This is a genomic window from Micromonospora arborensis (genome assembly GCF_003205615.1).
GTDB lineage: Bacteria > Actinomycetota > Actinomycetes > Mycobacteriales > Micromonosporaceae > Micromonospora > Micromonospora arborensis.
The window spans coordinates 1-56,215 of record NZ_PYBV01000026.1; the positions used below are offsets into that span (position 1 = coordinate 1).

The 56,215-nt window shown below is 71.9% G+C and carries 56 protein-coding genes (1 of these 56 cut by a window edge); 27 read left to right on the forward strand and 29 right to left on the reverse strand.

Annotated features, from left to right (window positions below):
* Positions 1-513 precede the first annotated feature (513 nt).
* Positions 514-933: a protein-tyrosine phosphatase family protein gene (locus C7C45_RS20310; RefSeq protein WP_110565273.1), complete on the forward strand. Its 420-nt coding sequence runs from the start codon at positions 514-516 to the stop codon at positions 931-933.
* Between the two features lie 21 nt (positions 934-954).
* Here the strand turns inward: C7C45_RS20310 and C7C45_RS20315 are convergent, their stop codons facing one another.
* Complete coding sequence (locus C7C45_RS20315) at positions 955-3,225, reverse strand: ATP-binding cassette domain-containing protein (protein ID WP_110565274.1); 2,271 nt, start codon at positions 3,223-3,225, stop codon at positions 955-957.
* A gap of 157 nt (positions 3,226-3,382) precedes the next feature.
* Between C7C45_RS20315 and C7C45_RS20320 the strand changes: the two genes are divergently transcribed.
* The 3 genes from C7C45_RS20320 to C7C45_RS20330 all read left to right on the forward strand — a co-directional run bounded on the left by C7C45_RS20320 (position 3,383) and on the right by C7C45_RS20330 (position 6,301).
* Positions 3,383-4,120 (forward strand): MerR family transcriptional regulator, encoded by a 738-nt coding sequence (locus tag C7C45_RS20320; RefSeq protein ID WP_208641232.1) that lies wholly within the window; start codon positions 3,383-3,385, stop codon positions 4,118-4,120.
* Between the two features lie 53 nt (positions 4,121-4,173).
* On the forward strand, positions 4,174-5,385 hold the full coding sequence (locus C7C45_RS20325; protein ID WP_110565275.1) for a D-alanyl-D-alanine carboxypeptidase family protein: 1,212 nt from the start codon (positions 4,174-4,176) through the stop codon (positions 5,383-5,385).
* Between the two features lie 70 nt (positions 5,386-5,455).
* The gene (locus C7C45_RS20330; RefSeq protein ID WP_244200470.1) at positions 5,456-6,301 is read left to right on the forward strand and encodes a peptidylprolyl isomerase; all 846 of its coding nucleotides are present in this window, start codon (positions 5,456-5,458) and stop codon (positions 6,299-6,301) included.
* 138 nt (positions 6,302-6,439) lie between these two features.
* Here the strand turns inward: C7C45_RS20330 and C7C45_RS20335 are convergent, their stop codons facing one another.
* Positions 6,440-7,474 carry a LacI family DNA-binding transcriptional regulator gene (locus C7C45_RS20335; RefSeq protein WP_110565346.1) on the reverse strand — a complete coding sequence of 345 codons (1,035 nt, stop codon included), beginning with the start codon at positions 7,472-7,474 and terminating at the stop codon, positions 6,440-6,442.
* A 185-nt stretch (positions 7,475-7,659) separates the two neighbouring features.
* Here C7C45_RS20335 and C7C45_RS20340 point away from each other — a divergent pair, with 185 nt between their 5' ends.
* From C7C45_RS20340 to C7C45_RS20350, 3 genes are all read left to right on the forward strand, one after another.
* Complete coding sequence (locus tag C7C45_RS20340) at positions 7,660-8,628, forward strand: acetylxylan esterase (RefSeq protein WP_110565277.1); 969 nt, start codon at positions 7,660-7,662, stop codon at positions 8,626-8,628.
* Positions 8,629-8,727: 99 nt separating this feature from the next.
* Positions 8,728-9,594, forward strand: coding sequence for a M15 family metallopeptidase (locus C7C45_RS20345; protein ID WP_244200471.1), 867 nt, complete (start codon positions 8,728-8,730; stop codon positions 9,592-9,594).
* Between the two features lie 50 nt (positions 9,595-9,644).
* The gene (locus C7C45_RS20350; protein WP_110565348.1) at positions 9,645-10,151 is read left to right on the forward strand and encodes a DinB family protein; all 507 of its coding nucleotides are present in this window, start codon (positions 9,645-9,647) and stop codon (positions 10,149-10,151) included.
* Between the two features lie 40 nt (positions 10,152-10,191).
* On the opposite strand, the gene C7C45_RS20355 is transcribed toward C7C45_RS20350, so the two are convergent.
* Positions 10,192-11,379, reverse strand: a complete 1,188-nt coding sequence (locus C7C45_RS20355) for a spore photoproduct lyase family protein (RefSeq protein ID WP_208641233.1) — start codon at positions 11,377-11,379, stop codon at positions 10,192-10,194.
* A gap of 157 nt (positions 11,380-11,536) precedes the next feature.
* On the opposite strand from C7C45_RS20355, the gene C7C45_RS20360 reads away from it, so the two are divergent.
* The 3 genes from C7C45_RS20360 to C7C45_RS20370 all read left to right on the forward strand — a co-directional run bounded on the left by C7C45_RS20360 (position 11,537) and on the right by C7C45_RS20370 (position 14,123).
* Positions 11,537-12,853 carry an RICIN domain-containing protein gene (locus C7C45_RS20360; protein ID WP_244200472.1) on the forward strand — a complete coding sequence of 439 codons (1,317 nt, stop codon included), beginning with the start codon at positions 11,537-11,539 and terminating at the stop codon, positions 12,851-12,853.
* A gap of 23 nt (positions 12,854-12,876) precedes the next feature.
* The gene (locus C7C45_RS20365) at positions 12,877-13,338 is read left to right on the forward strand and encodes a hypothetical protein (RefSeq protein WP_110565278.1); all 462 of its coding nucleotides are present in this window, start codon (positions 12,877-12,879) and stop codon (positions 13,336-13,338) included.
* Positions 13,339-13,520: 182 nt separating this feature from the next.
* Positions 13,521-14,123: a hypothetical protein gene (locus tag C7C45_RS20370; RefSeq protein WP_110565279.1), complete on the forward strand. Its 603-nt coding sequence runs from the start codon at positions 13,521-13,523 to the stop codon at positions 14,121-14,123.
* Positions 14,124-14,166: 43 nt separating this feature from the next.
* On the opposite strand, the gene C7C45_RS20375 is transcribed toward C7C45_RS20370, so the two are convergent.
* Complete coding sequence (locus C7C45_RS20375; protein ID WP_146247358.1) at positions 14,167-15,576, reverse strand: glycosyltransferase family 39 protein; 1,410 nt, start codon at positions 15,574-15,576, stop codon at positions 14,167-14,169.
* Positions 15,577-15,924: 348 nt separating this feature from the next.
* Here C7C45_RS20375 and C7C45_RS20380 point away from each other — a divergent pair, with 348 nt between their 5' ends.
* Positions 15,925-17,922, forward strand: a complete 1,998-nt coding sequence (locus tag C7C45_RS20380; protein ID WP_110565281.1) for an elongation factor G — start codon at positions 15,925-15,927, stop codon at positions 17,920-17,922.
* A 357-nt stretch (positions 17,923-18,279) separates the two neighbouring features.
* Entirely contained in the window at positions 18,280-19,479 is a 1,200-nt protein-coding gene (locus C7C45_RS20385; protein WP_110565351.1) for an RtcB family protein, read from the forward strand.
* Positions 19,480-19,595: 116 nt separating this feature from the next.
* On the opposite strand, the gene C7C45_RS20390 is transcribed toward C7C45_RS20385, so the two are convergent.
* The 6 genes from C7C45_RS20390 to C7C45_RS20415 all read right to left on the reverse strand — a co-directional run bounded on the left by C7C45_RS20390 (position 19,596) and on the right by C7C45_RS20415 (position 25,844).
* Positions 19,596-20,387, reverse strand: a complete 792-nt coding sequence (locus C7C45_RS20390) for a maleylpyruvate isomerase family mycothiol-dependent enzyme (RefSeq protein ID WP_110565282.1) — start codon at positions 20,385-20,387, stop codon at positions 19,596-19,598.
* A 110-nt stretch (positions 20,388-20,497) separates the two neighbouring features.
* Entirely contained in the window at positions 20,498-21,991 is a 1,494-nt protein-coding gene (locus tag C7C45_RS20395; RefSeq protein WP_110565283.1) for an MFS transporter, read from the reverse strand.
* A gap of 33 nt (positions 21,992-22,024) precedes the next feature.
* The gene (locus C7C45_RS20400; protein ID WP_110565284.1) at positions 22,025-22,654 is read right to left on the reverse strand and encodes a TetR/AcrR family transcriptional regulator; all 630 of its coding nucleotides are present in this window, start codon (positions 22,652-22,654) and stop codon (positions 22,025-22,027) included.
* Between the two features lie 139 nt (positions 22,655-22,793).
* The gene (locus tag C7C45_RS20405; protein ID WP_167454762.1) at positions 22,794-23,705 is read right to left on the reverse strand and encodes a Gmad2 immunoglobulin-like domain-containing protein; all 912 of its coding nucleotides are present in this window, start codon (positions 23,703-23,705) and stop codon (positions 22,794-22,796) included.
* A complete protein-coding gene (locus C7C45_RS20410; RefSeq protein WP_110565285.1) occupies positions 23,702-25,150 on the reverse strand; it encodes a sensor histidine kinase in 1,449 nt (482 codons plus the stop codon). Before C7C45_RS20410 ends, C7C45_RS20405 begins: the two co-directional genes overlap by 4 nt.
* Before the next feature lie 13 nt (positions 25,151-25,163).
* On the reverse strand, positions 25,164-25,844 hold the full coding sequence (locus C7C45_RS20415) for a response regulator transcription factor (protein ID WP_110565286.1): 681 nt from the start codon (positions 25,842-25,844) through the stop codon (positions 25,164-25,166).
* A 167-nt stretch (positions 25,845-26,011) separates the two neighbouring features.
* Here C7C45_RS20415 and C7C45_RS20420 point away from each other — a divergent pair, with 167 nt between their 5' ends.
* Positions 26,012-26,368 (forward strand): L-rhamnose mutarotase, encoded by a 357-nt coding sequence (locus tag C7C45_RS20420; protein WP_244200473.1) that lies wholly within the window; start codon positions 26,012-26,014, stop codon positions 26,366-26,368.
* Positions 26,369-26,418: 50 nt separating this feature from the next.
* Here the strand turns inward: C7C45_RS20420 and C7C45_RS20425 are convergent, their stop codons facing one another.
* Together C7C45_RS20425 and C7C45_RS20430 are read right to left on the reverse strand one after the other, a co-directional pair.
* On the reverse strand, positions 26,419-26,988 hold the full coding sequence (locus C7C45_RS20425) for an AMIN-like domain-containing (lipo)protein (protein ID WP_110565288.1): 570 nt from the start codon (positions 26,986-26,988) through the stop codon (positions 26,419-26,421).
* Between the two features lie 131 nt (positions 26,989-27,119).
* A complete protein-coding gene (locus tag C7C45_RS20430) occupies positions 27,120-28,379 on the reverse strand; it encodes an MFS transporter (RefSeq protein WP_110565289.1) in 1,260 nt (419 codons plus the stop codon).
* 72 nt (positions 28,380-28,451) lie between these two features.
* Between C7C45_RS20430 and C7C45_RS20435 the strand changes: the two genes are divergently transcribed.
* Together C7C45_RS20435 and C7C45_RS20440 are read left to right on the forward strand one after the other, a co-directional pair.
* The gene (locus C7C45_RS20435; protein WP_110565290.1) at positions 28,452-29,504 is read left to right on the forward strand and encodes an ArsR/SmtB family transcription factor; all 1,053 of its coding nucleotides are present in this window, start codon (positions 28,452-28,454) and stop codon (positions 29,502-29,504) included.
* Between the two features lie 126 nt (positions 29,505-29,630).
* Entirely contained in the window at positions 29,631-30,287 is a 657-nt protein-coding gene (locus C7C45_RS20440; RefSeq protein ID WP_146247359.1) for a hypothetical protein, read from the forward strand.
* A gap of 21 nt (positions 30,288-30,308) precedes the next feature.
* Here C7C45_RS20440 and C7C45_RS20445 read toward each other — a convergent pair whose 3' ends face one another.
* Complete coding sequence (locus C7C45_RS20445; RefSeq protein WP_110565292.1) at positions 30,309-31,154, reverse strand: DUF3152 domain-containing protein; 846 nt, start codon at positions 31,152-31,154, stop codon at positions 30,309-30,311.
* Positions 31,155-31,291: 137 nt separating this feature from the next.
* Between C7C45_RS20445 and C7C45_RS20450 the strand changes: the two genes are divergently transcribed.
* Positions 31,292-31,792, forward strand: a complete 501-nt coding sequence (locus C7C45_RS20450; protein WP_110565293.1) for a SigE family RNA polymerase sigma factor — start codon at positions 31,292-31,294, stop codon at positions 31,790-31,792.
* Positions 31,789-32,544 (forward strand): hypothetical protein, encoded by a 756-nt coding sequence (locus C7C45_RS20455; RefSeq protein ID WP_110565294.1) that lies wholly within the window; start codon positions 31,789-31,791, stop codon positions 32,542-32,544. Before C7C45_RS20450 ends, C7C45_RS20455 begins: the two co-directional genes overlap by 4 nt.
* A 40-nt stretch (positions 32,545-32,584) precedes the next feature.
* Here C7C45_RS20455 and C7C45_RS20460 read toward each other — a convergent pair whose 3' ends face one another.
* A complete protein-coding gene (locus C7C45_RS20460; RefSeq protein ID WP_110565295.1) occupies positions 32,585-35,395 on the reverse strand; it encodes an ATP-binding protein in 2,811 nt (936 codons plus the stop codon).
* An 85-nt stretch (positions 35,396-35,480) separates the two neighbouring features.
* Here C7C45_RS20460 and C7C45_RS35870 point away from each other — a divergent pair, with 85 nt between their 5' ends.
* The gene (locus C7C45_RS35870; RefSeq protein ID WP_425271152.1) at positions 35,481-35,636 is read left to right on the forward strand and encodes a M28 family peptidase; all 156 of its coding nucleotides are present in this window, start codon (positions 35,481-35,483) and stop codon (positions 35,634-35,636) included.
* A 95-nt stretch (positions 35,637-35,731) separates the two neighbouring features.
* On the opposite strand, the gene C7C45_RS20470 is transcribed toward C7C45_RS35870, so the two are convergent.
* On the reverse strand, positions 35,732-36,430 hold the full coding sequence (locus C7C45_RS20470; protein WP_110565296.1) for an SDR family oxidoreductase: 699 nt from the start codon (positions 36,428-36,430) through the stop codon (positions 35,732-35,734).
* Between the two features lie 162 nt (positions 36,431-36,592).
* On the opposite strand from C7C45_RS20470, the gene htpG reads away from it, so the two are divergent.
* The gene (gene htpG / locus C7C45_RS20475; RefSeq protein ID WP_110565297.1) at positions 36,593-38,509 is read left to right on the forward strand and encodes a molecular chaperone HtpG; all 1,917 of its coding nucleotides are present in this window, start codon (positions 36,593-36,595) and stop codon (positions 38,507-38,509) included.
* A 58-nt stretch (positions 38,510-38,567) separates the two neighbouring features.
* Here the strand turns inward: htpG and C7C45_RS20480 are convergent, their stop codons facing one another.
* Both C7C45_RS20480 and C7C45_RS20485 read right to left on the reverse strand, forming a co-directional pair.
* Positions 38,568-39,221 (reverse strand): response regulator transcription factor, encoded by a 654-nt coding sequence (locus C7C45_RS20480; protein ID WP_110565298.1) that lies wholly within the window; start codon positions 39,219-39,221, stop codon positions 38,568-38,570.
* Entirely contained in the window at positions 39,221-40,384 is a 1,164-nt protein-coding gene (locus C7C45_RS20485) for a sensor histidine kinase (RefSeq protein WP_244200474.1), read from the reverse strand. Before C7C45_RS20485 ends, C7C45_RS20480 begins: the two co-directional genes overlap by 1 nt.
* Before the next feature lie 88 nt (positions 40,385-40,472).
* Between C7C45_RS20485 and C7C45_RS20490 the strand changes: the two genes are divergently transcribed.
* Positions 40,473-41,903 carry a nitrilase-related carbon-nitrogen hydrolase gene (locus C7C45_RS20490; RefSeq protein ID WP_110565299.1) on the forward strand — a complete coding sequence of 477 codons (1,431 nt, stop codon included), beginning with the start codon at positions 40,473-40,475 and terminating at the stop codon, positions 41,901-41,903.
* 37 nt (positions 41,904-41,940) lie between these two features.
* A complete protein-coding gene (locus C7C45_RS20495; protein WP_110565300.1) occupies positions 41,941-42,603 on the forward strand; it encodes a ThuA domain-containing protein in 663 nt (220 codons plus the stop codon).
* Positions 42,604-42,683: 80 nt separating this feature from the next.
* Here the strand turns inward: C7C45_RS20495 and C7C45_RS20500 are convergent, their stop codons facing one another.
* The 7 genes from C7C45_RS20500 to C7C45_RS20530 all read right to left on the reverse strand — a co-directional run bounded on the left by C7C45_RS20500 (position 42,684) and on the right by C7C45_RS20530 (position 46,689).
* Positions 42,684-43,037 (reverse strand): hypothetical protein, encoded by a 354-nt coding sequence (locus C7C45_RS20500; protein WP_110565301.1) that lies wholly within the window; start codon positions 43,035-43,037, stop codon positions 42,684-42,686.
* Positions 43,038-43,160: 123 nt separating this feature from the next.
* Positions 43,161-44,348, reverse strand: a complete 1,188-nt coding sequence (dinB, locus tag C7C45_RS20505; RefSeq protein ID WP_110565354.1) for a DNA polymerase IV — start codon at positions 44,346-44,348, stop codon at positions 43,161-43,163.
* Between the two features lie 113 nt (positions 44,349-44,461).
* Complete coding sequence (locus C7C45_RS20510; RefSeq protein ID WP_110565302.1) at positions 44,462-44,962, reverse strand: hypothetical protein; 501 nt, start codon at positions 44,960-44,962, stop codon at positions 44,462-44,464.
* The gene (locus C7C45_RS20515; protein ID WP_110565303.1) at positions 44,959-45,549 is read right to left on the reverse strand and encodes a CDP-alcohol phosphatidyltransferase family protein; all 591 of its coding nucleotides are present in this window, start codon (positions 45,547-45,549) and stop codon (positions 44,959-44,961) included. Before C7C45_RS20515 ends, C7C45_RS20510 begins: the two co-directional genes overlap by 4 nt.
* A complete protein-coding gene (locus C7C45_RS20520; protein WP_110565304.1) occupies positions 45,546-45,773 on the reverse strand; it encodes a hypothetical protein in 228 nt (75 codons plus the stop codon). Before C7C45_RS20520 ends, C7C45_RS20515 begins: the two co-directional genes overlap by 4 nt.
* Positions 45,774-46,115 (reverse strand): ArsR/SmtB family transcription factor, encoded by a 342-nt coding sequence (locus C7C45_RS20525; RefSeq protein WP_110565305.1) that lies wholly within the window; start codon positions 46,113-46,115, stop codon positions 45,774-45,776.
* Positions 46,116-46,251: 136 nt separating this feature from the next.
* Positions 46,252-46,689, reverse strand: a complete 438-nt coding sequence (locus tag C7C45_RS20530; protein WP_110565355.1) for a VOC family protein — start codon at positions 46,687-46,689, stop codon at positions 46,252-46,254.
* Between the two features lie 95 nt (positions 46,690-46,784).
* On the opposite strand from C7C45_RS20530, the gene C7C45_RS20535 reads away from it, so the two are divergent.
* Positions 46,785-47,759 carry a helix-turn-helix transcriptional regulator gene (locus tag C7C45_RS20535; protein WP_110565306.1) on the forward strand — a complete coding sequence of 325 codons (975 nt, stop codon included), beginning with the start codon at positions 46,785-46,787 and terminating at the stop codon, positions 47,757-47,759.
* Here C7C45_RS20535 and C7C45_RS20540 read toward each other — a convergent pair.
* The 3 genes from C7C45_RS20540 to C7C45_RS20550 all read right to left on the reverse strand — a co-directional run bounded on the left by C7C45_RS20540 (position 47,654) and on the right by C7C45_RS20550 (position 49,650).
* Positions 47,654-48,235, reverse strand: coding sequence for a GNAT family N-acetyltransferase (locus C7C45_RS20540; protein ID WP_110565307.1), 582 nt, complete (start codon positions 48,233-48,235; stop codon positions 47,654-47,656). The two genes, C7C45_RS20535 and C7C45_RS20540, sit on opposite strands and share 106 nt — an antisense overlap.
* On the reverse strand, positions 48,232-48,753 hold the full coding sequence (locus tag C7C45_RS20545; protein WP_110565308.1) for a GNAT family N-acetyltransferase: 522 nt from the start codon (positions 48,751-48,753) through the stop codon (positions 48,232-48,234). The genes C7C45_RS20540 and C7C45_RS20545 overlap by 4 nt, the downstream gene beginning before the upstream one ends.
* A gap of 312 nt (positions 48,754-49,065) precedes the next feature.
* Positions 49,066-49,650 carry a TetR/AcrR family transcriptional regulator gene (locus C7C45_RS20550; RefSeq protein WP_110565309.1) on the reverse strand — a complete coding sequence of 195 codons (585 nt, stop codon included), beginning with the start codon at positions 49,648-49,650 and terminating at the stop codon, positions 49,066-49,068.
* Positions 49,651-49,715: 65 nt separating this feature from the next.
* On the opposite strand from C7C45_RS20550, the gene C7C45_RS20555 reads away from it, so the two are divergent.
* The 3 genes from C7C45_RS20555 to C7C45_RS20565 are packed head-to-tail and all read left to right on the forward strand — an operon-like array spanning position 49,716 to position 51,273.
* Entirely contained in the window at positions 49,716-49,979 is a 264-nt protein-coding gene (locus C7C45_RS20555) for a hypothetical protein (protein ID WP_208641234.1), read from the forward strand.
* A 35-nt stretch (positions 49,980-50,014) separates the two neighbouring features.
* Positions 50,015-50,404 carry a pyridoxamine 5'-phosphate oxidase family protein gene (locus tag C7C45_RS20560; protein WP_244200475.1) on the forward strand — a complete coding sequence of 130 codons (390 nt, stop codon included), beginning with the start codon at positions 50,015-50,017 and terminating at the stop codon, positions 50,402-50,404.
* A gap of 11 nt (positions 50,405-50,415) precedes the next feature.
* Positions 50,416-51,273, forward strand: a complete 858-nt coding sequence (locus tag C7C45_RS20565; protein WP_110565311.1) for a haloalkane dehalogenase — start codon at positions 50,416-50,418, stop codon at positions 51,271-51,273.
* 168 nt (positions 51,274-51,441) lie between these two features.
* On the opposite strand, the gene C7C45_RS20570 is transcribed toward C7C45_RS20565, so the two are convergent.
* Together C7C45_RS20570 and C7C45_RS20575 are read right to left on the reverse strand one after the other, a co-directional pair.
* Positions 51,442-53,016 carry an FMN-binding glutamate synthase family protein gene (locus C7C45_RS20570; protein WP_110565312.1) on the reverse strand — a complete coding sequence of 525 codons (1,575 nt, stop codon included), beginning with the start codon at positions 53,014-53,016 and terminating at the stop codon, positions 51,442-51,444.
* A 117-nt stretch (positions 53,017-53,133) separates the two neighbouring features.
* Entirely contained in the window at positions 53,134-54,264 is a 1,131-nt protein-coding gene (locus C7C45_RS20575; protein ID WP_110565313.1) for a peptidoglycan recognition protein family protein, read from the reverse strand.
* A gap of 213 nt (positions 54,265-54,477) precedes the next feature.
* Here C7C45_RS20575 and C7C45_RS20580 point away from each other — a divergent pair, with 213 nt between their 5' ends.
* Positions 54,478-55,563 carry a mechanosensitive ion channel family protein gene (locus tag C7C45_RS20580; protein WP_110565314.1) on the forward strand — a complete coding sequence of 362 codons (1,086 nt, stop codon included), beginning with the start codon at positions 54,478-54,480 and terminating at the stop codon, positions 55,561-55,563.
* Positions 55,564-55,777: 214 nt separating this feature from the next.
* Positions 55,778-56,215: the 5' end (the start) of an MFS transporter gene (locus C7C45_RS20585; RefSeq protein WP_110565315.1), read on the forward strand. 852 nt of this gene lie beyond the right edge of the window; only the first 438 of its 1,290 coding nucleotides appear in the window; its start codon is at positions 55,778-55,780; its stop codon lies off the right edge, out of view.

The following is a 56,215-nucleotide window of genomic DNA, read 5'->3' on the forward strand; positions in this document are numbered from 1 at the left end:
GAACAGCTGACCCCCGCACCCCCCGCACGACCCGACCAGTGGCCGGCACCCCGAACCCCGGGGTGCCGGCCACCGGCATATCCACACCCCGCACAGGCGTCGGCGCTGCGGGCCGGCACCCGCCGTCAGCGCCCGCCGCCCGTCCCGCGCTCGCGCCAGCGCCGCCCCGTCCCGCGCTAGCGCCGCCCCGCCCCGCCCCGTCCAGCGCCGCCCGTGCCGCAGCCGTGCCCGGGCAGCCCCAGGCAACCCGGGCCTGTGTCGGTCATGGGTTTCTGGTGCGGGGTCGGGAACATCGTGGGGGTCGGGCTGGTTGTGGACAGTGTCGGTGTGACTCAGTGTCCCCGGGCCTCACCTAATATCGCCTTCGCGGAATACCGTTCGGCTGGAGCCGCGTCGCGCCACTCGCCGAGAGGCGACCTGCACACCGACACCAGCGCCGCCCCCGGTCCACAAGGCCGGGGGCGGCGCTGTTTGTGCCCACCGTGCGGCGGCCAGCGGCGGCACAATGCTCGGGTGACTGATGCTCAGCCCTGGTCCGAGCAGCCGGGCGTACTCGTGCTTCCTGGTGGGGCGGCGGTGCGCGGACGCCGAATCGGTGCGGCTGCCTCGCCTGCCGACTTCGCCCTGCTGTTGGCGCCCGGCCCGGAGCCGGCCTGGCCGTCTCGGCGGATCCGGTGGCCCGACTTCTGGGTGCCGGTCGATCGGGAGGATGCCCTCGACGCGCTGCGGGCGGCGTTGCGGCGGGCGCAGGACGGTGAGCGCGTCGAGGTTGCCTGTCGGGGTGGGGTTGGGCGCACCGGAACGGCGTTGGCCGCGTTGGCGATCCTCGACGGCCTGCCGGTCGAGCGGGCGGTGCCGTGGGTCCGGGCGGGCTACCACCCGAAGGCGGTGGAAACCCCCTGGCAGCGACGCTGGCTGCGCCGCGTCTCCTGACAGCCGCCGTCAGGAATGCCGTTACTGCGCCGGTTCGTTGACGTATTCGCGTAGGTGGTGGGCGGTGAGCGTGTCGCCGCGGGTGACCAGCTCGGCGGGGGTGCCGGTGAAGACGACCTGACCGCCGTCGTGCCCGGCGCCCGGGCCGAGGTCGATGAGCCAGTCCGCGTGGGCCATGACCGCCTGGTGGTGCTCGATGACGATCACCGTGTTTCCGGCGTCGACCATCCGGTCGAGCAGGGCCAGCAGTTGGTCCACGTCGGCCAGGTGCAGGCCGGTGGTCGGCTCGTCCAGTACGTACGTGGTGGTCTTCTCCGCCAGGTGGATGGCGAGCTTGAGTCGCTGCCGTTCCCCGCCGGACAGGGTGGTCAGCGGCTGACCGAGGCTGAGGTAGCCCAGCCCGACGTCGACCAGCCGACCGAGAATGGCGTGCGGAAAGAAGGCGTACGCCTCGGTGACCGACATGGCCAGGACTTCGCTGATGTTCTTGCCGCGCAACGTGTACGTGAGCACCTCGTCGGTGAACCGCCGCCCCTCGCAGCGTTCGCAGACGCTGGCGACGCCGGCCATCATCGCCAGGTCCGTGTAGATCAGCCCGATGCCCTTGCAGGTGGGGCAGGCGCCCTCGGAGTTGGCGCTGAACAGTGCCGCCTTGACTCCGTTGGCTTTGGCGAACGCGGTACGGATCGGGTCGAGCAGCCCGCTGTAGGTTGCCGGGTTGCTCCGTCGTGACCCGCGGATCGGGGACTGGTCGACGATCACGACCCCGGAGCGGCCGCGCAGCGACCCGTGGATCAGTGAGCTCTTGCCGGAGCCGGCGACGCCGGTGACCACGGTGAGCACCCCGAGGGGGATGTCCACGTCCACGTCGCGCAGGTTGTGCAGGTCGGCCTGGCGGATGGCGAGGTGTCCGGTGGGTTGGCGTACCGCATCGCGCAGGGTCACCCGGTGGTCCAGGTGCCGGCCGGTGAGTGTGTCGGAGCGGCGCAGGCTGGGCACGTCGCCGGTGAAGCAGATCCGGCCGCCGTCGGTGCCGGCACCCGGGCCGAGGTCGACGACGTGGTCGGCGATCGCGATGGTCTCCGGTTTGTGCTCGACCACCAGCACGGTGTTGCCCTTGTCGCGCAGCCGCAGCAGCAGGTCGTTCATCCGGGCGATGTCGTGCGGGTGCAGGCCGACGGTGGGTTCGTCGAAGACGTACGTGACGTCGGAGAGGCTGGAGCCGAGGTGTCGGACCATTTTCACCCGTTGCGCCTCACCGCCGGACAGGGTCGCCGACTCACGGTCCAGGCTGAGGTAGCCCAGCCCGATCTCGACCAGCGACTCCAGCAGTTCCCGCAGGTTGGCGATCAGCGGTGCCACCGCCGGGTCGTCGACGCCCCGGACGAACGCGGCCAGGTCGTTGATCTGCATGGCCGAGCAGTCGGCGATGTTGTGCCCGGCGATCCGCGACGACAGGGCCGCCGCGTTGAGTCGGGTGCCGCCGCAGTCGCCGCAGCTGGCGAAGGTGACGGCCCGGTCGACGAAGGCGCGGATGTGCGGTTGCATCGACTCGCGGTCCTTGGCCAGGTAGAGCCGCTTGACCTTGACCGCCAGGCCCTCGTACGTCCAGTTGTTGCTGCCCACCTTGATCTTCGTGGACGGTTTGTGGAGGAAGTCCTCCCACTGTTGCGGGGTGAAGTCCTGCAGTTTGACGTCCGGGTCGAACAGGCCGGAGCCGACGATGGTCTGCCAGTACCAGGAGTCGACCGCGAAGTTGGGCACGGTGATGGCGCCGTCGTTGAGGGAGCGCTCGACGTCCACCAGCTCGTTCACGTCGAGGTCGGAGACCCGGCCCAGCCCTTCGCAGGTGGGGCACATGCCCTCGGGCAGGTTGAAGCTGAACGCCCCCGACCCGCCCACCGATGGCACGCCGAGCCGGCTGAAGAGGATCCGCAGCATGGCGTACGCGTCGGTGGCGGTGCCGACGGTGGAGCGGGAGTTGACTCCCATCCGCTCCTGGTCGACGACGATGGCCGCGCTGAGGTTGCGCAGCGAGTCGACGTCGGGCCGGTTGAGGTTCGGCATGAACGACTGGAGGAACGCGCTGTAGGTCTCGTTGATCATGCGCTGGGACTCTGCGGCGATGGTGCCGAAGACCAGTGACGACTTGCCCGACCCGGAGACACCGGTGAAGACGGTCAACCGGCGCTTGGGGATGTCGACCGAGACGCTGGCGAGATTGTTCTCCCGCGCTCCGCGTACCTCGATCATGTCGTGACTGTCGGCGGCGGACCATGCTGGCTGCGACATGCGAACCCTTCACGGAGTCATGGCGGGAGTTCCTCCCGCCGGGCGCTGGCGGGTTCCATTGTCTCATTCATCCCCCTGTAGAGACTTCTGACGACACCCAAGCGCAGGCTCCAACAGGACGCCCCGGAAAGTCTCAAATCACGTGGTAAGCAGTACGGTGACTCGTGTGAACATCGCCCGGGAAGATCGGCTCCGCGCCGTGGACCTGGCGGCCACCGTCGGGATCTCGGTGCAGCAGGTGCGCAACTACGTCGAGCTGGGTGTGCTGCCGCCGGTGCGGCGCACCGCGAGCGGGTACCGGATCTTCACGACCGAGCACGCTCGGGCGCTGACCGTGGCGCGGCGGTTGGCCGAGGGGCACGGCTGGAGCCGTACCCGCGAGATCATGGCGGCGGTGCACGGGGGCGACCTGCCGGCGGCCCTCGCGGCGCTCGACGGCGGCCACGCCGAGCTGGACCGGGAGCGCGCCGAGATCCGTCGGGTGCTCGGCGCCTTCGAGACCGTGCTGGCCAGCTCACCGCCGGCCCGGCCGGCACCGCGCCGGGGCGTCCGCATCGGCGCGGTCGCCACCCTGGTCGGGGTCCGGACGTCGCAGCTACGGCTGTGGGAGGAGCGCGACCTGCTGCGGCCGGGCCGCACCCCGGGCACCAACTACCGGGTGTACGACGAGGCGGAGCTACGCGCCGCACAGGTCATCGCGTTGCTGCGCCGAGGCACGTACCCGTTCGAGATCATCGAGGCGGTGCTGGGCGAACTGCGGAGCGCCGGAAGCGCTCAGCGGGTCCGCGCCGAGCTTGCCCGCCGTGAGCAGGAGCTGCACGTCCGCAGCCTGCGTCGGCTGCGGGGGAGCGCCGCGCTGCACGACTACCTGCGCGTTCGCGGCGAAGCGGATTGACCGACCGGGGTATCCCGTCCCGCCGGGCGATCTTGTTGACTAGGGTCGGGCACATGAGAGCTGCGCTGCTGGCCGCCACGGCGTCCGTCATCCTGCTCGCTCCCGCGCCGGTCGCCGCCGCGGGAGCGCCTGCCGGTCCGACCGTCCGATGCCCCCGGGTGCCGGCGCCGAAAATGTCCCGTCCGCCCCGGCCCACGCCCCCGCCCGCCGTGCCCGAGCAGCGGGTCGTCGGCGGTGCGGCGCTGGACACGGCCGGGCTGGTCGTGCCGGCCGACGCCGCCGCGCCACCGGGTATCACGGCCACGTCGTGGCTGGTCGCCGACCTGGACAGCGGCCAGGTGCTCGGTGGCTGCGGCCCACACGAGTACGGCACCCCGGCCAGCGTGCAGAAGCTACTGCTCGCCGCCACGATGCTGCCCCGACTGGACCCGAAGCAGACGGTCACCGTCACCGCGGACGACATGAACATCGAGCCCGGCTCCTCCGCCGTCGGTCTGGTCGAGGGCGGTCGCTACACCATCGAGACCATCTGGCTCGGGCTGCTGCTCAACTCCGGCAACGAGGCGGCCAACGCGCTCGCCCGGCTCGGCAGCGGCGGGACCGACGCGGCCGACGGCGTACGCGCCATGAACGAGCAGGCGCACCGGCTCGGCGCCCTCCAGACACACGCGGTCACCCCGTCGGGCCTGGACGGCAAGGGACAGTTCACCAGCGCGTACGACCTGGCGCTGATCGCCCGGGCCTGCTTCGCCGAGCCGGCCTTCCGCAGGTACGCGCTGACGAAGCAGACGGCGATCCCCGCCCAGCCGGCACAGCGCACCAAGGGTTTCCAGATCCAGAACGAGAACCAGCTCATCTTCAAGTATCCGGGTGCGCTCGGCGGCAAGACCGGCTTCACCGATCTGGCCCGGCACACCTACGTGGGCGCCGCCGAACGCGGCGGGCGACGGCTGGTGGTGACCCTGTTGGGCGCCGAACCTGCGCCGAAGCGCGGCTGGGAGCAGGGTGCGGCCCTGCTGGACTGGGGCTTCACGCTGCCCCGGGACGCGTCCGTCGGTCGGCTGGTCGAGCCGGGCGAGTTGACCGCCACGCCGTCGGCGTCGCCGTCCGCGCTGGCGGCGCCCGGTGGCCCCCGGCCGGCGGCGGCCAGCGGACCGGCGCGTACCGGCTCGGGATGGTTGTGGTCGGTGGTCGCGGTGAGCGGCGCGGGGGTGCTGGTGCTGTTGGGCGGGCTGCTGTGGCGGCGTCGCGCTCGGCTGCCCTGACGGATCGACATCGGGCGCTGACGTCCATAGACTCCGGTCTTTCTGGCACCACGAGTCCAGGAGGATCCCAGTGTCGAGTGAACTCGAACCGTGCCCCGGTGTGGCGGCACCCCGTCGGCCGGTGCGCGCCCTGTCCCGCCTCGCGGGGGTGACCGTGCTCGCCGGTGCGCTGGTCGTCGGCGCGTCCGCCACCGCGCTCGCCGCGCCCGGCCCGTCGGCCGACGCGGTGACGGCGTCCGCCGCGTCGGCCGCCACCGTCGACACCGCCACCCGACCGCCGCGCACCACCCACGGCCCGTGCGCGTACACGCAGACGCCCGACGAACCCGCGGCCCGGCCGGTGCCGCTGCCGCCCGACCCGCGACGCACCCCGACGCGGGGCAGCGTCCGGGTGACCCTGGCGACCAACCACGGGCCGATCGGGTTGACCCTCGACCGGGCCGCCGCGCCGTGCACCGTGCAGAGCTTCCTGCACCTGGTCGGCAAGCGCTTCTACGACCGCACCTCGTGCCACCGGCTCACCGCGTACCCCACGCTGAGCGTGCTGCAGTGCGGTGACCCGTCCGGCACCGGCGAGGGTGGCCCGGGGTACCGGTACCGCGACGAACTGCCGACCGACCTGCCGCCGGCACCGACCGACCCCACCGGGGAACGTCGGGTGTACGCGCGGGGCGTGCTGGCCATGGCCAACGCCGGGCCGGACACCAACGGCAGCCAGTTCTTCCTGGTCTACGCGAACTCCGCGCTGCGCCCCAACTACACGATCTTCGGCGAGATCGACGGGGCCGGTCTGGCCACGCTGGACCGGATCGCCGCCGGGGGAGTGGCGCCGACCGCCGAGGACCCGGCACCGGTCGACGGCGCGCCCGCGCTGCCGGTCGACATCCGCAAGGCCGTCCGCGCACACCACCACTGAGAGCGTGGCGCGGTGGGCGACGCTCGGTCGCTCACCGCGCCAGCGGGTTCGGTAACGCCCAGCGGGCACGCCCGGCACCCGGAATTTTCGGAAGCGGATCGGAACTGGTCCAACCGGTTACCGACCCAGTTCCGGCCGTCACGACGGGCCAGCCGACCCGGTCGGCGGGGCGGTGCTGTCGCGGACGACCATTTCCGTGGCGAGTTCGACCCGCGGCGAGTCGATGCCCTCACCCTGGGCCAGGCGCAGCACGGTCCGTGCCGCCAACCGTCCCATCTCGACCAACGGTTGGCGCACTGTGGTCAGCGGTGGTGAGGCCCAGCGGGCCTCCGGCAGGTCGTCGAAGCCGACGACGCTCACGTCGTCCGGCACGCGGAGTCCTCGGCGCCGGATGGCCTCGTACACGCCGAAGGCCATCTGGTCACTGGCGGCGAAGATGCCGGTCGGCGGATCGGCGAGGTCGAGCAGCGCGGTCCCGCCGGCGAAACCGGAGGCGTGGTAGAAGTCGCCCGGGTAGATCAGGACGTCGTCCACCGGCACCCCGGCGCTCTCCAGCCCGGCCCGGTAACCGTCGAGCCGCGCGCGGCTGCACAGCAGACTCGTCGGCCCGGCCACGAAGCCGATGCGCCGGTGCCCGATCGCGAGCAGATGCTCGGTCGCGGCGAGGCCGCCAGCCCAGTTGGTGGCGCCGATCGTCGGCACGTCCATGGCCGGCACACCGGCCGGGTCGACGACCACCACCGGCACGTTGAGGCGGCGTAGCTGCGCGTGCAGCGGTGGGCTCAGGTGCGAGGTCACGAAGATGACGCCGTCGGTGGCCCGGGTGCGCAGGTTCTGCAACCACTGCCGGGCCGCGGTGGGCTGGCGGTGGATCGCCGAGACCACCGTGCCGACGCCCGCGCCGTGCCCGACATCCTCCACGCCCCGGATGATTTCCACGGCCCACGGGCTGTCCAGGTCGTTGAAGACCAGGTCGACGAGGCCGGCGCGGCGGACGCTGCGGCTGGTGCGACGTCGGTAGCCGTGGTGCCGCAGCAGCTCCTCGACCCGCTCCCGGGTGTCCGGGGCCACATCGGAGCGACCGTTGAGCACCCGGGACACGGTCGGCACCGACACCCCGGCCTCCCGTGCGATCGCGGTGATGGTCACCCTGCGTCCGTCGTCCGCGCCCACCCGCGTCTCCTTCACCGAGCCGGAAGAACGACCACAACACGTCGTCAACCGTGTGTCCCGAAACGGTGTGCCCGTTCCACGCGTCATCTTGCCCCACCGATGCGGGTTGACGACATGCCAGGTCGGTTCTAGCGTTCGCCGAAGTTGCGGAAATCTTCCGGAAGTTCATCGGACTTGGGGACGGCATGTACACCGATCTGCCTGAGGAACAGTTGCGCGACTACCGCGGGGTGGTCCGGGAACCAGCGGACTTCGACGACTTCTGGGCCGGCACCCTGGCCGAGGCCCGGGGTGCCGGCTGGCCGGTCCGGGCCGAGCCGGTCGACACCGGGCTGGCCAGCATCGACGTACTCGATGTGACCTTCGCGGGTTTCGCGGGCCAGCCGGTGCGAGCCTGGCTGCGGGTGCCCCGCGGCGCCGACACGGCGCTGCCGACCGTGGTCCAGTTCGCCGGCTACGGCGGCGGGCGCGGGCACCCGTTGGAGAACCTGCTCTGGGCGTCCGCCGGGTTCGCGCACCTGCAGATGGACACCCGGGGGCAGGGCTCGGGATGGAGCCGGGGGGACACCCCGGACCTCGGCGCAGCCGGCCCGGAGGCGCCCGGGGTGACGACCCGGGGCATCGCCGACCCGAAGACCTACTACTACCGGCGACTGATCACCGACGCGGTCCGGGCGGTGGACGCCGTCCGGACCCTGCCGGTGGTCGACCCGACCCGGGTGGCGGTGCTCGGGCACAGCCAGGGCGGCGGGTTGGCGCTCGCCGCCGGCACGTTGGCACCCGGGGTGCGGGCGGTGGTCGCGTTCGTGCCGTTCCTCTGCGACATCCCGCGCGCGGTGGTGACCACGGCCGCCCGCCCCTACCGGGAGATCCGCGACTACCTGGCGATCCACCGGAACGCCGAGGAGCGGGTGCTGACCACCCTGGCGTACATCGACGGGGTTAACTTCGCCCGGCGCTGCCGCCGCCCGGCGCGGTACTCGGTGGCGTTGATGGACGACATCGTGCCCCCGTCGACGGTCTACGCGGCGGTCAACGCCCACGCCGGGCCCACCGAGTTGGCGGTGTGGCGGTACAACGGCCACGAGGCCGGCGGGATCGACGACGACGAGGCCGCGCTGGTCTTCCTACGCGAACACCTGACCGGGGCGTGATCCGGCCCGGGGTGCCGGGCTGGCTGATCCGGCACGCTGGGCCGGGCGGGGCTGGCTGATCCGGCACCCCGTGCCGGGCGGGGCTGATAGACAGGAGTCGTGCGCCACCGCCTCGCCGTCGTGCTCGCGCTCACCGCGCTGCTCGGTGGCTGCTCGCGGCCGGAGCCCCGCCCCGCGCCGGCCGCGCCGCAACCGACGCCGGTGAGCCCCACCCCCCGGCCGACCCCCGTCCCCAGTCCGACCCCCGCCTCGTCCGTCCCCGTCGCGGACCGGCTGCCGGGGTTCGTGGTGCTGACCGACGCCGACCCGCGCATCCACGCCGACATCCGGTACGCCACCGCGCACAACTTCGTCGGCCGCCCGATCACCGCGTATCCGGAGCCGCTGTGCCTGCTCACCCGACAGGCCGCCGAGGCGCTGCGCCGGGTGCAGGACGCCGCGCTGGCCGGTGGGCACAGCCTCAAGGTGTACGACTGCTACCGCCCGCAGCCGGCGGTGGACGACTTCGTCGCCTGGGCCAAGCGCCCCGGCGAGCAGGAGACGAAGGCCGAGTTCTATCCGGACGTGGCCAAGAACCGGCTCTTCGCCGAGGGTTACATCGGGGCGCCCACCGCGCACAGTCGGGGCAGCACCATGGACCTGACCCTGGTCGACGAGCCCGCCGCCAGCCAGCCACCGTACCGGGTCGGGCAACCGCTGGTCGCGTGCACCGCGCCACGGGGGCAGCGGTTCCCCGACAACAGCATCGACATGGGGACGGGTTTCGACTGTTTCGACGCCCGCGCGCACACCGCCGACCCGCGCATCACCGGTACGGCACGAGACAACCGTCGGTTGTTGCAGCGGCTGATGACCGACGCCGGATTCGTCAACTACGAACTCGAGTGGTGGCACTACAGCCTCCGCGACGAGCCGTACCCGGACACGTTCTTCACCGCGCCGGTCGCCCGCTCCTCGGTCGGCTGACGCGCGCCCCGGCACCGCCGCCGCCGATGCCATCCGGCATGATCACGTCAATGACCACCGAACGGATCGGCCCTCCGGTCACCGGCGACGAGCGGGAGACGCTGCGCGCCTTCCTCGATTTCCATCGCGCGACGCTGGCTCTCAAGTGCGACGGTCTCTCCGACGAGGAACTGCGCCGGCAGTCCATGCCGCCCTCCACGCTGTCCCTGCTCGGCCTGGTGCGGCACATGGCGGAGGTGGAACGCGCCTGGTTCCGGCGGGTCATCGCCGGCGAGGACATCCCGTTGGTCTGGTCGGAGACCGGCGACTTCCAGCAGGCGTACGACGCCAGGTCGGCCACCCGCGCCGAGGCCTTCGACGCCTGGGAGCGCGAGGTCGAGCACGCCCGCCGAATCGAGCGGGCGGCGGCGTCGCTGGACGTGACGGGCCACAACGTCCGCTCCGGCGAGACCGTGTCGCTGCGGCTGGTGATGCTGCACCTGATCCACGAGTACGCCCGGCACAACGGTCACGCCGACTTCCTGCGCGAGGGCGTCGACGGCACCGTCGGCGTCTGAGTCGCCAACCGCTGGCCGCCGGTCAGGTGCCCGCCGTCGATCAGGTCCAGTAGAGGATCCGGCAGGCCGGTACGCGGGCCGCGAGTTCGGCGTGGAACCACTCGCGCAGCTCAGCCATGGTGTCGCGCGGGTAGACGTACTTCACCGCGCCGAACTTGCCGTGTTTGCGACTGCGGGACTCCTCGTCCATCTCCAGGCGGGTCCGCGGGTACCAACCGAGCAGCACCTCCTTGCTGCCCGGGGTGAACCGGTGGGTGATGAGCTCGGCGGTCAGGTCCAGCTCCGGCACCCCGTCGACCGCCGCGCGCACCTGGTCGAGCAACTCGCCGTAGCGCTCCCGCCAGTCGGGCAGCGCGATGATCGGCGCGATGGTCAGCCCGACCGGGTAGCCGTCGAGCGCGAGCCGGCGCAGCGCGGCCAGCCGGTCCGGCACCCGGGCGGTGCCGCCCTCGAACCGAACGCTCACGGGGGCGCAGTTGACGCTGAACCGGACCCGGGTCCGACCGGCGTGCGGCAGCCCGACGAATGTCGCCACGTCGGCGTACTTGGTGGTCCAGCGCAACTGCACCGGTGCGTCCCAGTCGGCGAAGTGTTCCACCGCCCGTCGCCAGCTACCGGTCAGATGCTCCAACGCCAGCGGGTCCGTGTAGCAGGACGCCTCGAAGGTGGTGCCCTCGTCGGCGCGCCGGGCGTTGCGGCTGGTCACCGTGCCGCGCCCGGCGTACTCGGCCAGCCCGCCCAGGATGTCCTCCAGGTCCGCGTACACCCGGGTCACCGGCGGGCCGGACAGCGATCCGGCGAGGTAGCAGTACTGGCAGTGTGCCGGGCAGCCCTCGGCCAGGTCGACTCGCCAGTCGGCGCTGGGCGCGATGGGTTGCAGGGCGCGTCGCGACGGTGGGCTCACCACGATCGCCATGGTCGCCTTGGCCCGGGCGTACGTCTCCCGGTCGGTTTGCCCGCGTACGCCGGTCAGTCGGTTGGAGCGCAGGTGTTCCACCTCGATGCCCTGTGCCTGCACCAGTGTGACGATCCGCTGGCCGTGCGGGTGCTCGAGCGCGGCCGGGGTGGCGACCACCCGGGCCGGGGTCCAGCGGCGTGCTGACCTGGCCGGCGGCGCGAGGCTGGACAGGTCGTGGGTCGGCACCCGCTCTCCGCTCGCGTCGTGTGGCGCGGCGGGTACGTCCACCGCGAGCGGCTGGTCGATGTTCACCACATCCGGGCTGGTCACCGGCGCGGAGTACCCGTTGTCGCAGGAATCCCACGGATCGGCTGGCCGACGATTGACGCCACCCGACGCAAGGCATAACCTTTCGTCTATCTGTAAACCTTGTGAACAGATGATTTCGGTCGACGCGGCGGCGCGTCCCCAGCGAAGGGACGATCAGGTGATCGCAGAACTCTCCTCCCGTACCAGAAGGATCCTGTCGTTGTTCGTCGCCCTGCTCGTCGCGCTGAGCGCCGGCCTCGCGGTCAACGCCTCGCGGCAGGCGCAGGCCGCGCCGACGTTCAAGGTCCTGGCCTTCTACAACGGCACCTGGGACGCCGCGCACATCGACTTCGTCAAGGACGCCCGGGCCTGGTTCCCGCAGGCCGCGGCCCAGTACGGCTTCTCCTGGGAAGCCACCAACAACTGGGGCCTGCTGAACACCGCCAACCTGGCCCAGTACAAGGTCATCATGTTCCTGGACGACGCGCCGCCCAGCGGGCAGCGGGCCGCGTTCCAGCAGTACATGCAGAACGGCGGGGCGTGGCTGGGCTTCCACGTCAGCGCGTGGACCGACAACCCGTCGAGCTGGAGCTGGTACTACAACACCTTCCTCGGCACCGGCGCGTTCCAGACGAACACCTGGGGACCCACCCGGGTCACGATGCGCGCCGACAACCGCACCCACGCCGCCACCCGGAACCTCCCGGCGACGTTCCCCTCGTCGATCAGCGAGTGGTACTCCTGGAGCAACGACCTGCGGCAGAACCCGAACATCGACATCCTCGCCTCGGTCGACCCGTCCAGTTTCCCGGTCGGCACCGACCCCAACCAGTCCTGGTACGGCGGCTACTACCCGTTGGTGTGGAGCAATCGGCAGTACAAGATGCTCTACGCCAACTTCGGCCACAACGCGATGAACTACAGCACCAACACCGGGCTGTCGTCGACCTTCGACAGCGCGCAGCAGAACCAGCTCCTGATCGACGGTCTGCACTGGCTCGCCGGCGCCGGCACCGTCCCCACCCCGACGCCCACGCCGACCCCCACGGCCGGCCCGATCTCGCCGACCGCCTGGCACACCGTGGTCAACCGGGGTAGCGGCAAGTGCGTGGACGCGCGGGCCGCCGCCAGCGCGAACGGCACCGCCATCCAGCAGTACGCCTGCAACAGCAGCGCCGCCCAGCAGTACCAGTTCGTGCCGACCAGCGGCGGCTACCTGCGGGTCAACAACCGCAACAACAGTGCCCAGGTGCTCGACGTGACAAATGTGTCGACCGCGAACTCGGCGCCGATCCAGCTCTGGTCCTACAGTGGCGGCAACAACCAGCAGTGGCGGGCCGAATCGGAGGGCGGCGGCTACTACCGCCTGGTCAACCGCCTCAGCGGCAAGTGTCTCGACGTGCCGGGAGCGTCCACGGCGGACAGCGTCCAGCTCGTCCAATACACCTGCAACGGCACTGCGGCGCAGTCGTTCCGGCTGGTACCCCAGGCGTAGCCCCGCCCCGGTAACCTCCCGCCATGGCGATTCCCGACCGCGTGCCGATCGCGCACGAGCCTGACTACCGCACCCGCTTCATCGGGCGGTACGACAAGGGTCAGTTCTTCGGCTCCGTCACCGCGACACTTGAGGACGGTGCCGGAGCCGAAGACAACTGGTACCGCCACAAGCGGTGGTACGCGGTGCTGCACCGGTTCGACGCCGACGGCGTGCACACCGACTCGGATACCTGGTTCGCCGGCACCAGCGAAGACGAGCAGGCCTCCATCGACCGGGCGGAGGCCCGGCTCGTCGAATGGCTCGACGTGCTGCCCGGCCGAGAATTCGCCGACATCGCCATCGGGTTGTTCCAGGTCGAGGTCGACGGGCACATCTTCGGGCTGGTCGACTGGTCCGAGGAGTACGCCGGCGAGGACCACGCCGAATTCCTCCCCGACGACCTGGGGTTCGATCCGCCCTGGGACGGCTGCTACGACACCTGAGCCAGAAGCAACGCCGTTGTTGGCGCGATCTTGCACTTTCTGTCCCGACGTAACGGGCATGTCACGCGAAACGGCGACCGAAACTGCAAGATCGACGGGTCAGGCCCGGGTCAACCTTCCACGTGGTGCATTCCCTCGCTGGGGGGAGGTGGTCCGACGCGCCAGTTCCTAGCGTGAACGGCATGAGAACACGTGATCGGCTCGGCGGCGTCACGCCGTCGCTCCCGGTGGTCGCCGGAACAGGGGGATCACGGCTACGTGCGGCGTGGCGGACTGCCCACGCCCCGGTGGCGGGAGTGCCCCGGTGGGCGCGAATTGCTGCTTACGCCATCCCGTTCACCGTGCTGCCGTCGGGGCTCTGGCGTCTACCGGTCGCGTTCCGCGACGGCGTCGGGCTCGACGGGCGGGTGTACCTCGTCTGCCTCTCGATCGTGGCGGAGGTGATCGCGTTCACCGCCGTTGGGCTCGTCGCCGGCTGGGGAGAGCGGGTCCCGCGCTGGATCCCCGGACTGGCTGGCCGCCAGGTGCCGACGCTGGCCGCCCTGATTCCCGCGACGCTCGGCGCGGCCGTCGTGACCGTCCTGTGGACCACCGCCTTCGTCCGGATATTCGCCGGGGTCAACATGGGAGGCGAGCCGCTCCCTGCGGACTTCCCCACCCAGGGCGGTGAGTGGGAGGCCGCAATCTTCTATGTCTGCTACCTCCCGCTGCTGCTGTGGGGACCACTGCTCGCCGCGGTCGCCTACGCCTACCACCGACGCCGGCAGGGCAGCTACGGCACCTGAGCGGCCCGACCGAACCGGGCGGCGACGGCACGGATGACGGCGGCTACGGGCTGGCCGTGCGCTCCAGGAGACAGATGCTCAGCAGCGGGTACTGCCAGCGCTGCACGACCCGGTAGCCGTCGCTGATCCGCCGTCGTTTGCCCGGCGTCATGTCCCGCAGCGGGTCGGCCACGGGGTCGGCCCCGACGATCCAGACGCGCGGTGGCGTGCCGAGGCAGGTGGCGTCGGGGCATTCGGTGGCCAGGAACCTGCCGTCGGTGCGCTGCGGGGCGACGCGCAGCACGTCCGGGGGTCGCGGGGCGGGCAGGTAGCGCTCGTAGATGTCCCGTGGTGACCAGGGGATGCTCGGGTGGCTGTCCGGAAACACCACCACGTCGCCAGGTTGGTAGCGGGGGCCGATGACCGACGCGATGCGGTACGAATCCTGGCTGTGACCGGCGTGGGCCCGGATGGTGACGTGGGCGGGAAAGCCCAGGACGACCGCCAGGCAGAACGCGACGACGGCCGATGATCGTCCGACGTGGGCCAGGGCGGACGCGGCGAGGACGGCCAGCGCCGGCAGCACGACCAGCACGTAGCGGGCCACCCAGACGTGCAGGTGGGTGCCGGCGAGCAACAGCAGCGCCATCGGAACGAACGCCGCGCCGGCCAGGCAGACGTACGCTGGGGCGCGGCGCACGCCGAGAACCGCGAGGACGAGGACGAGCCCGCCGACGGCCGCGGAGTGGAAGAGCCGCTCGGGGAACGCCTGCAGGGCACTCAGGTTGACCAGCGCGATCCAGGACACCTGGGCGGTCTGACCGGCGCCCCAGACGGCCAGCGCCAGCGCCGGCAGCACTCCCACGCCGGACGCCGCGACCCAACGGCGCGCGGTCCGCCAACCCGCGCCACGATGGGGAAGCTGCCACCAACCGACCGCGACGGCGTGACCGGCGAGCATGAGCAGACCGTTGAGCGGATGCAGCAGCCCGACGAATCCGACGGCGGCGGCGTACCCGGTCAGTCGACGGCGCGAGGGATCCTCCAGCAGTCGGACCAGGCACCACACGGCGACAGCGGCCCCGAGGATCACCAGGGCGTAGGACCGGGCTTCCTGCGCGTACCGGGAGGTGACCGGCAGGATCGCGAAGAGCAGCCCGGCCAGCAGACCCGTCCCGGTGCCGCCGAGCCGGCGCCCGAGCGCGGTCACCACGACCGTGGCGACGGCGATGGCGGCGACCGAGGGCAGCCGCAACGCGGCCGTGGACGTGCCGGCCACGGCCGCGTACGCCTTCATCAGGAGGTAGTAGGGCGTCAGGACCGCGTCCACCGAACCGGCGAGTCGCCACAGCTGCGACCAGCTCAACCGGACCGCGCCCCAGGTGGCCAACTCGTCGGCCCAGAGCGCCGGACCAGTCAGCCGCCACAGGCCCAGCACCAGCGCGACAAGCGCGGGGATTAGCCAACTCGCCACCGACCATCCGGACCGGGTGTCGCTCGCCTTCCGATTCGCGTCCGCTGGACGGAGGGCCGGTGGGGTGGCGATGGTGCCGGCGCGGCGCAACGGCCAGGTGGCGATGATGGTGGTTCTCCCTGAACGGGGGCGGAAAGTGCCCGCGCGAACTTAGCCGGGTCAGGTGAGCGGAGGGCGTCGCGGAGCGGGCCGGATCGTGAACGTGAGCGCCAGTTATTCGGTTGCCCCACCCGCGGCGACCTGCTGAACTACCCGAAACCGCCACCAACCTCCAGGGAGCAACAATGCGCGCTGCGTCGATGTCCGACCAGAAGGGATCTGTCGCCTACCTGAAGGACCTGACGCTGCGTGAAAACCCTGAATCTCGGCATCCTGGCGCACGTCGATGCCGGTAAGACCAGCCTGACCGAGCGGCTGCTGCACGACGTCGGTGTGACCGACCAGCTCGGGAGTGTCGACGCGGGCAGCACCCGCACCGACACCCTGGCCCTGGAACGGCAACGCGGGATCACCATCCGCTCGGCCGTCGTCTCCTTCGTGCTGGACGACGTGACCGTCAACCTGATCGACACGCCCGGTCACCCGGATTTCATCGCCGAGGTCGAGCGGGTGCTCGGCGTGCTCGACGGCGCGGTGCTGGTGATCTCCGCGGTGGAGGGGGTGCAGCCACAGACCCGGGTGCTGATGCGGACACTTCGCCGGCTGCGCATCCCGACGCTGATCTTCATCAACAAGGTCGACCGGGCCGGGGCGGACCCCGAGCGGGTCGTACGGGCCGTCGCGGAGAAGCTCACCGAGGCCGTCGTGGCGATGGGCTCGGTGGCGGCGGCGGGGACCCGTGGCGCCCACTGCACGCCGTACGGCCCCGCCGACGTCGCCTTCACCGACCGGCTGGTCGACCTGCTCGCCGGGCAGGACGACACGCTGCTCGCCGACTGGGTGGCGGACCCGTCGTCGCTGTCGTACCCACGGCTGCGCCGCGCGTTGGCGGCGTGGACCAGCCGCGCGCTGGTCCAACCGGTGTTCGCCGGCTCGGCGATCACCGGCGCCGGGGTGGACGCGCTGATCGCCGGGATCACCGAACTGTTGCCCACCGTCCAGGGCGACGCCGACGCCCCGGTCTCCGGCACCGTGTTCGCCATCGAACGCGGCCCGGCGGGAGAGAAGATCGCCCTGGTGCGGCTCTTCGCCGGCACGATCCGGGTCCGTGACCGGGTCCGCGTCGGCGCGGCCGACGCTGTGCTGGTCACCGCGGTACGCGCCGTCGCCCACGGGGCCGACGTCGTGGCGTCGGCAGTCGAAGCCGGCCACATCGCCCGGTTGTGGGGTCTCACGGACGCGCGGATCGGCGACCCGGTGGGCGTACCCCTCGCACGTGCCGGCGCGGACCGCCACTTCGCGCCACCCACGCTGGAGACCGTGGTGGTGCCGGCGCGTTCCGTCGACCGGGTCGCGCTGCACGCCGCCCTGGTCCAGCTCGCCGAGCAGGACCCGCTGATCAACCTGCGGCAGGACGACCGGCAGCACGAGATCACCGTCTCGCTCTACGGGGAGGTGCAGAAGGAGGTCATCCAGGCCACCCTGGCCGACGACTTCGGCGTGGGAGTGACGTTCCGGGAGACCAGCACGGTGCACGTGGAGCGGGTGTGCGGCGTCGGCGAGGCGGTCGAGGTGATCGCGGTGGCGCCCAACCCGTTCCTGGCCACCGTCGGGCTGCGGGTCGCGCCGGCGTCGACCGGCGCCGGCGTGAGTTTCCGGCTCGGTGTCGAGCTGGGCTCGATGCCCCCGGCCTTCTTCGCCGCCGTCGAGGAGACCGTGCGCCGGACCCTGCGCCAGGGCCTGCGCGGGTGGGAGATCCCCGACTGCGAGGTGACGATGACCCACGCCGGCTACTGGGCGCGGCAGAGCCACTCGCACGGCACCTTCGACAAGAGCATGTCCAGCACGGCGGGAGACTTTCGCCATCTCACCCCGCTGGTGCTGATGACCGCGCTCACCCGTGCCGGTACGCGGGTCCACGAGCCGGTGCACCGCTTCCGGTTGGAGGTGCCGGGTGACGTCCTCGGCACGCTGCTGCCCGCGCTCACCCGACTGGACGCGGTGCCGACCGACACCACCGGGCAGGGTTCGTCGTACCTGGTGTCGGGCGAGATCCCGGCGGGCCTGGTGCACGCGTTGGAGCGTCGTCTGCCCGCGCTGACCCGGGGCGAGGGCGTGTTGGAGACCGAGTTCGACAGCTACCGGCCGGTGCGTGGTCCCGCCCCGGTCCGGGCCCGCTGGGACAACGATCCGCTGGATCGCAAGGAGTATCTGCTGGCGATCGTCCGTCGGGTCGGCGGCCGGTAACGGCGATATCCATTGCGGACGCGCCGTGGCCCTCCTACTCTCGTCGGTGCAAGGTCGACCGACCACACCCCGAGGGAGTACGCCGTGCCGCGACGCGTCCGCACCGACGCCGCCTTGCGCCTGCTCCCTGCCGGCGCCCCGGTGCTCGCCAATGCCAAAACCCGTGCCTGCCGCCCAGTGCGGAGTCTCGATCCGGGGTGGCGCGACTGACGCCGACGCTGACGCGTCCGCCGGCCGCCCATCCCACCGGGATCGGGCGGCCGTTTCGTATCCGCGTACCGCCGCCCGGTCGGCCGGCACCTGATCATTAACGGTCACCGTCCAGCGGTGGCCACGGCACTTCACGAGGAGACCACGATGGGATTCACCCCTCTCGCCGGCACCCGGGCGCCGGTCCGGGTCTGGACCGACCCGTACGCCATCGAGCCGCAGGCCGCCCGGCAACTGCGCAACATCGGTGCGCTGCCCTGGGTGCAGGGTGTCGCCGTCATGCCCGACGTGCACTTCGGCAAGGGCGCCACGGTCGGCTCGGTGATCGCGATGCGGCAGGCCGTCTCGCCGGCCGCGGTCGGTGTCGACATCGGCTGCGGAATGTCGGCGGTACGTACGTCGCTGACCGCCGCCGACCTGCCGGACGACCTGGCCGGGCTGCGCTCCGCGATCGAGGCCACCATCCCGGTCGGCTTCGCGCAGCGGGAGGACTCGGTCGACACACGTCGGATCCGTGGCCTGGAGCAGGCCGGCTGGGACGACTTCTGGGGGCGGTTCGCCGGTCTGGACCGGCGGGTGGCGCAGCTGGAGACGCGGGCGCGTCGGCAGCTCGGGACCCTCGGCGGGGGCAACCACTTCATCGAGGTCTGCCTGGAGCAGGGTGGCGCCGACTCGGGCCGGGTCTGGCTGATGCTGCACTCCGGGTCCCGCAACATCGGCAAGGAGCTGGCCGAACGGCACATCGGCGTGGCCCGGAAGCTGCCGCACAACGTCGATCTGCCCGACCGGGACCTGGCGGTGTTCCTCACCGGCACGCCGGAGATGGACGCGTACCGGCGGGACCTCTGGTGGGCGCAGGAGTACGCGCGGCGCAACCGGGCCGTGATGCTGGCGCTGCTCTGCGGTGTGGTGCGCGAGCACTTCCCGCAGGTCGGCTACGACGAGCCGATCTCCTGCCACCACAACTACGTCTCCGAGGAGAGCTACGACGGGGTGGACGTGCTGGTCACCCGCAAGGGCGCGATCCGGGCCGGCCAGGGCGACCTGGGCATCATCCCCGGGTCGATGGGCACCGGCTCGTACATCGTGCGGGGTCGGGGTAACCCGGACGCCTACTGCTCGGCCTCGCACGGGGCCGGGCGGCGGATGTCGCGGGCGCAGGCCAAGCGGACGTTCAGCACGGAGGACCTGGCCGCGCAGACCGCCGGGGTGGAGTGCCGCAAGGACGCCGGGGTGGTCGACGAGATCCCCGGCGCGTACAAGGACATCACCGAGGTGATGGCCCAGCAGGAGGACCTGGTCGAGGTGGTGGCGCACCTCAAGCAGGTGGTGTGCGTGAAGGGCTGACCCGGTCGCCAATCACCGTCTCCGCCGCCTGGTCGACTCCATATCGCCGATATTGCGGTTTGCCCGCTCTGGGGTACCCCCAGGTCGGCGATATGGAGTCGATCACCGCCTCGGGCTCAGAAGCCGGCGAAGACCCGACGCAGGTCGTCCAGCGTCAACGGCCCGGTCACCCGCACCGCCTCCGGGGTGTGCGCGGGCCCGAGTCGACCGGCCGCCAGACGCAGCCACGCCTCGGCGGGTGCGGTCAGCTCACTGTCGGTCTGCTCCGGCACGTCGACCAGCTCGACCTTCTCGCCCAACCGCAGCCCGTACGTCCGCTCGGGCGCGTGCAGCCGAACCAGCAGGGTGGCCTCGCGACCGCCCAGCTCCTGCGGCCGGCTGGTCCAGCCCAACATGCCACCGACCTGGTCGAGCAGGAGCGACACCGCCTCCGGCGTCACCGCCGCGAACGGGTTGAACGCCACCTCGGCATCCCACTGGTGCAGGGCGAACTCGCTGAGCCGGAACCGGCCCGCGGTGGCCACGTCGACCGGTTCCGGCAGGAAACCGAGGTCGATCCGCAGCGAGGCCCGGGTCTCGGCGTCCAACGACTCGTACGCCTCGACCAGCCGCTCGTTGGCGGCGAGGAACCCGGCGGCGTGCTCGGCCGGGGGCATCGCGTCCCAGCGCGCCCAGACGCCGCGGTTGAAGTCCCCGTCCGGGCCGGGCGCGCCGGTGCGGGCGGCGTCCAACGACGCCAGGTTGATCTCGGCGCCGCTGCCCAGGTGGCTCAACACCTGGGACACCTGCCACTCGCTGGCCCCCGAAGGCCGGAGCAGGTCATCTTCCTTGAGGTCGCGCACGAGCGCGGCGAGCTCCTCGTGGCCCGCACGCAGAGCTGTGATGATCTGGTCAGCAGGGGTCGACATGGATCTCCTCAATCGGACTTTCGACGATGGTCGGGACGTTACCGGAAAGCGGCCGCCGGCCGGCCCACCCCGCGGTCGGGGCGGTCCGGCCGGCGGCCGCGTCGGTCAGCTCAGCCCATGTGCACGGCGTTGCCGGTCGGGATGTCCTCCTTGCGCACCCTGACCAGGATCAGGGTGGCCAGTCCGGCGAGCACGATCAGTGCCGCGCCCCAGGCGAACGCCACACGGTAGCCGTGCACCAGCGCCTCGACCTGGTTGACCGGGTTCGGCGCCCGGCCGACCAGGTACGCGGCGACCGCGCTGGTGTACAGGGTGTTCAACAGCGCGGTGCCCAGGGAGCCACCGATCTGCTGGGTGGCGTTGAGCGTGGCGCTGGCCGCGCCCGCGTCGTGCTCCGGCACTCCCACCAGGGCGAGGCTGGACAGCGGCACGAAGGTGAAGCCCAGACCCATGCCGAGGATGACCTGGGCGGGCAGCAGGAGGGTGAGGAACGAGGTGTCCACGTCGATCTGGGTCAGCACCAGCATGCCCACGGCGGCGAGAACGGCGCCGCCGACCATCAGCGGTTTGGCGCCCACCCGAGGCATCAGCTGGCTGGCGCCACCCGCGGCGATCAGCACACCCGCGGTGACCGGCAGCGACGCGAGGCCGGCTTCGAGCGGCTTGTACTGCAACACGACCTGGAAGTAGAAGGTCAGGAAGAGGAACGCGCCGAAGAGGCCGGCGCCGATCAGCGTGGACGTGAGGTACGCCCCACCCCGGTTGCGGTCCAGGATGATCCGCAGCGGCAGCAGCGGGTGGTTGGAGCGCAGTTCGATCACCACGAAGGCGGCGAGCAGCAGCACGCCAGCGGCGATGAAACCGAGCGTCGCGGCGGCGTCCCAGCCGTCCTCGGCGGCCTTGGTGAAGCCGTACACCAGGGAGACCAGGCCGGCGGTCACCACGATCGCGCCGGGCACGTCGTAGCGGGTGTTGCCGTGTGCCCGGCTCTCCGGCACCAGCGGGAGCGCGAACGCGATGGCGATGGCCGCGACCGGGATGTTGACCAGCAGGCACCAGCGCCAGTCGGCGTACTCGGTGAGCACCCCGCCGAGCAGCAGACCGACCGCCGACCCACCGCCGGCGATCGCGCCGTACACCGCGAAGGCCTTGGCCCGCTCGGTGGCCTCGGTGAACAGGACGGTGAGCAGCGCCAGCGCGGCCGGGGCGAGCAGCGCGCCGAAGGCGCCCTGCAGCGCGCGGGCGGCGAACAGCGTCCCGCCGGTGGTGGCGAGGCCACCCAGCGCGGAGGCGAGCGCGAAACCGGTCATGCCGACCAGGAAGGTGCGCTTGCGCCCCCAGTAGTCGGCGATGCGGCCGCCGAGCAGCAGCAGACCGCCGAACGCCAGCGTGTAGGCGGTGATGACCCACTGCCGGTTCGCGTCGGTGATGCCCAGGTCGACCTGGGCCTTCGGCAGCGCGATGTTCACGATGGTGGCGTCCAGGACGACCATCAGCTGCGAGACCGCGATGACCGCCAGCGCGATCCAGCGCCGCGGGTGCGGCGCGCCTGTCGACGTCCCGGCGCCGGGTGCGCCGGGTACGGTCGAGGTGGTTCCGGGCATGGTGAAGCCTTCCGTGTTGCGAATGTCGGTGAATCAGGCCTGAGACGGGCGGTCGGGCTGGTAGCGGAGTACCGGGATCAGCACCTGGTCGACGACCTGGGTGAGGAACGCGTCGTCGGCGGGTAGGCCGTGCGCGACGATGCGGGACATGGTGAGCGCGGGCGCCAGGTCGTGGAACAGCACTCGTTCGCCGGCCTCCGGCGGGATCTCCCCCCGGGCGGCGGCACGGACCAGGATGGCGGTGCTGGCCACGCGCCCGGCCGGCAGCACCTGGTGGCGCACCAGGCGTTCCAGCTCGGGGTTGGTCCGCATGGCGAAGGTCAGCGCCTGCATCAGGTCGCAGTCGGCCGTACAGATCGCGGCTGTGGCGCGCAGCAGCTCGATCAGGTCGCCGCGCAGGGAGCCGGTGTCGGGCGGGTTGTGCACCCCCACGTGCCGGTCACGCAGGGCGGCGACGACCAACTCGGCCTTGCCGTCCCAGCGCCGGTAGATGGTGGCCTTGCTGACGTGGGCGCGGGCGGCGACGGCGTCGATGGTCATCCGGTCGAAGCCGACCTCGCGCAGCAGGTCGATGACCACGGCGAACAGGTCGCTGTCGGTGCACCGTGGCACCCGGGCTGCCGGAACCCCGGCACCCGCGCCCACCTGCTGACCACCCAGCATCCCCGAACCCCCCGCGAAACGATGTCGTACCGACCCTAGTTCGCGGTTGTCCGAACGTGCAGGCTTTCGTGAGTTGCGTCGCACTGAGTCGACGAAACGATTGCGTTTCCATCGGGAGTCCGACAGGTGAACCTGGTGGTCAACCACCCGGCGCGAGGAGCACCGGCACGGCCATCGTGTTGATCCGCGTGCCGTCACGGGCGGACACCTCGTACACCTCGACCGTGCCTTTCTGCTCCCGGACCGTGCGCCAGCCGACCGTCACCCGGTAGCCGCCCCGGCAGCCGCTGCCGCAACTGGCGGTGCCGAAACCGGTGGCGACCTCCCGGCCGGCGGCGTCCAGCACCCGGACGCTCACCGTGGCCTCGAACACGTCGGCGGTACCGGTGACGACGAGAGGGGTGGAGACCCGCTCGCCGGGGATCGGGCCGGTGACCACGATCGGCGGCAGCAGGTCCGCGTAGTCCGTCCGATCGACCGGGGCGTCGCCGTCGACGCGAACCGCACGCACGGTGGGGAACTGTGTGAGCGTCCACACCACCTGCGCCTCGCGCAGCCGCCGCTGCGCCGGGTCGTCGGCGGACGGGACCCGCAGCGTCGCCATGCCGTCGGCGATGCGGGTGACCTCGACGCCGGCCGGGACGAGGGTGGTCAGCCCGGTGGCGGCCTCCGCCGGCGTGGGTCCGGCGGCCAGTTCGGTCAGCGCCAGCCGGGACGTCGCCAGGGTCGCCGGCCGCGCCCGCCTGGTCGGTACGAGCTGCCCGGCGCGGACGAACCACAGCTCGACGGTGACGGTGTCGCGGGTGGTACCGGCCGGCGACGGCGGGGTTGTCGTGGGTGCCCGGGATGGGCCCGAGGGTGTCGTGGAGGTCGGACCCGGACGACCGGATGGCGTGGCGCTCGGCGGTGTGGCGCTGGACGGCGCGGCGGTCGACGGCGCGGCGGTGGGTGCGGGGCCGAGCGCGCCGGAGCGGGGGCCGCCACACCCGTTGACGAGCAGCGCGGCGACGAGCACCGGCGCCAGCGCACCGGCGGCACCTCGCCGGTTCACCTCGCACCGCCCGTCGCCAGGCCGGCGCCGGGATCCCGCCGCTCGCCGTCGTCACCCGGTGGTTCGGCGGGACCACCGGCCGGCAGCTCCAGGAGGAAACGGGTGCCGGTGCCGGGCCCGCTGCGGACGCTCAACGCCCCACCCAACAGGGTGGTGTGTTCCCACGCGATGGCCAGCCCGAGGCCACTGCCCGGTGCGGAGCGCGACGGGTCGACCTTGTGGAACCGGTCGAACACGCGTTGCAGGTGCTCCGCCGGGATGCCCGGCCCCTGGTCGCTGACCTCGAAGACGACCAGCGGGTCCGCATCGGTCACGGTGGCCCGGATCTCCCCGCCGCCATGCTCGATCGCGTTGGTGACCAGGTTCGCCAGCACCCGCTCCAGGCGACGCGGGTCGGTGCGGAGCGTGACCCGATCTCCGCTGACCTGCACCCGTCGCGACCAGCCGCGCGCGCTGACGATCCCGTGCAGCAGCGCCACCGCGTCGACGGGCCCGACCGCCGGCTGCTCGCGTCCGGCGTCCAGTCGGGAAATCTCCATCAGGTCCTCGACTAGCCGGCGCAGCCGGACCACGTCGCCGACCAGCAGTCGGGCGGCCGGTCGAGCGTCGTCGGGCAACTGGTCGAGGTGCTCACGCAGCAGCGACGCCGCAGCCACCAGTGCGGTCACCGGGGTACGCAGCTCGTGCGCGACGTCGGCCGTGAACCGCCGCTCGCGGGCCTGCGCGGCCGACAGCGCCGCGATCTTCGACTCCAGTGCCTCGGCCATCTCGTTGAACGACGCCGCCCAGACGCTGAACTCGTCGTGCCCGCGTACCGGCAGGCGGGTGGCGAGCAGACCCTCGGTGAGCGCTCGGGCCGCCCGGCTGGCGCGACCCACCGGCTCCAACGTGCGGCGGGCCAGCGCGTGACCCACCCCGGCGGCGAGCAGCACCACGAGCACCCAGCCGGCCACCAGCGCGGTGCGTAGCTGACCCAGGTCGGTGGCGACGTCGTCCTCCACGGTGAGCACGTACAGCTCGGCGGTCGAACCGGGAATGCGCCCGCCGACGACCAACAGTCGAGGACGTTGCGTCGGCGCGGAGCGCTCATAGCCGAGTTGCCCGGCCGCGACCGTGGCCCGCAACCGGGGGCCCAGCACCGGGGCGTACGCGGGGTGCGAGGGACGACTCGGGCCGTCGACGAGCACCACGTGCCGGCCGCTGGCCTCGAAGCTGGTGAGCAACTCCGTGCTGCGTTTCTCGGTCAGCGGCAGGAACTGCCCGGCGAGGACGAGTTGGTAACGGGCGTCGGCGGCGGCCTCGTGCAGCGACGCGTCCCACCAGGACTGTCGCAGCAGCAGCCCGGTCCCGCCGGCGAGCAGCCCGGCCGAGACCCCGGCGACCAGGACGAACGCGATCGTCAGCCGGCGCCGCAGCCGGCCCGGGGTCACCGCGCGTCCGGCCATCGCCGACCTCCCGTCAGCCCGTGGACAACTTGTAGCCGGCGCCACGCACCGTGTGGATCAGCCGTGGCTGTGCCGGGTCGTCCTCGATCTTGGCGCGCAGGCGCTGCACCGCCACGTCGACCAGTCGGGAGTCGCCGAGGAAGCTGTGGTTCCAGACCAGGTCCAGCAGCAGCTCCCGGGTGAAGACCTGGCCGGGTCGGCGGGCCAGCTCCAGTAACAGGCGGAACTCGGTGGCGGTCAGCGCCACCTCCCGGCCGTGTCGGCGGACCACGAAACTGCCCGGGTCGATCTCCAGGCTGCCGACCTCGATGATCTTCGACGCGACCGGCGCGTTCACCCTGCGCAGCACCGAGCGGACCCGGGCCACCAGCTCCGGCAGGTCGAAGGGCTTGCGCAGGTAGTCGTCCGCGCCGCACTCCAGCCCCACCACCACGTCGATCGTGTCGGTGCGCGCGGTCAGCATCAGGATCGGTACCTGACTGGTGCGCCGGATCTCCCGGCAGACCTCCAGGCCGTCCAGACCGGGCAGCATGACGTCGAGGACGATCAGATCGACCGGGTGGGCTCTCCACGCCGCGAGGGCCTGCCGCCCGTCGACGGCGGTGTCGACCCGGAAGCCGGCGCGGCGCAGACCGAGGGCGGTGACCTCCCGGATGGAGGTGTCGTCCTCGACCACCAGCACACGGCCCTCCATCACCCGAGGGTAGACCCGTCGCCACGCTGCGCAGCCCTGGCGAAACGGTTGATCCCAGAGACCAGGCAGCCCCTCTGCGAAGCACCGTCCAACCGCTACGGTCAGATGATTTCGACACCCCTCGACCAGTTCACACGAAAGGGCCCGACGTGCAACGTCATGGCTGCGTGATCCGACTCCGCCCGGAACACCGGGAGACCTATCTGCGGCTACACGCCGAGGTCTGGCCGAGCGTCGAGCAGACGCTCCGCGAGGCGAACTTCCGCAACTACACCATCTTCCTGCACGGCGACCTGCTCTTCGGCTACTACGAGTACGTGGGCGAGGACTACGACGCCGACCTGCGGTTCATCGCCGCGGACCCGCAGACGCAGGAGTGGTGGAAGCTGACCGACCCGTGCCAGGAGTCGATCGCCGAGCCCGGGTCGGGGGACTGGTGGGCCCCGATGCGGGAGATCTGGCACCTGACCGACGAGACGGTCGCGGAGGCACCGGACCAGGCCCGACAGGCCGCCAACAGCTGAGGCTCGCCTGGCCGGACGGCAGCCAACCGTCCGGCCAGGTCCGCCCGGCCTCACTCCTGCCACTGGCGGGCGACGTCGAGCACGATCCGGCTGTGTGTGCCGGGTCCGGCCAACACGAAGGTGCGGAACGGCAACCGCGCACGCACGCCGACCGCGAAGGTGCTGTAACCCTCGAAGCTGCCGCCGAAGACGACGTCGCGCAGCGTCGGGTAGCGCAGCAGGTTCGCGACGTGCGCGCCGACCGCGTACGGCACGGTGCCCTGGTGGGCGTCGTCGTACGCGGGGGCCCGCAGCGAGACCCGCAGCAGCGCGCCCCCGGCGGTGTACGGCGACAGCGCCAGCCCTTCGCCCTCGGTCCAGGTCTCGCCGTAGCCGACCGCGTAACCGTCCACCGGGCCGGCGAACTCGAACACCACCCGGTCGTAGCAGTCGTTCCGGCCGGTCCGTACGTCGACGAGCGGGGCGCTGCTCAGCGCGCCGGCCGACTTCTCCGCGCTGCCCCAGGTGATCCCGCAGTAGGGCGACCCGGTCGCGGTACCCGCCGCGCTGCTGCTCCCCGCGCCGGCGACCAGCCCGGCGACTACGACCGCCAACGCGGTCAGTGCACTCCTGATCCTCATCGTGGTTCCTCCGTTCGATGTGCGGGGCCACGTCGCGGCGGCGTTGCCGGTGGCCCTCTGCTGTCACCGTCACGCCGAAGGGCCACCGCAGCTTCGCCGAGGCGTAACGGGCACGTAACAGCGGCTGGGGGTCAGTCGGCGGTGGGCGGACGGTTCAGCGTGCGCAGCGGGGAGCAGAGCACCGGAAGCCACGTCAACGCGTTGGCGACCGCGCCGACCAGCAGCGTCGTGCGGACGTTCACGTACTGGCCGAGCAGGCCGGCGAGCGCCGCGCCGATCGTGAGCGCCCCGGTGAGCAGGAACCGGAAGGTGGCGTTCATCCGCCCGAGCAGCGCGTCCGGGGTGGCGCCCTGGCGCAGGCTGACCCCGATCACGTTGCCCACCCCCGTCCGCCAGGCCAGTGCCAGCCAGCCGAGCGCCGCCACCCAGAGCATCGGCCCGGTGTCGATCAGCGGGACCAACCCGCCGAGCGGCGCGACGAGCAGGCCAGGCAGCCACAACGCGCGACCGTGACCGATCCGCTCGGCGAGCGGGCGAGCGGTCACCGCGCCGAGCAGGGCGCCGATCCCGCCCACACCGAGGAAGAGGCCGAGGGCGGCGGCGCCCAGGCCGAGCTCGCGCAGGAAGACCACTGGCAGCATGGTGGTGGTCAGTTGCATGGTCAGGTTGATACTCGCGGTCGAGATGGCGAGCGGGCGGAGCAGGGGATTGCCGGTCACGTGCCGGATGCCGGCGCCGAGCTGCCGACCGAAACCGCCTGCTGCCCGTGCTGGGCGTCGGTGCGGTGCTGCGGCACGGATCCGGGCCAGGAGCAGCCCGGAGACCACGAAGGTCACCGCGTCCAGCACGATCGCGATCGGCGCCGTGAGTGCCTGCACGACGAGCCCGCCAAACCCTCGTCCGACGATCTGCATGGTCGCGTTGGTGCTCATCAGCAGTGAGTTCGCTGCTACCAGCCGGTCCCTGCCGACCAGCTCCGGCAGATAGCTCTGTGCGGAGACGTCGGCGAAGACGGTGCCGACGCCGGTCAGCAGCACCACAACGTAGAGCTGCGGCATGCTCAACCAGCCGGCCCACCACGCCGCCGGCACCGATGCCACCAACGCCGCGCGGGTGAGATCGGCGGTGACCAGGACGGCGCGGCGCGGCAGCCGGTCGACCCAGACTCCGGCCGGCAGGCCGATCAGCAGGAACGCGGCGGTGCTCAACGCACCGAGCAGCCCCACCTGACCAGGGCTGGCCGCCAGCAGCGACACCGCCAACACAGGCACGGCCAACTGGCCGATGTGGAAGCCGACGCCGTCGATGAGGGCGGCCGTGTAGAGCAGACGGAAGGAACGAGGCCAGGTGTCGGCCTGGTGTTCCAAGGTGGTCGTCGGGGTGGTGGTCATGCCAGCCACGGTGCCGGGTCCAGTGCCCGCGACCGATAGATTTGACTCTCACCGAATCCATCGGGAGCACCAATGATGCTGGTCGGGCTGGACGCGCGAGATCTGGCGATGACCCGATTCGCGGTGTCGCCGCTGTGGGAGGCGGTGGCGAGCGTCCGGATCATCAAGCGGCCGCACCAGTTCCCGGAGCACCTGGCCTGGTACGAGCAGGTCCGGCCACGCCTGGCCGGGATGGACTGGGGGCTCTTCGCGGATCTGGTGCGGATGCCGACACCAGTCATCCCCACCTTCGTCTGCCCGCCCCCGGCCACGTCACAGCCCACGCTCGACGTCGAACTGGCGACCCTCGTCGCCACCCCTTCCGAGGCGGTACGGGCCAGTCTCGACGCGCTGCCCGGGCCACGTTCGTCGTCCCTGGCCGCGCTCTATGCCGACCCGTCAGCCGAGCTCGTCCGGCTGGCAACGGTGATCCGGGCGTACGTCGGTGTGGTGATCGATCCCTACTGGCCCAGGATGCGCACCCTGCTGGAGCGGGAGGTGCTGCTCGGCGCACAGCGCATGGCCGCCGACGGGGTGCACGGCCTGCTCAACCAACTCGACCCCTTCGTCCGGCTGGACGCCGACACGCTGTCGGTGGAGCACATCGTGCTGGCTGGCACGGTACGACTCGACGGGCGGGGTCTGCTGCTCGTACCGTCGGTGTTCAGCGGCCGTCGGGTGTGGTCGAACTTCGGCTCTCCCGGACAGGCGGTGCTGCGTTTCCCGGCGCGGGCGGTGGCCACGCTCTGGGAACGGGATCCGACGCCGCACCGGCGAGGGCTGGCCCGGGTGCTGGGTCGCAGCCGGGCGGCACTGCTACACGAGTTGGCCGTGCCGACCTCGACCCTGGAACTGGCCGAGCGTTGCGGGCTGACCCCGGGCACGGTGTCACAGCACCTTGGAGCGTTGCGCGAAGCCGGCCTGGTGGGCACCCATCGCGTGGGTCGCTTCGTCCTCTATGCCCGCACAACCGCAGCCGAGGCGCTGATCGCGGCCAGCGGTGCGGCTGTCACCGGAGACCCGTCGGCGAGGAGCGACGCGAGGGCTGCCAGGTGTCCCAGTTCGGCGGCCCACCCGCCTGCTTGACCACACGCGCAACCGGGGCGGGAGCGGGAGCACGGCGCGGCCCCGCTCCCGGCCCGGTTGGGTCACCCACGCGATCCCACGATGCGGTACGGTGCCTGGCACATCGCCACATCGGAGGTGGCCACCGTGCCTGCCGTCGTCGCTCTCGTGCTGACTCTCGCCCTCGCGCCCGCACCGTCCCCGTCGGCCACCCCCGGTCCGGTCGGCAGCCTCCTCGGTGGTGTCGGCCAGATCGTCGACGATCTGCTGAACGGCGGCAGCGAGCCGACCGCCACCCCCACCCGCACGCCCACTCCTGCGTCCACGCCGAGCCCGCCAGTCGCCACCGAGCAGCCCAGCCCGGCGGTGCCCGTTGTTGCGCCCCCCACGCCGGTTGGGTCGGCGGCGGGTGCACCCGCCCCGGCGAGACCCGTCGTACCCGGTCGCCCCGCCGCCGGCGACGACACGGGCATCCGCGAGGCCCCCGTGCCCCTGCGTAACGGGGACGCCCCGGCTCCGGGTACCCCGCCGACGCTCGCCAGCCCCGCGCGCGGCAGCTGGCCGCCCGTGTCGTACCTGCTGGTCCTGGCTGTCCTGGCGCTGCTGGCACTGGCGCTGGTGCGCCGCCGGGGCGCCTCCGCCGCACCGACGCCGGCGCCCGCTCCCGCGCCGGCCCCCGCTCCCGCGCCATCTCCCGGCCCCGTGCCGGACAATGTCAGCCGGCTGCCGACCAGCCTCAACGCCGCCTACGAGCTGGGCCGGCTCGACGAGCGGCTGACCCAGGAGCGCGACGGCCGCACCTGAGGCGGCGGCCGGCGGCGCGGCTCAGTGCGCCGGGTAGGCACCAGCGCGCCGCGGGATCTCATCGTCGTAAGCCCCGACCGGCCCGCTGTAGCGGCGCTTGCCCTCGGGGTACGGCCAGGCGTTCGCGGTGCAGCCGTGCAGGCCCAGCGTCTGCTGCTGCATCACCGGCGCCGGCTCACCCCGCCCCGGGCACCGCTCATGACCGAACCCGAGCCGGTGCCCCACCTCGTGGTTGACCATGTACTGCCGATAGGTGGCCACGCTCGCGCCGTAGCCCGGTACTCCGTTGACCCAGCGCGCCACGTTGAGCACCACCCGGTCACCGTTGCGACACGAGGTGTAGCCGTCCGGCTGGTCCTGGCACAGCGTGTCGCGGGTGCCGGGGGTGGCCAGGTAGATGGTGAAGTCGGTCGGGTCACCGGCACCCACCCGCCGCAACCGCCACGTCCCGCCGGCCGTCCACCCGTGTCGGTCGTTCAACGTCGCGGACACCGCCGTGGCGACGTCACCCGCCGGCAGGCCCCGGATGTCGCGCTCCACGGCCACCCGGTAGCGCAGCAACTGCCCGCCGGTCGCGCGTTCGGGTGCCGCCTCGGCGGGCGCCACCGACCAGCGGTTACCTCCGGTGGCGGGGTAGCTGACCAGGATGGCAGGGGCGGAACTGGACGCGACACCGGCGTTCCCGGCGCCTCGGGACGGCCGTGCGGAAGCGGCGTCCGAGGGTGGCCCGTCGGGCAGCGGGCCGGCGCCGACGGGAACTGTCGGAGGTTGCCCTGCGGCCGGCAGTCCGCAGCCGGTGAGCAGTGCCACCACCAGCAGCAACGCCGCTGAGGCGGTACTCCACCGGCGGGTAACCTTCGTCGACATGTCTCTCCCCTCGCGCGCCGATCGGCGGCTGCGCGGAGAAGAAGACGGGCGACCGCGGCGGAAGGTTGTTGTGATCTGGCTCAACCTTTTGCCGGTCTCGCCCGTCCCTGACGGTGTGGCACGGGGGAGGGTTCACGGTGGCGCGCGGTGACGCGGAGTTCGTCGAGTTCGCGCGGGCGGCGTCCGCGCGATTGGTGCACGCCGCGTTCCTGATGACCGGCGACCACCACCAGGCTGAGGACGCCGCGCAGACCGCCCTGGTCCGCACCTACGCGTCGTGGTCGCGGATCCACGACGACGACGCCTACGGGTACGCCCGCCGCACCCTGGTCAACCACCTGGTCGACGGGTGGCGGCGACCGATGCGGGAGTATCCGACCGACGAGGTGCCCCAGCAGCGGCATGGCGACGTGGCCGACGAGGTGGCCACCCGGCGCTGGTTGATCGCCATCCTCGGCGCGCTCAGCCCTCGCGAGCGGGCCATCGTCGTGCTGCGCTACTACTTCGACCTTTCGGAGGCGCAGGTGGCCCGGGAACTCGCCGTTTCCGTCGGCACGGTCAAGAGCACCAGTTCGAGAGCCTTGGAGAAGCTGCGCACCGCCGCGCCGCAGACGGCTGACCAGGAGGCGCGTCGATGAGCGAGGACCGGCTCCGCCACGCCATGCGGGCGACCGAGCGACCCGACGCCGTACTCGACCTGGCCACCGTGCTGCGTGAGGGGCGGCGTCTGCGTACCCGTCGACGGGTTGCCGGAGCCGGGGCGGCGACGCTCGCGGCCGGCCTGACCGCCGTCGTCGTCGTGATGGCGGTCGGCGCCCGGCCGGACGATCCATCGACGGCCGAGCGTCCGCCGCCGGTCGCCGTCGCCACGCCTCCGACCGGCGCCGCACCGATGGTGCCGAACTCGCTGGAGCCCACGTCACCGCCGGGGACGACAGGTGACGAACCGACCCCGAAGCCTCTGGGCCAGGTGATCGACAGCGGTGTGCGGCACGGCACCGACCAGCGGGTGTACTTCGTCGTCGGGGTGTCCGTGCCCGGCCACCCCAGAGTGTCCGTCGGGCTCGCCGCCGGTCGCCGGGCCCTGGACGGCTCGCTGACCACGGACATCCTGATCAACGACGTCGGAGGAGTCGACCGTAGCCCGGGGTTCCACCAGATCGGCTACGACGAGCGGTCATCGGCCGACCCGGTGCCCACCTTCGGCTACTTCGTCGGCCCCGCCCAGCGGATCATCGGCACCGTCGACGGTCGGCAGGTCGACGCCCGACTGGCCCGGTGGAGTGTCGACAAGCAGGTGGTGATCTTCTGGTTCGACCCGACCGAGCTGACCCCGGGGGAGCGACTCGACGGCATCATCGCCCGCGACGGCGACGGCCGCCGACTCTGACGCACGGCTGCCCGCTCAGGCCGGGTCGGCCAGTGCCCGCTCAGGCCGGGTCGGCCAGTTGCCGCTCGATGGTCACCGTCGTTCCCTCGGCGCTGGAGACCAGGCGGACGTCGCCGTAGGCGTTCATCAGCAGCGCGCCCCGGCCCCGGTCCATCGCCGGCCGGCGGTCCCGCCAGGTGCCGAAGTCCCGCACCGAGATCCGGATCAGCGCCCCGCCCACCTGGACCCGGACCCGCACCTCCGGACGGCTGGGCCGCTGCGCGTGCTCGACGGCGTTGTTCATCGCCTCGGACGCGGCGAGCAGAAGATCCTCCAGCACGTCCGCGTCGACACCGAGGTCGCTCAGCGTCAGCCGGACATCCCGACGCATCGCCGCGGCCGAGGTGGGTGCGGACGGGTACGTCCACCCGACGTCCAGGATGTCGCCCAACCCTTCCCGGTCGGTCCGGGGCTCCGCGACCACCGGCGCGTCCGGGACGGCTGGGCGCGCGGAGTGAGCCGGATTGGCGATCCCCGCGGTCGCGATCAGAGGTGCCTTGACCGCCGGGGTGGGCGCGACAGTGGTGACCGGGCCGGGGCGCGTCGGCACCGCTGCGGCGTCGCCGGCCGGGTGGAGGCGGGCCCGCCGGATGGCGGCCCGGATCCGGGCGATCAGGTCGGCCGCCGCGAACGGCTTCACCAGGTAGTCGTCGGCCCCCAGGCTCAGGCCCTCCACGCTGGCCTGCCCGCCGGCGCGGGCGGAGAGCACCAGCACCGGCAGCGTCCGGGTCGCCGGGTCCGCGCGTAGCCGGCGGACCAGGTCGAAGCCGTCCAGCACCGGCATCATCACGTCGGCGAGGACGAGGTCCGGCAGTTCACGGTGGACCTCGTCGAGGGCCTGCTGGCCGTCGGTGACGGCCCGCACCCGCCAGCCCTGCCCGGTGAGCAACCGGCTGAGGTACGCCCGCATGTCGGTGTTGTCGTCGGCGACCAGGATCCGCGCCCCGGCCAGTTCGTCCGTGGTCGGTCCGGACGCGCGATCGGGCTCGGTCAGACCGCCGTCCGGCTCGGTGAGCCAGCCCATCGCCTCCTGCACGGCGGCGCGGGCGGCCTCGCCCCGCCCGTCCACGGGTGGCCCGCTCATCGCCGTGCGGTGCACCGCCGACCAGGGCAGCGCCACGGTGAAGGTGCTACCGACGCCCACTCGGCTCGCCACCCGGACCTCGCCGCCCTCCAACCGGGCCAGCTCGTACACCAGGGCCAGGCCGATGCCCGTGCCCTCGTGGCTGCGCGAGCGGGCACCCCGTACCCGGTGGAAGCGTTCGAAGAGTTTCGGCAGGTCCGTGTCGGCGATGCCGATGCCGGTGTCCGCGACGGTGAGGCGCACCTCCTCGTCGTCGGCGGTCAGGGCGACCCGGATACGGCCGATGAACGTGTATTTCAAAGCGTTGGACAGCAGGTTCGTGACGATGCGTTCCCAGTTGACCGGATCGAGGGTGACCGGCCGGGGCAGCGGCGGGCAGCTCACCTCAAGGGTCAGCCCGGCCCGCTCGACGGCGGCCCGGAACACGCCGGCCAGCTCGGCTGTGAGCGCGGCCAGGTCGACCACCCGGGCGTCGCTGCGGGCTCGCCCGGCCTCCAGGCTGGAGAAGGTGAGCAGGCTGTTGACCAGGGTCAACAGTCGGGTGGCATTGCGCCAGGAGGTCTCCAACCGCTCCCGCTGCACCAATGCCAGCGGCGCGCTGGCGTCGGTGAGGGCGTCGGCCAACGGACCGAGGATGAGGGTCAGCGGGGTACGGAACTCGTGGCTGACGTTGGCGAAGAAGTCGGTCTTCACCCGGTCCAGTTCGGCCAGCGCCTCGACCCGGCGCCTCTCTTGCTCGTACTCCTGGGCGTTGCGCAGCGCCACGGAGATCTGCTGGGCCAGGAGTTGGTCGAAGGACCGGTACGCCTCGTCGAGCCCCCGGCTGGGGCTGACCCCGGCCAGCAGGACGCCGAGCGGCTGGTCCCCGTCGCCCGAGGGCAGCGGGAGCGCCAGCGCGGTGTGGACCGGATCGCCCCACGGGCCACCGGGCAGTGGCAGCCGGTCGGCGACGTCGGACACCTGGGTCGGTCGGCCCTGGGCGGCGTCCGGCAGCCCCCAGCCGTACGCGAGTGGGCCGGGGTCGGCCAGCTCGACGGTGTCCGGCAGTGCTCGCGCGTACCCCTGGTCGCCGCCGGTGCAGGCGATGCGCCGTAGGAGGGCGCCGTCGCGCAGGTAGATGGTGGCGAACGGCACGTCCAGCGGATGGCCGTCGATCGCGTCGACGAGCCGAGCGCCGGTGGCGTGCACGTCGACGGTTCGCCCGTCGCCGAGAACGGACAGGTCACGCAGCAGGCGCAACCGGCGTTCGCCGACCACCTGCTCGGTGACCTCGCTGCAGACGGTGAGTACGCCGACGGTGCGGCCGTCATCGTCGCGGGCCGGGGCGTGCGAGACGCTGAAGTACGCCTCCTCGCGGTAGCCGGCCCGCTCCAGCAGCAGCCGCAGGGCGGGGACCCAGCTGGCCACTCCGGTCGTCGTGGCCTGCTGGATCAGTGGGGCGAGCACGTCCCAGCCCTCGGCCAGGGTCACCCGCACGTCGTCACCGAGCGCGGCCGGGTGCTTGTCGCCGATCAGCTGGGAGTACGCGTCGTTGTAGAGCTGGGAGTAGCTGTCCCCCCAGAGCAGCAGCATGGGGTACCGGGAGGAGAGCACCATCCGGACCGCGACGCGCAGGCTCTGCGGCCAACCGGCCACCGGGCCGAGTGGGGTGCGGGCCCAGTCCAGTTCCGCCATCAACCGGCCGGTGTCACCGCCGCCGCTGAACAGGTCGACGCTGGGTGCTGTCACGCTCGATCCGGCCCCATCGCAGCCCCCGTTCCGGGTCTGACGACCCCTGCTGGCGTTACCTACCCATCCTGGCACCTCTACTCACCTGTGCCGACGCCGGTACCTACCGTCGAAGCGGTGGCGGGAGCGGATCCGGTTCGCCTGGTGGACCGACGAGGAGCAGGGGCTCAACGGCTCCCGGTTCTACGTCCTCTGCGCTTCACCGGCACCGAGGACTCGTCGCTGCAGACCAGCTTCGTGATCGACGATGTGACGTTGCGGGCGAGCTGACGCCCCGCGTACCTGAAGGTAGAGCCGCCGCCGGTGCGGCCCGGCGGCGGCTCGTCGCGTCGTGGGTCAGGGGAGCTGCGGGTAGAGCGCGGCGACGCCGCCGGCCAGCCCGGCCTGCACCTGGCGGCTGGTCTCGTCGGTGACGATCTCGTACGCGTCGGCCTCGATGCCGTCCACCCCGATCCGGGCGATCACCGCCGGGTCGGACTTCGGGGCGGTGACCCCGGCGGTCATGTCGGTGTCCATGTAGCCGACGTGCAGGCCGGCGACGCGAACGCCCCGCTCGGCGAGCTGGAGGCGCAGAGCGTTGGTCATCGCCCACTCGGCGGACTTGGCGGCGCCGTACGCCCCGAGGTGCGGGAAGTTGACCCACGAGAGCACGGAGAGCACGTTGAGGATCGTCCCGCCGCCGTTGCCGGTGATGATCGGCGTGAACGCCCGGACCATCGACAGGGTGCCGAGGTAGTGGGTCTCCAGCTCCAGCCGGACGAGGTCCAGGTCGCCCTCGAGCAGGTCGGTGCCGGTATCGATGCCGGCGTTGTTGATCAGGAGGTTCACGTCGCCGGCCAGCTTGGCGGCAGCGGCGACCGAGGCGGGGTCGGTGATGTCGAGCTTCACCGGCGTCACGCCGGGCAGGTCGACGCTGTCGGGGTTGCGGGCACCGGCGTAGACGGTGGCGCCGCGGGCGAGGAGTTCGGCGGCGAGGTGCCGGCCGAAGCCGCGGTTGGCCCCGGTGACGAGGGCGGTGCTTCCAGCGATCTTCATGGCGGCGACGCTATCCGGACTGACTTCTGTATGCCAAAGTCAGCTATGTCACGGGGACGGCACGCCCGGATCGGGAATACGACCCGGACGCGGTCACCAGCCGGCTGATGACGACTCGTATCCTTTCCGCGAACCTCCGCACGAGCCGAGAAGGGAGACGGTGTGAGCAATCAGGCCGAGACGTTGGAGTTCCAGGCCGAGGCGCGTCAGCTCCTCCAGTTGGTGGTCCACTCGATCTATTCGAACAAGGACGTCTTCCTGCGGGAACTCATCTCGAACGCATCCGACGCGCTGGACAAGCTACGGCTGGCCACGCTCGTCGACAAGGACCTCGTCGCCGACACCGACGACCTGCACGTCGCCCTGGAGGTCGACCGGGACGCCCGTACCCTCACCGTCCGGGACAACGGCATCGGGATGACCCGCGACGAGGTGGTCCAGCTCATCGGCACCATCGCCAAGTCGGGCACCGCCGAACTGCTGCGCCAGCTGCGCGAATCCGCCGACGCCCACGCCTCGCAGGACCTGATCGGCCAGTTCGGCGTCGGCTTCTACGCCGCGTTCATGGTCGCCGACCGGGTCACCCTGTTGACCCGCAAGGCCGGCGAGACCGGCGGCACCCGGTGGGAGTCCACCGGCGAGGGCACGTACTCGATCGAGGGAGTCGACGAGGCGCCGCAGGGCACGACGGTGACCCTGCACCTCAAGCCGGCCGACACCGAGGACAACCTGCACGACTACACCGCCGAGTGGACCGTCCGGGAGATCGTCAAGCGATACTCCGACTTCATCGCCTGGCCGATCCGGATGACCGTCGAGCGCCCCGGCACCGACGACGCCCCCGCCACCAGCGAGGTGCAGACCCTCAACTCGATGAAGGCGCTCTGGGCGCGGCCCCGCGACGAGGTCGACGCCGCCGAGTACAACGAGTTCTACAAGCACGTCAGCCACGACTGGGCCGACCCGCTCGAGGTCGTGCACATGAAGGGCGAGGGCACCTTCGAGTACGAGGCGCTGCTGTTCCTGCCCAGCCACGCCCCGCTGGACCTGTTCTCCCCGCAGGGCCGCCGCGGTGTCCAGCTCTACGTCAAGCGTGTCTTCATCATGGACGACTGCGAGGCGCTGGTCCCGACCTACCTGCGCTTCGTCAAGGGTGTGGTCGACGCGCACGACCTGTCGCTGAACATCTCCCGCGAGATCCTGCAGCAGGACCGGCAGATCCAGATCGTTCGCCGCCGCCTGGTGAAGAAGATCCTCGCCACGGTCAAGGACCTGAAGGCCAACCACGCCGAGCGGTACCGCACCTTCTGGACCGAGTTCGGCGCGGTGGTCAAGGAAGGGCTGATCGACGACACCGACAACCGGGACACGCTGCTGGACATCCTGTCGGTGGCCTCCACCCACGACCCGGCCGAGCCCACCGACCTGGCCGGCTACGTGTCACGGATGAAGGACGGCCAGAGCGACATCTGGTACGCCACCGGCGAGTCGCGGGCCGCCATCGAGAACTCTCCGCACCTGGAGGCGTTCCGGGCCAAGGGCCACGAGGTGCTGCTGCTCACCGACCAGGTCGACGAGGTGTGGGTCGAGCGGGTCGGCGCGTACGACGGCCGACCGCTGCGCTCGATCGCCAAGGGCGAGATCGACCTGGACACCGACGAGGAGAAGCAGCAGGCCGAGGCCGAGCGCGAGCAGCAGCGACAGGAGTTCGCCGCGCTGCTGGACTGGCTGGGCACCACCCTGACCGACAGTGTCCGGGAGGTCCGCCTGTCGTCCCGGCTGACCACCTCACCGGCCTGCGTCGTCGGCGACGCCCACGACCTCACCCCGACCCTGGAGAAGATGTACCGGGCGATGGGGCACGAGATCCCCGCGACCAAGCGGATCCTGGAGATCAACCCCGGTCACCCGCTCGTCTCCGGGCTGCGCAAGGCCCACGAGCAGGGCAGCGACCAGACGGCCCTGACCGAGACCGCCGAGCTGCTCTACGGCCTGGCGGTGCTCGCCGAGGGCGGTGAGCTGACCGATCCGGCCCGCTTCACCCGGACGCTCGCCGACCGGCTGGCGCGCACCCTCTAGCAGGCGTTCCCGGTTCCGGCCGGCGGGCCGCCCGATCTTCTCGGGCCCCGCCGGCCGGTCACTGGCCGGGGATCACCAGGCCGGATTCGTAGGCGACCATCACTGCCTGCGCACGGTCGCGCAGGTTGAGTTTGCCGAGCAGGTTGCCGACGTGGGTTTTCACCGTGTGCTCGCTGAGGTGGTGGTGGGCGGCGATCTCGGCGTTGGACAGCCCAGCCGCGATCAGACGCAGCACGTCCGTCTCGCGGGCGGTCAGCGCGGTGACCGCGGCAGCCAGGGCGGGGTCCGGGTGGCCGCGCCGGTGTAGTTCGCCGATCACCCGGGCGGTGACGCCGGGGGCGAGCAGCGCGTCACCGGCGGCGACCACGCGGACCGCGTTCACCAGGTCGGCTCGTGGGGCGTCCTTGAGCAGGAAGCCGCTGGCACCCGCACGCAGCGCCGCGTACAGGTAGTCGTCGGTGTCGAACATGGTCAGGGCGAGGACCCGGCTCGGTGTACGTGCGCAGACCTCGCGGGTCGCGGCGACACCATCGAGGATCGGCATACGCATGTCCATCAGGACCACGTCGGGGCGGTGTTCGAGGGCGGCCTGCACGGCGGAGGCGCCGTCGGATGCCTCGGCGACCACCTCGATGTCCGGCTCGGCACCGAGGATCGTGGCGAACCCGGCCCGGAACAGGTCCTGATCGTCGGCGAGCACGACGCGCAGCATCAGAGCATCGCCGGTGTCGGCAGCGGGAGAGTGGCGGTGACGGTGAAGCCGCAGCCGTCCGAGGCCGGGCCGGTGTGCAGGGTGCCGCCGCAGGCCTGGGCCCGCTCGCGCATCCCGACGATCCCGTATCCGGGCAGCACGGCGGCGGCCCGGTCGCCACGGCCGTCATCGATGATCGAGACGGTCAGAGACTCCGCCGTGTAGTCCAGCAGGACGCGGACCGATCCCGCCTCGGCATGCCGGACCACATTGGTCAGGGACTCCTGCACGATCCGGTAGGCCGCCACCCCGACATCCGCGGGCGGTTCACACGGCGGCCGGGCGGCACCCCCGAATGGTCCGGGGACTACGTCGGACGGTGGGGACGAGACGGTGAGGACGGCGTCCAGGCCGGTGGCGCGGACGCGTTCGACGAGGACGGCGAGGTGGGCCAGGCCCGGTTGGTCGAGTGGCTGGTCGGCGGGTTCGTGCAGACTGCCGACCGCGCGGCGGAGTTGGACGACCGCGTCCCGGCCGGTGGCGGCGATCGTGGCGAACGTGGCGTCGGCGCGGTCCGGGTGCGGGCGGACCAGCAGTGGGCCCGCCTCCGCTTGGACGATCATGACACCGACCGCGTGGGTGAGGATGTCGTGCAGGTCGCGGGCGATGCGGGTGCGCTCACGCAGCACCGCCGCCTCCCGTTCACCGACGACGCGACGATCGCGTTCGGCGAGGGCCAGGGCCTGGGTGCGGCGTGCGCGGGCGCTGGTGCCCAGGGCGTACGCGAAGACGTAGGCGACCGACAGGTAACGCAGCACCTCCACGTCCGGGTGCGGATAGAGCAGCGACAGCGACACGCCGGCGGCGGTGAGCACGATGCCCAGCAGGCGGATCGGCAGGGAGGCTCGCGCCGCGAACGTGTAGAGGCAGACGAGCGGGCCGACCGGCAGCAGCGGAGGCGCTCCGAGCGAGGCGGAGACGGTCGTGGCGACGCCCACGACGAACGCGACCCGGAGCAGCGCGCGGTCTCGCCACAGCACCGGAACCGACGACAGGACCGCCAGCGGCAGCACCCACCAGGCACGTGGGCCGTCGGCCAGGGCGGGCAGCACGGTCGCCGCGACGGCGGCCACGGCGACGGCGAGATTGACGTACCGCTTCACGTCGGCAGTATCGTCCGGCACGGCGCTTGCGCGCCTCCCTCCACAGGACCAGATCAACCCCAGTTCGTACGGCGATCCGCACCGGCCGCCCGCACCGCACCATCGACGCATGATGATGATCGTCGCCACGCTCCTGAGTGGCCTGCTCTGGTTCGGTGGCTCCGGGCTGCACCCGGTGGCCGCGCTGACCTGGCTCGCCCCGATCCCGCTGATCCTCGCCGCGTTGCGGGTACGCCCGAGGACCGCCCTCTACGCGACGGCCGTCGCCTGGTCGATCGGTCAGCTCGGCCTGTTGGGGTACTACCTCGGCACCCTGCGACTACCGGTCCCCGTGGTCGCCGGCCTGGTCCTGCTCGGCGTCGGCCTGGCCGGTGGCACGGTCCTGCTCGCCCGGGCGCTGCTGCTGCGCGGACGGGTCGTGACCGCGATCCTCACCGTGCCGTCCCTGTGGGTGCTGGGCGAGTACGCCGCGTCCCGGCTGTTCCCGCATGGCGCGTGGTGGAGCCTCGCCTACACCCAGGCCGACGTCCGCCCGGTCATCCAGCTGACCGCGCTCACCGGCGTCTGGGGCGTCACCTACCTGCTGCTCGCCGTCCCCATCGCCCTCGCCGCCCTGCTCGGAAGCCTGCAACCCACCGCGCCGACCCACCTTGTGGACCCCCGGCGTGCCCTCACCTGCCTGCTCGCCCTCCTGCTCGGTGCCGGCGGATGGTCGGCCTGGTCGCTGAGCCGTTCCCCCGACCCGGCCGAGCCCCTGACCGTCGGCCTTGTCGCCCTGCGGCAGCCCGAGGACGGGCTCCCGCTGGACGAACCGTCCGGCCGTGACCTGCTCACCCGTTACGTTCCGCGGGTCGCGGGCCTGGTCGCCCGCGGGGCACGGGTCGTCGTGCTGCCGGAGAAGGTGTTCGCCGTGACCGACTCGACGCTGCCCCTGCTCGTGGACGTGCTGCGGCAGACCGCGGCCCGGGTCGTGGTCGGCGCGGTGTTGTGGCGGGCCGGCACGGCGAGCAATGTCGCGCTGGTGCTGGACCCGGACGGGACGATCACGACGTACGAGAAGCAGCATCTGGTCCCGGGCCTGGAGGACTGGCTGACGCCGGGTGCCGACGATGTGATCGTGGACGGGCGGTTCGGCGTCGTGATCTGCAAGGATCTCGACTATCCCGGCCTGGTCCGGCGGTATCGGGCGCAGGGCGCGACGGTGCTGCTGGTCCCCGGCCTGGACTTCACGTCCGACGGCTGGCTGCACGGCCGGATGGCCCTGGTCCGTGGCGTGGAGAACGGGCTCACCGTGGTCCGCGCCGCCGCGTTCGGCCGGCTGACCGTCAGCGACCCCGGCGGCCGGATGATGGGTGAGGCGACCGCTGGTGACGCGGAGCTGCTTGTCACGTCCGCTCCGACGACGGGGTGGGGCACGGTCTATTCGCGTACGGGAGACTGGTTTCCGCTTCTGTCCCTGGTCTTGTTGGTCGTCTCCCTGGGTGGGGCGCGGCGGTGGCGCTTGACGTCGACGCCCAGGGTGTCAGCCTTCAATTCGTGATTTCGAAAATCGTCCAAATGATGAGTGGAGCACGGTCATGCCTGTCGACACTGTGATCTTCAGCGGGGAAGGCCCGCACTCCGACCCCTGGCACCCGTTGGCCGAAACCAGCGCCACGCTGGCCACGCTGATCGGTGACCCGGGCTCCGTGACGATCGTGACGTCCGTCGACCAGCTCGACACCGCCCTCGACGGCGTACGTCTGCTGGTGGTGAACGCCAGCGCCGACCGGGCGACCCCGATCCCCGAGGATGAGGCCTTCGCCCGCGTCCTCGACGGCTTCCTGGCCCGTGGCGGCAGCCTGCTCGCCATCCACAGCGCCACGCTCGCGTTCCCCCAGGTGGCGAGCTGGCGATCGGCGATCGGCGCCGCCTGGGAACACGGTCGGAGCTTCCACCCGCCGATCGGCCCGAGTCTCGTGCGCCGCAGCGGTGTCGAGCACCCGATCAGCACCGGGCTCGGGGACTTCGAGGTCTTCGACGAGCGCTACACCGACCTGGAGTTGATCGACGGCGTCGACGTCGAGCCGCTCTACGTCCACGACGAGGGCGGCGACACCCACCCGCTCGTCTGGGCGCGCACCGTCGGCAGCAGCCGGATCGTCTACAGCGCGCTCGGCCACGACGCCCGGTCGTACGAGTCGCCGGAGCACGTGGAGCTGCTGCGGCGCATCGTCGCCTGGCTCCGCCACGACAGCTGAACGCCCGGCCGGGTCACCGGCCGAGCGTTACCGGGTGTGGCGGGAATCAGCCCACCTGTCCGTGCCCCGACGGGCCGCCGTCACGCCGCTGAGGCGGACGTCCTCGGCCCCCGGTGCGACGCCACCGGGCCGGCGTTCCAGCCCCAGCGGGGCGCCGGCACCGCGCTGTCGCCAGGCCAGCCCGCGCCGGTCTCGTCGTGGGCGTCCTCGATCGACGCGGGGGTGCGGCGGGACAACCGCAGCGACTGCTCGGCGCCGTTGCGGGCCGCGCACGGCCAGGACTGCCCGGCGCACTGGAGGTTGCGGCAGTGACCCTCGTCGTCCGGCTCGTGGGCGCTCAGCACGTCGATCGCCAGCTGCCAGAGCAGGGGGTCGGTGACGTCGTGCGGGCGCTCGGCGTGACGGCTCGGTCGATTGCTGGTGTCGTCGGACATCTGGGTCCCCCCTTGTCGGATTGTGCACCCCAAGGGTCACCCGTCGGTGGCCGGCTAAACCGCCGACCTGCTGTGATGTGTCTCCCGTCGCAGTTCGGCCTCCGAAGGTGGCTGACGGATCGGTCAATCAGGCAGGAGCGGCATCTCGACGCCCGGATCCCGACCGAGCAGCACTGCCCGGGTGAGCGCCGCGGATCCGAATCGGTCGCGGACCGCGTCCACCGCGGCGTCCAGCTCCGCGCCCGGATTGCGGAGGAACGGCAGCTCCGGCTGCACCGGGTTGTCGTCCAGGTTGCCCACCGAGACACCGATCAGGGTCACCCCACGGCGATCGATCTCGGGCAGCGCGGCCCGCAGCAGCGCCCGCGCGGCGGCGAGCAGCGACGTCGTGTCGGCCGTCGCCTTCCCGATGGTGTGCGAGCGGGTCGCCCGGGTGTAGTCGCCGAAGCGCAGCCGCAGCAGCACCGTGCGACCGGCCCGCCCGGCTGCCCGCATCCGCCGGCTGACCCGATCGACCAGGCCCGCGAGGATGGCATCCAACTCCACCAGGGCATGCGGGGTACGGCTCAACGCGTGTTGCGCGCCCATCGAACCGCGACGGCGGCCGACCTGCACCGCCCGGGGGTCGCGATTGTGGGCCAGAGCGTGCAGGTGCCGGCCGGCGCCCGCCCCGAGCAGCGACACCAGCGCGGCCTCGCCGAGCCGGGCCACCTCCCCGACGGTACGGATCCGGTGTTCCCGTAGCTTCGCGGAGGTGACCGGGCCGACGCCCCACAGCCGCTCGACCGGCAGCGGGTGCAGGAACGCCACCTCGCCGTCCGGTGGGACCACCAGCAGCCCGTCCGGCTTCGCCACCCCGCTGGCCACCTTCGCCAGGAACTTCGTGCGGGCTACGCCCACCGTGATCGGCAGGTGGACCCGTTGGCGGACCTCCCGACGCAGCCGGTCGGCGATGTCGGACGGCGGCCCGACCAGCCGCCGCAGGCCACCCACGTCCAGGAACGCCTCGTCGATGGAGAGCCCCTCGACCAGGGGTGTGGTCTGCCGGAAGATCTCGAAGACCGCGCGGCTCGCCGCCGTGTACGCCGACATCCGGGGCGGCACCACGATCGCGTCCGGGCACAGCCGACGCGCCTGCTGGCCGCCCATCGCGCTGCGGACGCCGCGCGCCTTGGCCTCGTAGCTGGCCGCGAGGACCACGCCACCACCGACGATCACCGGCCGCCCGCGTAGGCGCGGGTCGTCGCGCTGCTCGACCGACGCGTAGAACGCGTCCAGGTCGGCGTGCAGGATGTGGGCGTCGGACGACACGAACACATGTTCGCATGACGCGTGGCCATAGCGGCAGTGAGCTGGGTGGGGACCGAGCTGTCGTGTCGGCACGGGGACAGCGCCGATGTCGCGGCCGGGCCGGTGGACGCCGCTCAGTAGCCGGCGAGTTGCGGGGCCAGCGCGACAGCTACGAAGCGGATCGCTCGGCCGAGCAGGCACGTCGCCGCGAAGGCGACCGGGCGCATGGGTGTGCGGCCCAGGTAGACGCTGGCGGCCAGCAGCGGCGGAAACCCGCTGACGGCGCTGACCAGCAGCATCCCGGTCGCCTGGCGAGGACGTTCCAGCACCTCGACGAGTCGCGCACCGGCCGCCTTCGGCCGCGCCAGCAGCAGGCCCGGTCGGCCCGGTCGCCGCGGCGCGGCGGGCGGGCGTCGGCTGAGCCGGCGTTGCAGCCAGGCCGAGCGGATCGCGCCACGCGCAGCGAGGAAGATCAGGATCTTGCCGACTGTCTGACCGGCGGCGGCGGCCACGCCGAGCGCCACGGGCGGTGCGCCGGTCGTCGCCACGGCCGCGATCAGGTACGGCTCGGCCGGGGTGAACGGCAGGAATGCCGACAGGAGCCCGACGGCCGCAGCCGCCAGGGCGGCGATCATGGCTGGGTGTGCGGCAGGCCCGCCGGCAACCTGGCGGCGCAGACCAACGAGACGACCTTCACCGCGGCGACCCCGAGGGCGAACGCGAGGGCCGCGGCCATCGGCGCGACGATCGCCAGGAGCACCACCGCGGCGGTGTTCAGCGCCTTCGCCGGCGGCGACCAGTTCCACAGGTGGATGCGTCGATCGACGCGGGCGAAGTAGTTCGGGCTCAGCAGCGGCCAGCGCAGGAACATCAGGCTCAGCAACTGGTCGATGACCATGAACTGGACGAGAAACACCGCGATCGGCAGGGCCGTGGCGGGGCGCAGCACGACCAGCGCGGCTGCGCAGGCCGATGTGCAGGCCCGGTCCGCGACGATGTCGAAGACCGCGCCGGTGCGCGTCTCCTGGCCCAGGGCCCGGGCGGCGACACCGTCGAGGATGTCACCGATCCAGTAGACCAGGTAAGCGGCGACGAGCAGATGAACGCTGCGGTGGGTCAGCGCCGTCACGGCAAGCCCGACGGAGACGGCCGTCCGTACGGCGGTGATGGCGTTGGGAACGTTGACCAGCGTGACCGGCGGACTGAGGCTGAGCGCGGTCATTCGGCGTCCTTGAGGATGCGTTGCATGTCCGTGGTGCGCCGGTTCAGTTCGGCCAGCTGTGCGCTCACGTCGGCGAGCAGGCGCTGCGTTTCGGCGGCCTGCTCGGCGTACTGCCGCTGCATTTCGGCCGACACGGCGACCCGCGTGCGGACGGCCGCATACCAGATGGCCGCGATGAGCAGGGCGGCGACGACTACGAGGAAGACCGAGGCGGTGATGTCCATCTAATTGTTTCCTTTCGGTACGGCGTCGCCGTCACCGGCGTTGCTCAGGGTCGTGACAGCGACCGCCACCACGTCGGGCGTGAGGTGCAGCGAGAACGGCGTGGCCTCGTAGTACTTGAGTGCCTTGCCGTCCTCGGACAACTCCAGATGCGCGGTGACCAGCCCGGCCTTCTCCAGCTTCTTGAGGTGCACCTGCAGCAGCGCGCGGCTGATGCCCAGATCGCGGGCGAGCTGTGAGACGTAGGCGCGACCGCCGGTCAGTGCGGCGAGCACTCGCAGTCGGTGCGGACTGGCCAGAGTGGCAAGGACCTCGATCAGTCGATCGCCGCTCAGCTCTCCCATAGCTCACCTTGGCTCATGCCAACTATTATTGGCATGAGCAAGTGCAAGTGTCAACTCGGTGCGCAACGCCGACAGCGGCGTTGCGCACCGTGACCCCGTTCGGTCCGCTCGGGGGTGGGTCAGCTGTCAAGCCCGATCAGTCGAGGCAGAACTCGTTCCCCTCGGGGTCGGCCATGACGATGTGACCGGCCGCCAGTGGGGGAGCGGGCTCATGGCGTTCGAGCCGGGTGGCGCCGTACGCGCCGAGCCGGTCGGCCTCCGCCTCCAGGGCCGCCATCCGCTCGTCGCCCTCCAGCCCCGGAGCGGCTCGCACATCGAGGTGTACGCGATTCTTCACCTGCTTGCCCTCCGGTACCCGTTGGAAGAACAGGCGGGGGCCCGAACCCTCGGGGTCGACCACCGCCGACGCGTCGTTACGGTTCTCCGGCGGCACCCCCATCGCTTCCAGTGCCTGCTCCCAGGACTCGAAGTCTCCGGGCGGGGCCTGCACCTGGTAGTTGAGCGCCTCGGTCCAGAACGCCGCCAACGCGGCAGGGTCGGCGCAGTCGAACGTGATCTGCACGCTGCGGGCCATGTCAGCTCCCTGTTTCGTGGTCTGGTCGGTCATGATCTGCACCCTCTCGGAAATCGCGGACAGGGGCGTTCCGCTATTCGTGCAACGATCGGTCGGTGACTGTCGAGGCGACGACCGAACGGGTGCTGCGGTTGCTGGCGCTGTTGCAGCGGCGACCGTCCTGCACGGCCACCGAGCTCGCCGCCGAGCTGGGGGTCACCGGCCGCTGCGTCCGCCGCGACGTGCAGCGACTGCGCGCGCTCGGCTACCCCGTGCACGCCACGGCGGGCGTCGGCGGCGGCTATCGACTCGGCGCGGGCACCCGGCTGCCGCCCCTGCTCCTCGACGACGAGGAGGCCATCGCGACCGCGATCTCCCTGCGACTCGCCTCGGGGGGCACGGTCGCCGGAGCGGGCGAGGCGGCCCTGCGGGCTCTCGCGAAGCTGGATCAGGTGATGCCGTCGCGGCTGCGCGCCGAGGTGCGGGCGGTGCACGGCTCGACGGAGACCCTCATCGGCCCGGTGGCCGAGATCGACGCGGAGTTACTGATGACCCTCGCACGGGCCTGTCGAGACGCTGTCCGGGTCCGGTTCCACTACCCCGGCCGGGACGGCGGGGAGCACGAGCGGACGGTCGAGCCGGTGCGGATGGTCACGACGGGCCGCCGCTGGTATCTGATGGCCTGGGACGTCGACCGCGACGACTGGCGCACGTTCCGGCTGGACCGGATGCGGGCGGCAGTGGCGACGACGTGGCGCTTCCGGGAGCGCGTGCACCCCGATCCGGTCGCCTTCGTGCAGCGGTCGGTGACCGAGGCGCCGTACCGGCATCTCGCCCGGGTACGCGTGCACGCCCCGGCCGACCGGGTGCGTGACCTGGTCCCGCCTCAGGTGGGGCGAATAGAGGACGAACGCGACGGGTGGTGTGTGCTGGTCGTCGGCGGGGAGAGCCTGGACTGGGTCGCCGCGCACATCGCCCGCCTGACTTACGACGTGGAGGTGCTGGAGCCACCGGAGCTGCGCGAGGCCGCCGCCCAACTCGCCCGCCGCCTCGCGGCGATGGCCGGGCCGCCGTCACCGCCCAGCGTGTAGTGGCGTAGCGACACCGGGCCGCCGTCCGGGGCGGTCCACGGTGCCGTGCTGGTGCCGGTGCACCGCCAACCGGTGCGCTCATAGAGGGCGGCTGCCGCGGTGTTGCCGGAGGTCACCTCGAGCACCAGATCCGTCCCCCGCGCACTCGCCCATTGGCGGGCCCGGGCCAGCAGAGCGCTGCCCAGCGCCAACCCCCGGGCGGCCGGTACCACGAAGAGACGAGCTACCTCGGCGGTCGGCCGGGCAAACGGCCCGTTCGGCGGGCCGGGCACCCGGTGCACCGCGACGTGCCCGACGATTGTCGCGTCGGCGTCGACGGCTACCCACGCGCGCGCCGGGTGCGGTTCGCGTAGCCACCGGTGCGGGTCGGCGGGCCAGTTCAGGGGGTACCCGTCGACCCGGTGAACCTCCGCGAGCCCCGCGACGCAGCCGTCGAGGTCGGTGGCGCGTCGCCGGCGGATCTGGGGTTGGGTCACAGATCTTCGAACGGGCGGGCGTAACGGACCTCGCCGCGGATCGACTCCCGCCACGCGTGCAGCGGTCGGGCCTGGAAATGCTGGGGACCCCAGGGCTGCGGCGGGGTGACGCCCAGCTCGACGGCGGGCCGGAACCCGAACCGCGGGTAGTAGTCGGGGTGCCCCAGCAGCACCACCAGCGGCTCGTCGCGGGCGTCGGCCGCGCCGAGCACCGCGTGCATCAGGGCCTCGCCGACCCCGCGCCGCTGCCACTCGGGCAGCACACCGAGCGGTCCCAGCCCGAGCGCCACCGGCTCACCCGCCACCCGGGCGCGGGTGGCCACCACGTGCCCCACCACCTGGCCGTCGGGATCGGTCGCCACCAGGGAGTACGCGGGCAGCCAGCCCTCGTCGGCGCGCAGCGCGTCGACCAGGGTCGCCTCGACCGGTACGCCATCGCCGTCCACCTTGGCGAAGGCGGCGGCGTGCACCGCCCGGATGGCGTCGACGTCGGCCGGTGTCTCGCGTCTGATCAGCACCGCGCCACCCTAAGGCGTGCCCCGGCGTCGGCTCCACGTGTTTATCGACTGCCGCGGCGCTGCGGTCCGTCATGATCGGCATGTCGTCCGGGCACCGGCCCGCCTGGCGAACCGGGACAAGAGGCCGCGCAGGCCCGCCGGACTCGCGTCCCAGTGTCTGCCGCGCCGACCTTCGGTCGGCTTGCCACCGGACGGCCTCGCAGGTGAGAGTTGGTTGGCACCATCGGGGAACGAGTTCTGGCCCCACCGGCTGATCCCGGAAGTGTGGTTGGGCGAGTTCTGGCCCACCCGCTCGCCCTGGGCTGACCGGGCTCAGTGCTGGCGGGCTCGGGCGTGCAGGGCGGCCCGCAGGGCCGGCCCGAAGATGCGCCGCACTTCGGCCGAGGGCAGGGCGGCGATGGAACGGATCGGGTTGAGGGACCGGGTGAAGATCAGGCCGCCGATCACGCCGACCGCCGCGGTGGCGCGCTCCGTCGCGTCCGGGCCGCCGAGAAATTCAGCAACACGGACGAGTAGCTCACTTTCCAGGTAGTCGCGGAAAGCGCGCATCGTGTCGTCGTCCTGCAACGCCATGCGGTTTTCGGTGGGCGCGGTGGCGTCCCACAGGCTCGTGACGGAGGTGAGAAGCCGGTCGGCGAGGCCGGCCTGGTCACCCTGCAGGGCTTGGTCGAGGGCGGTGGACTCGACGCACAGCAGGTTCAGCGACTGGCCGAAAAGGCGCTGCTTGGAGCCGAAATGGTAGCTGATGAGCGCCGAGTCGACGCCCGCCTCGGCGGCGACCGCGCGGACCGTCGTGCCCTTGTAGCCGCGCTCCAGGAACAGCTCGCGGGCGGCCTCGGCGATGCGGGCCTTGGTGTCGGGGTTGCCGCGGGGCCGGCCCCGCGTTTTATTCAGCACAGTTGAATATTGTGCTCCTCCCGCGGCACCGTCAAACCACCACCCCCGCAACGAGGAGCGAACACATGCGCACAGTCGTCTTCGGCGCCACCGGCCCAACCGGCCGCCAGCTCAGCGAGCAGGCGGACCACCCGACCGTCACGCGCTACCACGTTGAGGAGAACGTCGCAGACGGGTTGTTCACGGCGCGCGCGGATCTGGCGGCGAGCATGGTGGCGCAGCTGACCGACCGCCGGTTCGTCCGGCGGGCGATGGCGGTGATCACCACCCAGGTCAGGCCGAGCATCGCGGGCCTCATCTGGCGCGAGGCCGTCGCGAAGAAGAAATGACGCCGCCCGCAGCTCGAGGCCCTAACAAAGCGGCGGTGGGGTCGCTGACGGCGCGGGCCGCGGCGTTCCTCGCCGAGCCGCACCAGTGCACGCTGACGACGCTGCGGCCGGACGGCTCGCCGCACGTCACGGCCGTCCGGTTCACCTGGGACCCGGCCACCAACCTGGCCCGGGTACTGACCGTCGCCTCCAGTCGCAAGGCCCGCAACGTAGCGCGCTCCCCAGGCAACCGCGTCGCGGTGTGTCAGGCCGAGGGATTCCGCTGGATCACCCTCGAAGGCACCGCGACCATGTCCAACGACGCGGCGCGGGTCGCCGAGGGTGCGCGCCGCTACCGCAGCCGGTACCTGACCGCGCCGCCCGCCCCACCCGACCGCGTCGTGATCGAGATCGCGGTCGACCGCATCCTCAGCCTCAACCTCTGAAAGGTCATGTCATGCCCACCACTGCTGTTCTCGACTCGACGATGTTCCACCGGGAGCTCGGCACCGGGCGCCCGATCGTCTTCCTGCACGGCAACCCCACCTCCTCATACCTGTGGCGGCACATCATGCCGGCCGTCGGCTCCGGTCGGCGGCTCGCACCGGACCTCATCGGCATGGGCGAGTCCGGCAAGCCCGACGTCGCGTACACCTTCGACGACCACGCGCGATATCTGGACGCCTGGTTCGATGCGCTCGGCCTGGACGAGATCGTGCTGGTCGGCCACGACTGGGGTGGCGCGCTCGCGTTCGACTGGGCCGCGCGGCACCCCGGGCGGGTGCGGGGCCTGGCGTTCATGGAGACGATCGTGAAGCCGATGGCGTGGGAGGAGTTCCCCGAGGGCGGCCGCGACCTGTTCCGGTCGATCAAGACGCCGGGCGTCGGTGAAACCATGATCCTCGAAGACAACCTGTTCCTCACGCAGATGCTGCCGTTCACTGTCGCCAGCGGCCTCGGCGACGACGATCTCAAGGTGTACCTCGAGCCGTACCGGACGCTGGAGAGCCGCCGGCCGTTGCTCCAGTGGCCACGGTCCATGCCGCTCGGCGGTGAGCCCGCCGACGTGGTGGCCCGGGTCGAGCGGTACGACGCCTGGCTGGCTGCGAGCGTCGACGTGCCGAAGCTGCTCCTCGCCTTCCGACCAGGCCCGGGGGCGATGATGGGACCGGAGCTGCTCGACTGGTGCGCGGAGAACGTCGCCGAGCTCGAGATCGAGCAACTTGGCCTCGCCGGGCACCACGCGCCCGAGGACCAGCCGGAGGCGATCGCGGCGGCGGTACGCGGCTGGGCAGACCGGCACGGGCTCCTGTAGCTCACGACCCCTCCGCTCGGTCCACGGGCGGAGGGGTCGCAGGGCCCTGTTCCACCTGCCGGAATCAGATGGATATACCTCTGAGTCATGAATATGCCGCCGAGGTGTGTCGCTCATCGGGAACATGGCAGCAGGGCCCCGGCCCGCGGCCACGCCCGGCCGAGCTTCTCACCCGACGGCGGTGGCCGACGGTGGGGCGCTGCCGCCCCGTGGTGCCTGCGCGGTCATCAGTCGAACGATCTCGGCCTGGTCGGCCGGCGAGGGCAGCCCCCATTCCGGCCGGTAGCCGTACACCTCGTGCAGTGGGGTGGAGCCGGTGCGGCCGTCCAGGATCTCCACGGCGTCGGTGCCGATCAGGCCGGGATGTTCCACGCCGCAGGCCTCGGCGACCTTGGTCAGGTCGCGGCGCAACGTCCGCAGGTAGTTGGCCGCCCGGACCGACTTCGACGTCGGGTCCAGGCCCCGGGTGAGCCACGCGTTCTGGGTGGCGACACCGGTGGGGCAGGTGTCGGTGTGGCACTTCTGCGCCTGGATGCAGCCGATCGACAGCATCGCCTCGCGACCGACGTTGACCAGGTCGCAGCCGAGCGCGAAGGCCACGACGGCGTTGTCCGGCAGGCCGAGCTTGCCGCTGCCGACGAAGACCACCTGCTCGTGCAGGTCGTGTTCGGCGAAGACCTTGTACACCCGGGAGAAGCCCTGCTGGAACGGGAGCGACACGGAGTCGCTGAAGATCAGCGGCGCGGCGCCGGTGCCACCCTCGCCGCCGTCGATCGTCACGAAGTCGATGCCCCGGCCCGTGTCCCGCATCAGGGTGGCCAACTCCTGCCAGAAGCCCAGGTCACCGACCGCCGACTTGATGCCGACCGGTAGGCCCGTCTCGGCGGCCAGCAGTTCCACCCAGTCGAGCAGGCTGTCGCAGTCGGAGAACTCGGCGTGCCGGGACGGGCTGACGCAGTCCTGTCCAGCCGGGATGCCCCGGGTGGCGGCGATCTCGGCGGACACCTTCGCCCCGGGCAGCAGCCCACCGAGGCTCGGCTTGGCGCCCTGGCTCAGCTTGATCTCCAACGCCCTCACCGGTGAGCCGGCGACCAGGTCCTTCAGCCGGTCCAGACTGAACCGACCCTGCTCGTCCCGGCAACCGAAGTACGCCGTCCCGAGCTGGAAGACCAGGTCACCACCGTTGCGGTGGTACGGCGACAGGCCACCCTCGCCGGTGTTCTGCAGGCAGCCGGCGAGCGCGGCCCCCCTGTTCAGCGCGGCGATGGCGTTGCCGGAGAGCGAGCCGAAGCTCATCCCGGAGATGTTGACCACCGACTCCGGCCGGAACGCGCGGGGCCGCCGACGGGCCGCGCCGAGCACCTTCGCGCAGGGCAACCGCACGTCGTGCCCGGCGGTCGGCGTCGACGGCGGCACCGCCCGGCCGAACGTGCGGTGCTTGATGATCGGGTACCCGGGGGTGTGCTCGATGTCGTTGTCCGTGCCGAAGCCGAAGTAGTTGTTCTCCTGCTTGGCCGACGCGTACACCCAGCGGCGCTGGTCGCGGGTGAACGGTCGTTCCTCGTCGTTGCCGGCCACGATGTACTGCCGAAGCTCCGGCCCGATCGCCTCCAACAGGTAACGCGCGCGGCCGAGCACCGGAAAGTTGCGCAGCAGCGCATGGTCGCGCTGGATCAGATCCCGCGCGGCGAGCGCCGCGACGGCGGCGGCGACAGCGGGTACGGTTCGACGGGCCCATCTCATGCCCGGCACTCTTTCCGCCCACGGTGTCGGCCAAACCGGCCCGCGTCCGTTTGCGCTGGTGATACGCCGCGCGGCGGTGCGGGTACGCCCCGCACCGCCGCCGTCGTCCTCGTCGGATCAGCGGTGCTGGTACGACTGACGGACCGACCCGCCGACGAGCGTGCACCACGTGCTCGTGCTGAGCTTGCCGTTGCGGGGCAGGCCGTGCAGCGCCTGCAGGTCCTGCACCGCGGCCCGGGTGGCGTGGTCGTACGCCCCGGTGACGGTGACCGCGTACCCCTTGGTGGCGAGCATCTCCTGCACGGCGGTGACCGGGGCGCCGGTGGCGTGCTGGTCCAACTCCGGTGCCAGCGTCTCCCAGGTCGGCGGGGTGAGGGTGGCGTCCACATCGACCGGAATGCCGTTGCGCGCCTGCCAGTCCTGCACGGCGGTCACGGTCGCGGCGTCGAACGTGCCGCTGACCGTCACCGCGTAGCCCCGGTAGGCGAGCAGGTGCTGCACCACCCGGACCGAGGGGGAGTTGACGAAGCGCCACAGGTCCGGCCAACGGCGTGCCGGCACGTCGCCCAGCTTGGTGCCGAGGGCCGCGTGGACCCGCCGCCGCAGGTCCGGGAACTGCCGGTAGAAGGCGGCGCCCGGGCACTCGGTCGTGCGGAAGTCCCAGTGTCCGAAGATATCGTGCGCGTGCAGCCCGTACTGGCGGCAGATGGTGACGCAGAGCTTGACCAGCGAGTCGGTCAGCGCCTTGGGCGGCGTCTCGGTGACGTAGGTGCCCTCGTTCTCGATGCCGATGGCCCGGCCGTTCTCACCCGGGCAGTGCGCCGAGACCATTTGCCGGTCGCCGGCTTCGAGTCGTTCGAGGCTGCCCCGGCGGCCCTCCAGCACGTAGCCGCCCCGACTCACCGTGAAGTGCTGACCGGTGTCCGACCAGCCGTTGCCGTCGATGTGCAGGTCCTGGCAGTCGTGGGCCAGCTTGACGGCCTGCTCGCGGGAGTAGTCGGTGACGTTCGGGAACGCCATGTGGTGCACGATGATCTTGTTGGTGGCGGTGGTGCTGACCGACAGCGGGTCCTTCGGTGGGCGGGCGGCCCACTCGTCACAGCTGATGATCCAGTCCAGGTCGGTGCCCGGGGCGGCGTGGGCCGCGCCCGGGAAGGCGAGCTGGCCCCCGACGACGGCGACCGTGGCGGCGCCGAGACCGGCCCGCAGCAGCGTCCGGCGATCCACTTCGGAATGATCGACGTGCATTGACATCTCCTCCTGCGGCCGACGGCGGGGATGAAAAGTAGCTCCAGTGGCCGCACGTGCTCCGGAGGATATTGCCAAAACTCGACCGCGCGCTAGAGGGCCCGGCGCGCGAATTGATCATTCGGGCCGTGCGCGGCCGGCGTTTCCGCGCGCCGGGTCGGGGGTAGGTCCGGGAACGACCATCCCGGCTGCCCCGCGTAAAGGAATGACCACATGAGTGACAACGTCAGCGACGCGGTGGGCGACGCCCTCCGCTCGGTGATGCTCTTCGTGCCCAAGGCCGTCGCCTTCCTGGCGATCCTGGTGGCCGGATGGCTGATCGCCAAGGCCGTGTTGAAGATCGTGGAGAAGGTCCTGGAGCGGGTGGGCTTCGACCGCGCCGTCGAACGCGGCGGCGTCCGCCGGGCGTTGAGTCGCTCGCGGTACGACGCCAGCGACATCGTCGCGAAGCTCGTCTACTACGCCGTGCTGCTGTTCACCCTCCAACTCGCCTTCGGCATCTGGGGACCCAACCCGATCTCCGACCTGCTCGCCGCGGTGATCTCGTGGCTGCCCCGCGCCTTCGTCGCGATCGTCATCGTCGTGGTCGCCGCCGCCATCGCCAACGCGGTCAAGGACATCATCAGCGGTGCGCTCGGCGGCCTGTCGTACGGCCGGGTGCTGGCCAACATCGCCTCGGTGTTCATCCTCGGCCTCGGCATCATCGCGGCGCTCAACCAGATCGGCGTGGCCACCGCGGTCACCACTCCCGTGCTGGTCGCCGTGCTGGCCACCGTCGGCGGGATCCTCGTCGTCGGGGTCGGCGGTGGCCTGATCCGCCCGATGCAGAGCCGATGGGAGGGGTGGCTGACCCGCGCCGAGCAGGAGTCACAGGTGGTCGCCTCGCACGCCCGCGCCTACCGGGACGGCCGCCGCGACGCCGAGGCCGAGCAGGCCCGACTCTCGCGGGTCACCACCGGACCGGCCGCTGAGTCGACCCGGCCGTCGACCGTCGCCACCGATCCCGAGGCCACCCAGGTCGTGACCCGCCCTGCCGACCCGGAGGCCACCAAGGTGGTGACCCGGCCGGTCGACGCGGAGGCCACCCAGGTGGTGACCCGCCCTGCCGACCCGGAGGCCACCCAGGTCGTGACCCGGCCGGTCGGCCACGACGCCGACACGACTCAGGTGGTCGGCCGGGGCGGCGACGCCGACACGACTCAGGTGGTGAGCGCCGGCGGCGCGGTGCCGGGCCAGCGCACCAGCGACGACAGCGAGGCCACCACCGTCATCCCGCCGTTCGACCCGAACCGGCGCTGACCCGCTGCGCCATCAGTGGGGTGGGGTCCCTTCCGGGGGTCCCACCCCGTTCGCGCGCTGTCCGGCAGGTCGAAAACGCTGGCCGGCGCCAACGCCGCGCGTCTAGCATCGCGGCATGACCTGGCGACATTGATCCCGCAGCGTAGACCGATCCCGTGGGCCACCACGGGCACCGCACGACCGGTGTCCGTCTCCACTCCCACGGGAAGGCCTCATGACTCACCTCGCCTCGCGCGTGCCCGACCCGGCGGTCCGCCGGCTGACGGCCACCCTCTACGGGTACGCGTTCCTCAGTGACCTCGTCCTGCTCTACCCGCTGTACGTGGTGTTCTTCGCCGACACCGGGCTGTCGGTGGGGCAGATCTCGTCGCTCTTCGTCGTCTGGTCGGCCGCCGGCATCCTGTTCGAGGTGCCGTCCGGCGCGTGGGCCGACGTGGTGTCCCGCCGCCTGCTGCTCTGCCTCGCTCCGCTGGTGACCGCTGCCGCTTTCGCGCTGTGGGTGCTGGTGCCGTCGTACCCGGCGTTCGCCGTTGGTTTCCTGCTCTGGGGCGCCGCCGGCGCGTTGGTCTCCGGCGCGCTGGAGGCGCTGGTCTGGACCGAGCTGGACCGGCTCGGCGCGGTCGGGCGCTACGCCCGGGTGCTCGGCCGTGCG

Coding starts and splice junctions, on each gene's coding strand:
- C7C45_RS20340 (WP_110565277.1), top strand. CDS start 7,660: ATGTACACCGATCTGCCTGAGGAACAGTTGCGCGACTACCGCGGGGTG.
- C7C45_RS20390 (WP_110565282.1), bottom strand. CDS start 20,387: ATGTCGACCCCTGCTGACCAGATCATCACAGCTCTGCGTGCGGGCCAC.
- C7C45_RS20395 (WP_110565283.1), bottom strand. CDS start 21,991: ATGCCCGGAACCACCTCGACCGTACCCGGCGCACCCGGCGCCGGGACG.
- C7C45_RS20495 (WP_110565300.1), top strand. CDS start 41,941: ATGCCTGTCGACACTGTGATCTTCAGCGGGGAAGGCCCGCACTCCGAC.
- C7C45_RS20515 (WP_110565303.1), bottom strand. CDS start 45,549: ATGACCGCGCTCAGCCTCAGTCCGCCGGTCACGCTGGTCAACGTTCCC.
- C7C45_RS20425 (WP_110565288.1), bottom strand. CDS start 26,988: ATGAGGATCAGGAGTGCACTGACCGCGTTGGCGGTCGTAGTCGCCGGG.
- C7C45_RS20555 (WP_208641234.1), top strand. CDS start 49,716: ATGCGCACAGTCGTCTTCGGCGCCACCGGCCCAACCGGCCGCCAGCTC.
- C7C45_RS20415 (WP_110565286.1), bottom strand. CDS start 25,844: ATGGAGGGCCGTGTGCTGGTGGTCGAGGACGACACCTCCATCCGGGAG.
- C7C45_RS20455 (WP_110565294.1), top strand. CDS start 31,789: ATGAGCGAGGACCGGCTCCGCCACGCCATGCGGGCGACCGAGCGACCC.
- C7C45_RS20370 (WP_110565279.1), top strand. CDS start 13,521: ATGAGAACACGTGATCGGCTCGGCGGCGTCACGCCGTCGCTCCCGGTG.
- C7C45_RS20480 (WP_110565298.1), bottom strand. CDS start 39,221: ATGCTGCGCGTCGTGCTCGCCGACGATCAGGACCTGTTCCGGGCCGGG.
- C7C45_RS20530 (WP_110565355.1), bottom strand. CDS start 46,689: ATGGCCCGCAGCGTGCAGATCACGTTCGACTGCGCCGACCCTGCCGCG.
- C7C45_RS20325 (WP_110565275.1), top strand. CDS start 4,174: ATGAGAGCTGCGCTGCTGGCCGCCACGGCGTCCGTCATCCTGCTCGCT.
- C7C45_RS20365 (WP_110565278.1), top strand. CDS start 12,877: ATGGCGATTCCCGACCGCGTGCCGATCGCGCACGAGCCTGACTACCGC.
- C7C45_RS20435 (WP_110565290.1), top strand. CDS start 28,452: ATGATGCTGGTCGGGCTGGACGCGCGAGATCTGGCGATGACCCGATTC.
- C7C45_RS20470 (WP_110565296.1), bottom strand. CDS start 36,430: ATGAAGATCGCTGGAAGCACCGCCCTCGTCACCGGGGCCAACCGCGGC.
- C7C45_RS20525 (WP_110565305.1), bottom strand. CDS start 46,115: ATGGGAGAGCTGAGCGGCGATCGACTGATCGAGGTCCTTGCCACTCTG.
- C7C45_RS20500 (WP_110565301.1), bottom strand. CDS start 43,037: ATGTCCGACGACACCAGCAATCGACCGAGCCGTCACGCCGAGCGCCCG.
- C7C45_RS20490 (WP_110565299.1), top strand. CDS start 40,473: ATGATGATGATCGTCGCCACGCTCCTGAGTGGCCTGCTCTGGTTCGGT.
- C7C45_RS20315 (WP_110565274.1), bottom strand. CDS start 3,225: ATGTCGCAGCCAGCATGGTCCGCCGCCGACAGTCACGACATGATCGAG.
- C7C45_RS20575 (WP_110565313.1), bottom strand. CDS start 54,264: ATGCACGTCGATCATTCCGAAGTGGATCGCCGGACGCTGCTGCGGGCC.
- C7C45_RS20510 (WP_110565302.1), bottom strand. CDS start 44,962: ATGATCGCCGCCCTGGCGGCTGCGGCCGTCGGGCTCCTGTCGGCATTC.
- C7C45_RS20385 (WP_110565351.1), top strand. CDS start 18,280: ATGGGATTCACCCCTCTCGCCGGCACCCGGGCGCCGGTCCGGGTCTGG.
- C7C45_RS20400 (WP_110565284.1), bottom strand. CDS start 22,654: ATGCTGGGTGGTCAGCAGGTGGGCGCGGGTGCCGGGGTTCCGGCAGCC.
- C7C45_RS20570 (WP_110565312.1), bottom strand. CDS start 53,016: ATGAGATGGGCCCGTCGAACCGTACCCGCTGTCGCCGCCGCCGTCGCG.
- C7C45_RS20430 (WP_110565289.1), bottom strand. CDS start 28,379: ATGACCACCACCCCGACGACCACCTTGGAACACCAGGCCGACACCTGG.
- C7C45_RS20410 (WP_110565285.1), bottom strand. CDS start 25,150: ATGGCCGGACGCGCGGTGACCCCGGGCCGGCTGCGGCGCCGGCTGACG.
- C7C45_RS20445 (WP_110565292.1), bottom strand. CDS start 31,154: ATGTCGACGAAGGTTACCCGCCGGTGGAGTACCGCCTCAGCGGCGTTG.
- C7C45_RS20520 (WP_110565304.1), bottom strand. CDS start 45,773: ATGGACATCACCGCCTCGGTCTTCCTCGTAGTCGTCGCCGCCCTGCTC.
- C7C45_RS20580 (WP_110565314.1), top strand. CDS start 54,478: ATGAGTGACAACGTCAGCGACGCGGTGGGCGACGCCCTCCGCTCGGTG.
- C7C45_RS20565 (WP_110565311.1), top strand. CDS start 50,416: ATGCCCACCACTGCTGTTCTCGACTCGACGATGTTCCACCGGGAGCTC.
- C7C45_RS20350 (WP_110565348.1), top strand. CDS start 9,645: ATGACCACCGAACGGATCGGCCCTCCGGTCACCGGCGACGAGCGGGAG.